This window comes from Woeseia sp. D3-10 (assembly GCF_055809415.1).
The window spans coordinates 3,543,471-3,601,141 of record NZ_JBVVTW010000007.1; the positions used below are offsets into that span (position 1 = coordinate 3,543,471).

General features: G+C 56.9%; 53 protein-coding genes, 1 tRNA gene and 1 pseudogene (2 of these 55 cut by a window edge). 40 read left to right on the top strand and 15 right to left on the bottom strand.

Annotated features, from left to right (window positions below; translation table 11 throughout):
- The 3 genes from AC0L8N_RS16165 to queG form a co-directional block, all read right to left on the bottom strand.
- Positions 1-483 carry the 5' portion of a GGDEF domain-containing protein gene (locus AC0L8N_RS16165; protein ID WP_473669031.1) on the bottom strand. The gene continues 477 nt to the left of window position 1, outside the view, so only the first 483 of its 960 coding nucleotides appear in the window; its start codon is at positions 481-483; its stop codon lies beyond the left edge, outside the window.
- 214 nt (positions 484-697) lie between these two features.
- Positions 698-1,573: a PPK2 family polyphosphate kinase gene (locus tag AC0L8N_RS16170; RefSeq protein WP_473669033.1), complete on the bottom strand. Its 876-nt coding sequence runs from the start codon at positions 1,571-1,573 to the stop codon at positions 698-700.
- Between the two features lie 127 nt (positions 1,574-1,700).
- Positions 1,701-2,771, bottom strand: coding sequence for a tRNA epoxyqueuosine(34) reductase QueG (gene queG, locus AC0L8N_RS16175; protein ID WP_473669035.1), 1,071 nt, complete (start codon positions 2,769-2,771; stop codon positions 1,701-1,703).
- 54 nt (positions 2,772-2,825) lie between these two features.
- Here queG and AC0L8N_RS16180 point away from each other — a divergent pair, with 54 nt between their 5' ends.
- The 11 genes from AC0L8N_RS16180 to AC0L8N_RS16230 all read left to right on the top strand — a co-directional run bounded on the left by AC0L8N_RS16180 (position 2,826) and on the right by AC0L8N_RS16230 (position 14,477).
- Positions 2,826-4,304, top strand: coding sequence for an NAD(P)H-hydrate dehydratase (locus tag AC0L8N_RS16180; protein ID WP_473669037.1), 1,479 nt, complete (start codon positions 2,826-2,828; stop codon positions 4,302-4,304).
- Positions 4,289-4,762, top strand: a complete 474-nt coding sequence (gene tsaE, locus AC0L8N_RS16185) for a tRNA (adenosine(37)-N6)-threonylcarbamoyltransferase complex ATPase subunit type 1 TsaE (protein WP_473669039.1) — start codon at positions 4,289-4,291, stop codon at positions 4,760-4,762. The genes AC0L8N_RS16180 and tsaE overlap by 16 nt, the downstream gene beginning before the upstream one ends.
- A 141-nt stretch (positions 4,763-4,903) precedes the next feature.
- The gene (locus AC0L8N_RS16190) at positions 4,904-6,238 is read left to right on the top strand and encodes an N-acetylmuramoyl-L-alanine amidase (RefSeq protein WP_473669041.1); all 1,335 of its coding nucleotides are present in this window, start codon (positions 4,904-4,906) and stop codon (positions 6,236-6,238) included.
- A gap of 110 nt (positions 6,239-6,348) precedes the next feature.
- Positions 6,349-8,142 (top strand): DNA mismatch repair endonuclease MutL, encoded by a 1,794-nt coding sequence (gene mutL / locus AC0L8N_RS16195; RefSeq protein ID WP_473669043.1) that lies wholly within the window; start codon positions 6,349-6,351, stop codon positions 8,140-8,142.
- A 30-nt stretch (positions 8,143-8,172) separates the two neighbouring features.
- The gene (gene miaA / locus AC0L8N_RS16200) at positions 8,173-9,078 is read left to right on the top strand and encodes a tRNA (adenosine(37)-N6)-dimethylallyltransferase MiaA (protein WP_473670199.1); all 906 of its coding nucleotides are present in this window, start codon (positions 8,173-8,175) and stop codon (positions 9,076-9,078) included.
- A gap of 133 nt (positions 9,079-9,211) precedes the next feature.
- Entirely contained in the window at positions 9,212-9,460 is a 249-nt protein-coding gene (hfq, locus tag AC0L8N_RS16205) for an RNA chaperone Hfq (protein ID WP_473669045.1), read from the top strand.
- A gap of 35 nt (positions 9,461-9,495) precedes the next feature.
- The gene (gene hflX / locus AC0L8N_RS16210; protein ID WP_473669047.1) at positions 9,496-10,809 is read left to right on the top strand and encodes a ribosome rescue GTPase HflX; all 1,314 of its coding nucleotides are present in this window, start codon (positions 9,496-9,498) and stop codon (positions 10,807-10,809) included.
- 15 nt (positions 10,810-10,824) lie between these two features.
- Positions 10,825-11,967, top strand: coding sequence for an FtsH protease activity modulator HflK (hflK, locus tag AC0L8N_RS16215; RefSeq protein ID WP_473669049.1), 1,143 nt, complete (start codon positions 10,825-10,827; stop codon positions 11,965-11,967).
- Positions 11,964-12,839 carry a protease modulator HflC gene (gene hflC, locus AC0L8N_RS16220; RefSeq protein WP_473669051.1) on the top strand — a complete coding sequence of 292 codons (876 nt, stop codon included), beginning with the start codon at positions 11,964-11,966 and terminating at the stop codon, positions 12,837-12,839. The genes hflK and hflC overlap by 4 nt, the downstream gene beginning before the upstream one ends.
- A gap of 136 nt (positions 12,840-12,975) precedes the next feature.
- Positions 12,976-13,164, top strand: a complete 189-nt coding sequence (locus tag AC0L8N_RS16225) for a DUF2065 domain-containing protein (protein ID WP_473669053.1) — start codon at positions 12,976-12,978, stop codon at positions 13,162-13,164.
- A gap of 20 nt (positions 13,165-13,184) precedes the next feature.
- The gene (locus tag AC0L8N_RS16230; protein WP_473669055.1) at positions 13,185-14,477 is read left to right on the top strand and encodes an adenylosuccinate synthase; all 1,293 of its coding nucleotides are present in this window, start codon (positions 13,185-13,187) and stop codon (positions 14,475-14,477) included.
- Here the strand turns inward: AC0L8N_RS16230 and AC0L8N_RS16235 are convergent.
- Positions 14,455-17,220 (bottom strand): choice-of-anchor B family protein, encoded by a 2,766-nt coding sequence (locus AC0L8N_RS16235; protein ID WP_473669057.1) that lies wholly within the window; start codon positions 17,218-17,220, stop codon positions 14,455-14,457. The genes AC0L8N_RS16230 and AC0L8N_RS16235 overlap by 23 nt on opposite strands.
- 146 nt (positions 17,221-17,366) lie before the next feature.
- On the opposite strand from AC0L8N_RS16235, the gene AC0L8N_RS16240 reads away from it, so the two are divergent.
- The 5 genes from AC0L8N_RS16240 (at position 17,367) to AC0L8N_RS16260 (ending at position 23,306) form a co-directional block, all read left to right on the top strand.
- Positions 17,367-18,437 (top strand): patatin-like phospholipase family protein, encoded by a 1,071-nt coding sequence (locus AC0L8N_RS16240; RefSeq protein ID WP_473669059.1) that lies wholly within the window; start codon positions 17,367-17,369, stop codon positions 18,435-18,437.
- A gap of 105 nt (positions 18,438-18,542) precedes the next feature.
- Positions 18,543-20,264: an OPT family oligopeptide transporter gene (locus AC0L8N_RS16245; protein WP_473669061.1), complete on the top strand. Its 1,722-nt coding sequence runs from the start codon at positions 18,543-18,545 to the stop codon at positions 20,262-20,264.
- A 45-nt stretch (positions 20,265-20,309) separates the two neighbouring features.
- Positions 20,310-20,846 carry a hypothetical protein gene (locus AC0L8N_RS16250; RefSeq protein WP_473669063.1) on the top strand — a complete coding sequence of 179 codons (537 nt, stop codon included), beginning with the start codon at positions 20,310-20,312 and terminating at the stop codon, positions 20,844-20,846.
- Positions 20,847-20,949: 103 nt separating this feature from the next.
- A complete protein-coding gene (locus tag AC0L8N_RS16255) occupies positions 20,950-21,744 on the top strand; it encodes an alpha/beta fold hydrolase (protein ID WP_473669065.1) in 795 nt (264 codons plus the stop codon).
- A gap of 56 nt (positions 21,745-21,800) precedes the next feature.
- Positions 21,801-23,306, top strand: a complete 1,506-nt coding sequence (locus tag AC0L8N_RS16260; RefSeq protein ID WP_473669067.1) for a WS/DGAT/MGAT family O-acyltransferase — start codon at positions 21,801-21,803, stop codon at positions 23,304-23,306.
- 11 nt (positions 23,307-23,317) lie between these two features.
- Here the strand turns inward: AC0L8N_RS16260 and AC0L8N_RS16265 are convergent, their stop codons facing one another.
- Positions 23,318-24,196: a hypothetical protein gene (locus AC0L8N_RS16265; RefSeq protein WP_473669069.1), complete on the bottom strand. Its 879-nt coding sequence runs from the start codon at positions 24,194-24,196 to the stop codon at positions 23,318-23,320.
- A gap of 218 nt (positions 24,197-24,414) precedes the next feature.
- On the opposite strand from AC0L8N_RS16265, the gene AC0L8N_RS16270 reads away from it, so the two are divergent.
- Positions 24,415-25,047, top strand: a complete 633-nt coding sequence (locus AC0L8N_RS16270) for a DUF2799 domain-containing protein (protein ID WP_473669071.1) — start codon at positions 24,415-24,417, stop codon at positions 25,045-25,047.
- Between the two features lie 15 nt (positions 25,048-25,062).
- Here AC0L8N_RS16270 and AC0L8N_RS16275 read toward each other — a convergent pair whose 3' ends face one another.
- Together AC0L8N_RS16275 and AC0L8N_RS16280 are read right to left on the bottom strand one after the other, a co-directional pair.
- Positions 25,063-25,485 carry a hypothetical protein gene (locus AC0L8N_RS16275; protein ID WP_473669073.1) on the bottom strand — a complete coding sequence of 141 codons (423 nt, stop codon included), beginning with the start codon at positions 25,483-25,485 and terminating at the stop codon, positions 25,063-25,065.
- A gap of 235 nt (positions 25,486-25,720) precedes the next feature.
- Entirely contained in the window at positions 25,721-27,202 is a 1,482-nt protein-coding gene (locus AC0L8N_RS16280; RefSeq protein WP_473669075.1) for an alanine/glycine:cation symporter family protein, read from the bottom strand.
- Between the two features lie 510 nt (positions 27,203-27,712).
- On the opposite strand from AC0L8N_RS16280, the gene AC0L8N_RS16285 reads away from it, so the two are divergent.
- The 3 genes from AC0L8N_RS16285 to AC0L8N_RS16295 are packed head-to-tail and all read left to right on the top strand — an operon-like array spanning position 27,713 to position 30,394.
- Positions 27,713-28,759 (top strand): DUF2157 domain-containing protein, encoded by a 1,047-nt coding sequence (locus tag AC0L8N_RS16285; RefSeq protein ID WP_473669077.1) that lies wholly within the window; start codon positions 27,713-27,715, stop codon positions 28,757-28,759.
- On the top strand, positions 28,756-29,859 hold the full coding sequence (locus AC0L8N_RS16290) for a DUF4401 domain-containing protein (protein WP_473669079.1): 1,104 nt from the start codon (positions 28,756-28,758) through the stop codon (positions 29,857-29,859). The genes AC0L8N_RS16285 and AC0L8N_RS16290 overlap by 4 nt, the downstream gene beginning before the upstream one ends.
- A gap of 16 nt (positions 29,860-29,875) precedes the next feature.
- A complete protein-coding gene (locus tag AC0L8N_RS16295; protein ID WP_473669081.1) occupies positions 29,876-30,394 on the top strand; it encodes a GDYXXLXY domain-containing protein in 519 nt (172 codons plus the stop codon).
- Positions 30,395-30,421: 27 nt separating this feature from the next.
- On the opposite strand, the gene AC0L8N_RS16300 is transcribed toward AC0L8N_RS16295, so the two are convergent.
- Positions 30,422-30,508 (bottom strand) — tRNA-Leu (locus AC0L8N_RS16300).
- Positions 30,509-30,795: 287 nt separating this feature from the next.
- Here AC0L8N_RS16300 and rnr point away from each other — a divergent pair.
- The 8 genes and pseudogenes from rnr (at position 30,796) to alr (ending at position 38,853) form a co-directional block, all read left to right on the top strand.
- Positions 30,796-33,021, top strand: coding sequence for a ribonuclease R (rnr, locus tag AC0L8N_RS16305; RefSeq protein ID WP_473669083.1), 2,226 nt, complete (start codon positions 30,796-30,798; stop codon positions 33,019-33,021).
- Positions 33,018-33,791 carry a 23S rRNA (guanosine(2251)-2'-O)-methyltransferase RlmB gene (gene rlmB, locus AC0L8N_RS16310; RefSeq protein WP_473669085.1) on the top strand — a complete coding sequence of 258 codons (774 nt, stop codon included), beginning with the start codon at positions 33,018-33,020 and terminating at the stop codon, positions 33,789-33,791. The genes rnr and rlmB overlap by 4 nt, the downstream gene beginning before the upstream one ends.
- Positions 33,792-33,986: 195 nt before the next feature.
- Positions 33,987-34,367, top strand: a pseudogene (gene rpsF / locus AC0L8N_RS16315) (30S ribosomal protein S6); the annotation flags it as partial.
- Between the two features lie 182 nt (positions 34,368-34,549).
- Positions 34,550-34,774: a 30S ribosomal protein S18 gene (gene rpsR / locus AC0L8N_RS16320; protein WP_068616129.1), complete on the top strand. Its 225-nt coding sequence runs from the start codon at positions 34,550-34,552 to the stop codon at positions 34,772-34,774.
- Positions 34,775-34,795: 21 nt separating this feature from the next.
- Positions 34,796-35,698 carry a DUF2232 domain-containing protein gene (locus AC0L8N_RS16325; RefSeq protein WP_473669087.1) on the top strand — a complete coding sequence of 301 codons (903 nt, stop codon included), beginning with the start codon at positions 34,796-34,798 and terminating at the stop codon, positions 35,696-35,698.
- Between the two features lie 42 nt (positions 35,699-35,740).
- Positions 35,741-36,190 carry a 50S ribosomal protein L9 gene (gene rplI / locus AC0L8N_RS16330; protein ID WP_473669089.1) on the top strand — a complete coding sequence of 150 codons (450 nt, stop codon included), beginning with the start codon at positions 35,741-35,743 and terminating at the stop codon, positions 36,188-36,190.
- A 121-nt stretch (positions 36,191-36,311) separates the two neighbouring features.
- Positions 36,312-37,709: a replicative DNA helicase gene (gene dnaB, locus AC0L8N_RS16335; RefSeq protein ID WP_473669091.1), complete on the top strand. Its 1,398-nt coding sequence runs from the start codon at positions 36,312-36,314 to the stop codon at positions 37,707-37,709.
- A gap of 37 nt (positions 37,710-37,746) precedes the next feature.
- The gene (alr, locus tag AC0L8N_RS16340; protein ID WP_473669093.1) at positions 37,747-38,853 is read left to right on the top strand and encodes an alanine racemase; all 1,107 of its coding nucleotides are present in this window, start codon (positions 37,747-37,749) and stop codon (positions 38,851-38,853) included.
- Between the two features lie 26 nt (positions 38,854-38,879).
- Here the strand turns inward: alr and AC0L8N_RS16345 are convergent, their stop codons facing one another.
- From AC0L8N_RS16345 to AC0L8N_RS16355, 3 genes are all read right to left on the bottom strand, one after another.
- The gene (locus AC0L8N_RS16345) at positions 38,880-39,677 is read right to left on the bottom strand and encodes an FHA domain-containing protein (protein ID WP_473669095.1); all 798 of its coding nucleotides are present in this window, start codon (positions 39,675-39,677) and stop codon (positions 38,880-38,882) included.
- 62 nt (positions 39,678-39,739) lie between these two features.
- Positions 39,740-40,567, bottom strand: coding sequence for a Stp1/IreP family PP2C-type Ser/Thr phosphatase (locus AC0L8N_RS16350; RefSeq protein WP_473669097.1), 828 nt, complete (start codon positions 40,565-40,567; stop codon positions 39,740-39,742).
- Positions 40,568-40,592: 25 nt separating this feature from the next.
- Positions 40,593-42,689: a protein kinase domain-containing protein gene (locus AC0L8N_RS16355; RefSeq protein WP_473669099.1), complete on the bottom strand. Its 2,097-nt coding sequence runs from the start codon at positions 42,687-42,689 to the stop codon at positions 40,593-40,595.
- Between the two features lie 206 nt (positions 42,690-42,895).
- Here AC0L8N_RS16355 and radA point away from each other — a divergent pair, with 206 nt between their 5' ends.
- Positions 42,896-44,242 carry a DNA repair protein RadA gene (gene radA / locus AC0L8N_RS16360; protein WP_473669101.1) on the top strand — a complete coding sequence of 449 codons (1,347 nt, stop codon included), beginning with the start codon at positions 42,896-42,898 and terminating at the stop codon, positions 44,240-44,242.
- A gap of 4 nt (positions 44,243-44,246) precedes the next feature.
- Here the strand turns inward: radA and AC0L8N_RS16365 are convergent, their stop codons facing one another.
- Both AC0L8N_RS16365 and AC0L8N_RS16370 read right to left on the bottom strand, forming a co-directional pair.
- Positions 44,247-45,539: an HlyC/CorC family transporter gene (locus AC0L8N_RS16365; RefSeq protein WP_473669103.1), complete on the bottom strand. Its 1,293-nt coding sequence runs from the start codon at positions 45,537-45,539 to the stop codon at positions 44,247-44,249.
- Positions 45,540-45,630: 91 nt separating this feature from the next.
- A complete protein-coding gene (locus AC0L8N_RS16370) occupies positions 45,631-46,434 on the bottom strand; it encodes a cytochrome C assembly family protein (RefSeq protein WP_473669105.1) in 804 nt (267 codons plus the stop codon).
- A gap of 161 nt (positions 46,435-46,595) precedes the next feature.
- Here AC0L8N_RS16370 and AC0L8N_RS16375 point away from each other — a divergent pair, with 161 nt between their 5' ends.
- The 11 genes from AC0L8N_RS16375 to sppA all read left to right on the top strand — a co-directional run bounded on the left by AC0L8N_RS16375 (position 46,596) and on the right by sppA (position 56,861).
- Complete coding sequence (locus tag AC0L8N_RS16375; protein ID WP_473669107.1) at positions 46,596-47,363, top strand: MBL fold metallo-hydrolase; 768 nt, start codon at positions 46,596-46,598, stop codon at positions 47,361-47,363.
- 161 nt (positions 47,364-47,524) lie between these two features.
- Entirely contained in the window at positions 47,525-48,895 is a 1,371-nt protein-coding gene (gene ffh, locus AC0L8N_RS16380) for a signal recognition particle protein (RefSeq protein WP_473669109.1), read from the top strand.
- A gap of 195 nt (positions 48,896-49,090) precedes the next feature.
- Complete coding sequence (gene rpsP / locus AC0L8N_RS16385) at positions 49,091-49,348, top strand: 30S ribosomal protein S16 (protein WP_473669111.1); 258 nt, start codon at positions 49,091-49,093, stop codon at positions 49,346-49,348.
- Between the two features lie 27 nt (positions 49,349-49,375).
- On the top strand, positions 49,376-49,906 hold the full coding sequence (gene rimM / locus AC0L8N_RS16390) for a ribosome maturation factor RimM (RefSeq protein WP_473669113.1): 531 nt from the start codon (positions 49,376-49,378) through the stop codon (positions 49,904-49,906).
- Between the two features lie 3 nt (positions 49,907-49,909).
- Positions 49,910-50,659, top strand: coding sequence for a tRNA (guanosine(37)-N1)-methyltransferase TrmD (gene trmD / locus AC0L8N_RS16395; protein ID WP_473669115.1), 750 nt, complete (start codon positions 49,910-49,912; stop codon positions 50,657-50,659).
- 56 nt (positions 50,660-50,715) lie between these two features.
- Complete coding sequence (rplS, locus tag AC0L8N_RS16400) at positions 50,716-51,060, top strand: 50S ribosomal protein L19 (RefSeq protein ID WP_068616097.1); 345 nt, start codon at positions 50,716-50,718, stop codon at positions 51,058-51,060.
- 139 nt (positions 51,061-51,199) lie between these two features.
- Complete coding sequence (locus AC0L8N_RS16405; RefSeq protein ID WP_473669117.1) at positions 51,200-52,066, top strand: TRAP transporter TatT component family protein; 867 nt, start codon at positions 51,200-51,202, stop codon at positions 52,064-52,066.
- A gap of 42 nt (positions 52,067-52,108) precedes the next feature.
- The gene (locus AC0L8N_RS16410) at positions 52,109-53,182 is read left to right on the top strand and encodes a TRAP transporter substrate-binding protein (RefSeq protein WP_473669119.1); all 1,074 of its coding nucleotides are present in this window, start codon (positions 52,109-52,111) and stop codon (positions 53,180-53,182) included.
- Positions 53,182-53,706 carry a TRAP transporter small permease gene (locus AC0L8N_RS16415; protein WP_473669121.1) on the top strand — a complete coding sequence of 175 codons (525 nt, stop codon included), beginning with the start codon at positions 53,182-53,184 and terminating at the stop codon, positions 53,704-53,706. The genes AC0L8N_RS16410 and AC0L8N_RS16415 overlap by 1 nt, the downstream gene beginning before the upstream one ends.
- Positions 53,706-54,956 (top strand): TRAP transporter large permease, encoded by a 1,251-nt coding sequence (locus AC0L8N_RS16420; protein ID WP_473670201.1) that lies wholly within the window; start codon positions 53,706-53,708, stop codon positions 54,954-54,956. Before AC0L8N_RS16415 ends, AC0L8N_RS16420 begins: the two co-directional genes overlap by 1 nt.
- 51 nt (positions 54,957-55,007) lie before the next feature.
- The gene (sppA, locus tag AC0L8N_RS16425) at positions 55,008-56,861 is read left to right on the top strand and encodes a signal peptide peptidase SppA (protein ID WP_473669123.1); all 1,854 of its coding nucleotides are present in this window, start codon (positions 55,008-55,010) and stop codon (positions 56,859-56,861) included.
- A gap of 7 nt (positions 56,862-56,868) precedes the next feature.
- Here the strand turns inward: sppA and AC0L8N_RS16430 are convergent, their stop codons facing one another.
- Both AC0L8N_RS16430 and tdh read right to left on the bottom strand, forming a co-directional pair.
- The gene (locus AC0L8N_RS16430; protein ID WP_473669125.1) at positions 56,869-57,423 is read right to left on the bottom strand and encodes a GNAT family N-acetyltransferase; all 555 of its coding nucleotides are present in this window, start codon (positions 57,421-57,423) and stop codon (positions 56,869-56,871) included.
- A gap of 13 nt (positions 57,424-57,436) precedes the next feature.
- On the bottom strand, positions 57,437-57,671 hold the 3' end of the coding sequence (gene tdh, locus AC0L8N_RS16435) for an L-threonine 3-dehydrogenase (protein ID WP_473670203.1). Its footprint extends 794 nt past the window's final position; the window shows 235 of its 1,029 coding nt (coding positions 795-1,029); the start codon falls outside the window, past its right edge; the stop codon is at positions 57,437-57,439.

Sequence of the window (57,671 nt, forward strand, 5' to 3'; positions counted from 1 at the left end):
ATCGGTGTTGGCATTGCGTTCGTACTTAAGCAGGTCGCCAAAGCTTTCTGCGATGAAATGGTTATGGCTGCGAATACGCTCGGAGAGCATCAGCAACAGGTTCTTGGAAAAAGCGTGTGAGGCATTCACCATTTCCCACAGTACCGTCTTGTGGATCACCAGTACGTGCGTGGGTTCTGCAGCCATCACGTAAGCGGACGGGTCTTTGCCTTCAATAATGGACATTTCACCGGCGCAGGAGCCTACGTCCATTCGGGCAAGTACCGGTGCGTTGGGTGAGCCAACCCGTACGTCGAGCAATCCGGACAACACTACGAACACGTATTCATTGCGGCTTCCGGGCGAAAGCAACAATTCGCCGGTTCCCACATCGCGTCGTTCGCACTGCTGCAGAAGACCTTGAATTTTGTCCGGCGAGACGCCGTGAAATAAGTCGAGCCCGGCGAGTAACGAGCGTTGGTAATCCGAATTAATAGGCGGCACCTTTTCGACCCAGTCGCAGTTGCAACCTTGTCATAACGTTAATGCTGACTCTGTGGCTTGATGCCAGACCAGAGGCCTCGGAATGCAAGGCGAGGCACGGCTTTTTACTGGATTCACGGTTTGATGACAATGGTCATCACGCGCATTTCCGGTGAGCATCAAAAAGCGTCGGCAATTTACGCGTGAAAGGTAACAACGGATACGATTTTTTGTCTTATGACGAGTCCTGCGCCGCCAACTGTGCGCGCATGGCTGCGAAGGTGGCCTTGTCGGCGTCACTCGGTTCTGGGTATTCGAGACCAATACTGGTAAGTGACTTGACGATGGTTTCGGCGACGACCGCGCGCATATAGGGCTTGTCGTCCGCCGGAATGGAATACCACGGTGCCCACGGTCGGGACGTTGCATTGAGCGCGTCTTCGTAGGCCGTCATGTACTGCGGCCAGAACGCGCGCTCTTTTATGTCGCCTGCAGAAAACTTCCATTGCTTGTCCGGATTGTCGAGTCGTCGCAAAAACCGTTGGCGCTGTTCGTCCAACGACACGTTCAGCCAAAACTTCAGAATGACAGTGCCATTCCGTGCAAGGTGTTTCTCCTGCTCGCGTATGGATTCATAACGTTCTTCCCAGAAGGCTGGTTCGTCCGCAGCGCCGGGCAATTTCTGGTATTGCAGGTACTCCGGGTGAACGCGCACGACGAGCACTTCTTCGTACTGACTGCGATTAAAAATACCAATGCGGCCGCGCTCGGGCAGGCGCGTGCTCGTGCGCCAGAGAAAATCATGATCAAGTTCGAGGCTTGATGGTTTCTTGAAACTGAACACCTGGCAACCGGCTGGATTGATGCCCTGCATGACGGCGCGAATCGTGCTGTCTTTACCGGCGGCATCCATGGCCTGAAAAACCAGAAGCACCGAATGGTTATCGCCGGCCATGAGTACCTGCTGCAATTTGTCGAGCTGCTCAGTGGCAGCTTTCAGGCGTTTCTTTACACGCTTGCGTTGCTCTTTTTCCGGCGCTGTTCGAGTTTCAGCAACTTTGAAACTGCCATCGAAGGGCACCAGGTGCTGGTATTCCGTTGCCTTGAACATTTGTGTCTCCCTGTGATTACCGCGCTGTCCTGTTAAGCAAGATTACTCGAAAGACGTTGCTAATTGCGCTTCGTAGCGTGACGCCAAATCACAATGTCCGTGCCGATATGTAGCCGCGACCAGATGTCTAGAGTGCGTTGTGTTGGTGCAAGGCCCAGCCTACGTGGTCGCGTACCAAGGCGGACTCGTGATCGCGTCGACTTTGCAGTGCCTCAATCACCGTAGCGCTTGATTCAGCATTGCCAAGTCCTACCGCCAAATTACGTAACCATTGTTCGAAACCGATCCGGCGTATGGCGCTGCCTTCAGTATTGTTCAGCCATGTTGGCTCGTCCCAGCGGAACAGCGCGGCCATGTCGGCGTCATCCAGGTTGTGGCGCGGCGCAAAATCGCCCTCGGCCGTTGGCTTTGCGAATTTATTCCAGGGGCAAAACAACTGGCAGTCATCGCAGCCGTAAACACGGTTGCCGATTGGTTTGCGCAGGACCTCCGGAATGCTGCCTTTCATTTCTATCGTCAAATAGGAAATGCAACGGCGGGCATCCAGTTTGTACGGCGCTACGATGGCAGCTGTCGGGCATACGTCTATGCAGGCGCTGCAACTTCCGCAATGCGATGTCTCCGCAACGTCCTCAGCCAATGGCAGGTCCGTGTACAGTTCGCCGAGGAAAAACCATGAACCGGCATCGCGATTGATAACGTTCGTGTGCTTGCCGATCCAGCCCAGCCCGGCTTTTTCGGCGAGCGGTTTCTCAAGTACGGGCGCGCTGTCCACGAACACGCGATAGCCGAAGTCGCCAATGTCGTTTTCAATAAGAAGGGCAAGTTTCTGCAATCGCTTGCGCATAAGCTTGTGATAGTCCCTGCCGAGCGCGTAGCGGGACACATACGCTTTGTGGGAATGATCGAGCAAGTCTTTCGCGCGTTGCTGATCGTCGGGGAAATAGTCCATGCGCACCGAAATCACCCGCAGCGTGCCCGGCACCAGCATTTCAGGGCGGCTACGCTTGAGGCCGTGCCGCTCCATGTAGCCCATCTCACCGTGATACTGCTTTGCCAGCCACGCCTGCAGCTTTTCCTCCGCATCGCTCAGATCGACATTGCTGATGCCGGTTTGCTGGAATCCCAGACCAGCACTCCACTCCTGAATGCGGGTCTTTAGCGCGACAAGGTCTTTTTTCGTGATGATTGAGGTCAATGCCGGTGTTTATACAGTTACGGTTCAGAGCGAGTCAGTATAATCGCCGCCATCATGAATAACCTGATCAACACTCCCGAACAAGGCATCTTTAGCATCGCTGATGTTCGTGCTGTCGATTCCGCGGCAATTGCCGGCGGCATTTCCGGCATTGAATTGATGACGCGCGCCGCGCAATTCGCGGCGGGAATTGCACTGAGCGAATACCCTAAGGCGCGTTGCTGGCAAGTGCTGTGCGGCGCGGGCAACAACGCCGGCGATGGCTACCTGCTGGCAAAACTCGCCAGCGAACAGGGCATTGATGTCTCGGTTCGCTACGTCGTGAGCCCGGATACATTGCGGGGTGATGCGCGTACTGCCTGGCAAGCAGCGGTCGGGCAAGCGGTGCCGATTGCAGAATTCGATGGTTCGTTGTTCGCTGGCGCCGGATTGTTGATCGATGCGCTGCTTGGCAGCGGTCTGGAGCGCAAAGTCAGCGGCCGGTTTGCCGAGGTGGTCAGGGCGATCAACAAGCACGATGCACCGTGTTTGGCGCTCGATATCCCGACTGGCCTGAATGGCGACAGTGGTGATGTTATGGGCGTGGCGGTGGACGCGACAACAACCGTTTCATTTGTTGGGCGCAAAACAGGACTCTATTTGGGTGGCGGTCCGGATCTTTGCGGCGATGTGCGGTTTTCGCCGCTCGGTATCACGCACAAGTATTACCCGCAGCCGCGATTGAGGCTTGCCAACAGTCACGCAATTCGTGCGGCATTGCCGCCACGAAAGCGGCAGTCGAACAAAGGCGACTACGGTCACGTGTTGATCGTCGGTGGCGGCAAAGGCATGCCCGGTGCGGCAAGACTGGCTGGAGAGGCAGCATTGCGCTCGGGTGCGGGGCGGGTGAGTGTCGCGACGCATGCGGGTAACAGCGCCGCCATCGTTTCGCAGCGACCGGAGCTGATGTGTCACGAAGTATCGGCGCCCGATCTGGCGCCGCTGCTGGATGCGGCAACAGTAGTTGCTGTGGGGCCGGGGCTGGGCACCAATGCCTGGGCACAAGGTGTCATGGCGGCAGCCTGCGCTAGCACCAAACCACAAGTCCTGGACGCCGACGCGCTCAACCTGTTGGCGTTGTCCGCAGATCGCAACGAGCAACGCGTCCTGACGCCGCACCCTGGCGAAGCTGCGCGCTTACTCAATGGCACCGCCGCCGAAATACAGGCAGACCGGATTGCTGCTTTGCAGGCATTGCAAGAGCGTTACGCCGGAACCGTCATACTCAAAGGTTGTGGTTCGCTAATATCTTCAACCGACGGCGTGCCCTGGTTGTGTCCGGCCGGTAATCCCGGCATGGCGACGGCCGGTATGGGGGATGTTCTTACTGGTATTGTCGCGGGCATCATCGCGCAGGGCGCCACACCGGACGCGGCGGCGGTCGTTGCGACGGTTGTGCACGCACTGGCCGGCGACAGTGCCGCTGTCCGTGGGCAACGCGGCCTATTGGCCAGCGATCTTTTGCACGAGTTACGACCATGGCTCAATCCTTAGTACGCACGATCCAACTCGACGATGAAGCAGCCAGCATAGCGCTGGGGACATCATTGGCGGGTCACTTGCCTGCCGATCTGACTGGCTGGCTTATTCTGTTGCAGGGTGATTTGGGTGCAGGCAAGTCAACAGTTGCTCGTGCATTGCTGCGCGGTCTTGGTCAGACAGGACCTGTGCCGAGTCCTACGTACACATTGATCGAACCATACGAATTGCCGGCAGGCCGGGTGTACCACGTTGACCTGTATCGAATCGCAGGAGCCGAGGAGCTGGAGTTTCTTGGCTGGGAAGAACTTGACGACGGCTTGCGGCTGGTTGAGTGGCCTGAGCGCGTGCCCTCACTGTTCAAACTGGCGGACGTTTGCCTGCAGTTGGACTACACGGACGCGGGCCGCCGGGCCCATCTTCGTGCTGCCAGCGACCGCGGTGCCGAGTGGCTGGCAACCCTGCCGTTCTAGTTTTTGCCTCTGCCAGCGTCCCGCAGAGTATTAAGTATCAGCCCTATCTCTATAATATTGAAAGAAAAAATCTTGGCTTTTCTGCTCAGATTTGTATACTGGCCGAACGCTGTACATCCGCACGGGACGCGAATAACAACAATGCACGGGGTTCGATCAATATTTGCCGCTGGTTTCGCCGCACTACTGCTCGTAGTTGCAGGCACAGCCGCTGCCGCGACCACGGTCGAGGACATTCGCGTGTGGACGGAGAACGGCCGCACTCGCGTAGTGCTCGATTTGAGCGGCCCTGCACAGCACAACATCTTTACTTTGCGCGGCCCTGATCGTCTTGTTGTCGATCTGAAAAACAGTCGGCTGTCGAAAAAATTATCCGGCACGTTGCCAACCAGTGGTGCCATACGCTCGATACGCAGTGCCGTGCGTTCGAACGGTCAGCTGCGCGTTGTACTCGATCTGAACGAGACGGTGCGCTCGCGCAGTTTTGCTGCTGGACCGAACGGCAAGTACGGTGATCGTCTCGTAATAGATTTGCAGGGGCGCGGACCGTTACAGGCGGTGAAGCAAGCCGCGGACCGCTACCAGAGCGGTCGCGATATTGTCATTGCTATCGATCCGGGTCACGGCGGTCACGATCCGGGTGCTGTCGGACGTGGAAAAACGCGTGAAAAGAACGTCGTACTGTCAGTGAGCAAATTGCTGGCTGAACGCATCAACGCTCAGCCAGGTATGAAAGCAATTCTCACACGCAACTCAGATGTGTACGTCGAACATCGCGAGCGTATGGAAACTGCGCGACGTGCGAGAGCTGACCTGTTTATTTCGGTACACGCCGATGCGGTTGATGATCCGCGACCCCAGGGTTCATCGGTCTACGTTCTTTCGCTGAAAGGCGCGAGCGACGAGGCGGCGAAACGCCTTGCCGAGCGTGAGAATGCGTCGGCGCTGGTGGGCGGTGTTCACTTGTCAGACAAGGATCAGGTGCTCGCGTCGGTCCTGCTGGACCTTTCGCAAAACGCGGCCTTGAGTGCCAGTCTGGAGGTGGGGGACAAAGTCATCAGCGAGCTCGCGAACCTGGGACCGGTTCACAGGCGTACTGTTCAACAAGCCGGATTCCTGGTGTTGAAGTCCCCTGATGTGCCGTCGATTCTGGTAGAAACCGCCTATATTTCAAATCCCACTGAGGAAAAGAAACTGCGCAGTGAAAGTCACCAGCGCCGGCTTGCGGATGCCATTCTTGCCGGCATCAGCAACTACTTCCACGCGAATCCGCCACCGGATACGCGTTTGGCCATGAATCTGAAAGGAACGTCCGGCGCCGCCCGGCAGCACGTGATTGTTCGTGGGGATACCTTGTCCGAGATCGCGGAGCGTTACAACGTGAGTCTGGGAACCTTGCGATCCGTGAATAATTTGTCCAGCAACAGCTTGAAGGTTGGGCAGAAATTACGCATTCCCGCCACTGCGGGTAGCTGATACCACACAGATTGGGTCCGTGCAGTTCATGCAACGGACCGCCCAAGTCGCTACCCAAGAGCGGCTGCATTTGAAAGAATGCGCGTTCTCTTCGTCACGCGCCGATCCCAATGCCCATCCGACAGCTTCCAGGCCACCTTATAAATCAGATTGCAGCGGGCGAGGTCGTCGAACGTCCGGCATCGGTTGCGAAGGAGTTGGTTGAGAACAGTCTCGATGCCGGTGCGCAATCCATCGTCATCGATATCATGGCGGGCGGGTCAAAATTGTTGCGCGTGCGTGACGACGGTTGCGGTATTCCGCAAGATGAACTGGCACTGGCACTGTCGCGACACGCGACCAGCAAGATCACCAGTCTTGAAGACCTCGAAGCGGTTGCCTCACTCGGCTTTCGCGGCGAAGCATTGCCCAGTATCGGTTCGGTTGCACGGCTGACTCTGACCTCGCGAACGGCGGCGGCAGAGACAGCGTGGAGCGTTTGTGCGGATAACGGCAAATTATCCGAACCGAAACCCGCGGCACATCCGCAGGGCACCACGATTGAAGTGGAAGACCTGTTCTACAACACCCCGGCACGTCGCAAGTTTTTGCGAACTGAACGAACAGAGTTCGCCCACATTGATAAATGGATTCGCCGGCTTGCGCTGGCGCGGCCGGACGTCGCGTTTACAGTTTCGCACAATCGCAGAACTGTTCTGAGTTTGCCTGCAGCACGCAACGAAGATGACGAACTGCAGCGCATTGGCAAAATTGTCGGCGAGAGTTTCGCGTCGCAAGCGGTCTTTCTCAGTCGTGAAGCAGAAGGCATAGCGATTCGTGGCTGGCTGGGTTTACCGACATTCAACCGCAGCCAGCCGGACTTGCAGCACTGGTTTATCAACGGCCGCAGCATTGGCGACAAAACCTTGAGTCATGCCGCGCGGCACGCGTATCGCGACGTGCTGTTTCATGGACGTTACCCCGCTTACGTCCTGTACTTGAGTATGGACCCCGCCAGTATCGACGCGAACGCCCATCCGGCGAAACACGAGGTGCGATTTCGCGATGGTCGGCGCGTGCACGGTATCGTCTCGCAGTCGCTGGAACAGGTGCTGGCAGGTACGCGGCCGGGCGGTCATGAACAAAGTCCGGCGAGAGTGTCGGCGCCAGCAGTATCCGGTTTTCAGCAACAACAGATGCGACTGTCGTCAACGCACGGCAGTCAGGCCGTTGCTGAAGCGCTGAGTGCCTACCGGCAAATGTCGGTGCCGGGCCCGGTCGATTCGAACGAACAGTCCGTCGGTCCACACCATGCGTCACCGCAATCACGCGAAGACGACACTCCGCCCATGGGTTACGCGCTGGCGCAGCTGGCGGGCATTTACATTCTCGCTGAAAACAAGAACGGGTTGATCGTCGTCGATATGCACGCCGCGCATGAACGCATACTGTATGAAAAGCTGAAAAAGGATTTTGATCAGCGTTCGCTGGTGCGCCAGCCATTGCTGGTACCGACTACCGTGGCCGTGTCGGAACGAGAAGCCACCCTGGCAGAGGACCACGCGGACGTGTTTGCCCGCTTGGGGCTCGTCGTCGACCGCGCCGGTCCACAAAGCCTTGTCATTCGTGAAATGCCTGCATTGCTGCGGCAAGCCGATGCTGAAACGCTGGTTCGGGATGTGATTTCAGACATTGCGGATGCTGGCAGCAGCAACCGTGCGGCTGACATCGGCGACGAAATTCTTGCGACGATGGCCTGTCACCATTCGGTACGAGCGAATCGTGCATTGACGATCGCAGAGATGAACGCCTTGTTGCGGGAAATGGAGATCACGGATCGCGCGGATCAATGCAACCACGGCCGGCCAACCTGGACTGCCATGAGCCTGGCCGAACTCGACCGGCTCTTCCTGCGCGGCCAGTAGGGTTTGAACAATCCACCGGTAATTTGCCTGATGGGGCCGACCGCATCGGGAAAAACCAGCGTCGCTATGCGGCTCGCGGCGGAGTTACCCGTTGAGGTCGTCAGTGTGGATTCCGCGCTGGTTTATCGCGGCATGGACATCGGCACTGCCAAGCCAGATGCCGGCATGCTCGCTGAAGTGCCGCATCGGTTGATCGATATTTGCGAACCGGAGGAAACGTACTCAGCCGGTGCGTTCGTGCGGGATGCGGTCGCTGCCATCGACGGTATTCACGCGGCGGGTCGCATACCGCTGCTGGTCGGCGGCACCATGATGTACTTTCGCGCGCTGACCAAAGGTATCGCAGCGTTGCCGGCCGCCGACCCGGCGATACGCGCAGCGCTCGATGCAGAAGCCCGGCGAGACGGCTGGCCGGCCTTACACCAACAGCTGGCATCGATCGATTCGGCGGCAGCCGCACGTATTGCCGACACTGACAGTCAGCGGATCCAGCGCGCACTGGAGGTTTTTCGCATAAGTGGCAAGCCGCTCACTGAATTGCAACGCGAAACGTCGCCCCCTGCGCGATACAACTTCATTCGTGTCGTGCTGATGCCTCCACAGCGCGCGATACTGCACCAGCGCATTGCCGAGCGATTGGACCAGATGATGGACGGCGGATTCCTGGATGAGGTCCGGCGTTTGCGGCAGCGACCGGCATTAACGGCTGATAGCACGTCCATGCGATCTGTTGGCTATCGCCAGCTGTGGGCGCATCTGGACGGCGAAACGGACTTTCGGACCGCCGCCGAGCGCGCCTTGTTCGCAACGCGGCAACTCGCCAAGCGCCAAATAACGTGGCTGCGTACGGAACCCGTGATAAATTGTTTCGATCCGCTTGAAGCTGGCGCTATCGATACCATATTGTCGGTCTTGCGCGAGAAATTGGGCGAATAATCGCGATAACCCAATTCGGGGCTATGATAGAATTTTCCAACGCTATGGGCATGTTGTTGCTCTGCGCCGCCGGTGGATGCACCAAGCGACGAGTACAACAATAGACTGATAAAAAATAATAAGGAGACCCGACATGGCCAAAGGGCAGTCGCTGCAGGATCCGTTTCTGAACATATTGCGCAAGGAAAAGGTCCCGGTGTCCATTTACCTTGTCAACGGCATCAAACTTCAAGGCCAGGTAGATTCATTTGATCAGTTCGTCGTTTTGCTCAAGAACAGTGTCAACCAGATGGTTTATAAGCATGCGATTTCGACCATCGTTCCGTCACGCAATGTACGTCTGCCGTTACCGGACGACGAGAGCGGAGAATCTGACGACTAGTTCTTACTTGGGCGAGTTGTTCCAGAGGGCCGCACATGTTTGAACGGCCCAAGAGCGGCGAACGAGCCGTATTACTGCACGCGTCGACCGACGGTGCACCGGATGCAGCCGAAAGAGAAGAATTTGCCGAACTGGCACGCTCAGCAGGAGCGTTGCTGGTTGGTGACCTTATCAGTGCGCGCCGGGTCCCTGATTCCCGCACGTTCGTTGGCAAAGGCAAAGTGGCGGAGCTCGCAAAGCTGATCGAGGATCAGCAAGCCGAGCTGGTGATCTGCGGAGCGCCGTTGTCCCCCAGCCAGGAGCGAAACCTGGAGCGGGCACTGAAGTGCCGGGTACTCGATCGTGGCGGTTTGATTCTGGATATTTTTGCGCAGCGGGCACGGAGTTTCGAGGGTAAGTTGCAGGTTGAGCTGGCTCAGTTGCGGCATCTCTCAACCCGGCTGGTACGTGGCTGGACTCACCTTGAACGGCAAAAAGGCGGTATTGGACTGCGCGGTCCGGGTGAAACGCAGCTGGAAACGGATAGGCGCTTGCTGGCGCAACGAATTCGGGTATTGAATCTGCGCCTTGAGCAGGTGGATGGTCGGCGCGCCATGAACCGCCAGAATCGCGTTAACGCGGAAATTCCGACGGTGGCACTGGTGGGTTATACCAATGCAGGCAAGTCAACTCTGTTCAATGCGCTGACCGATGCCGGTGTCTATGTGCGCGATCAGCTTTTCGCAACACTCGATCCAACCATGCGGCGTATCGAGCTGGACAGCAGTAGTGCGGCTATCATCGCCGATACGGTCGGCTTTGTGCGCGATTTGCCGCACGAGCTGGTTGCAGCGTTCCGCTCGACATTGCAGGAGGCCAGGGAAGCCGACCTGATACTGCACCTGATCGACGCCAGTGATCCGCAGCGTTGGCAGCGTATTCGGCAAGTTAACGCCGTATTGAAACAGCTGGGTGCCGATGAGGTTCCGCAGATTCGGGTGTACAACAAGATCGACAAGCTGGATCGCCGCCCGCGGGTAAACGCGAACCGCAATGGGCTGGGCCGGGCCGTCTGGCTGTCAGCCCGCTCGGGAGAGGGCATCCCAATGCTGCGCGAAGCCATCGCAGAGCGACTGCGCCGTGAGAGGGTACGCGGTATGATGCGCCTTCGTCCCGGTCAGGGGCGGCAACGTGCCCGCCTGTTTGAGTTAGGTGCTGTCGTTGCGGAAACGGCGTTGGACGACGGTGGCTGGGCGCTGGAACTGAATTTGGGTGAGCGGGATTTGCAGCGCTTTCTGAAGCGTGAGAGTCTCCCCGCGTCACAATTTGAGGCCGGTGCGGCAACGCCCCTGCCAAACGCAATAACATAGAGATAAGCGAAGGATATGGCCTGGAACGATTCTGGAAACGGTAAGGATCCCTGGAAACGGGATAACGACGAGGCAGCCGATCTCGATAAAATTGTGCAGAACTGGCAGCGTCGACTGTCCAGCTTGCTGGGCGGTAAAGGTGGCAAGGGTGGTAGCGCCAGTGGCGCCGGTTCTTCCGGTGGTGGCTGGTTCCTGGCGGTCCTGTTACTCATCGCCTGGTCACTGACGGGCCTGTATCGGGTCGACGAAGCCGAGCGCGGTGTCGTGCAACGCTTTGGTGCCTACGAGGCGACCACCATGCCTGGCTTGCACTGGCATTGGCCGTACCCGATCGAAACGGTTGACGTCGTCAATACCAACGCGGTTGCCAACTATGCATTTCGTACCGAAATTCTCACGGCGGACGAACAGTACGTGTTTGTCCAGATGGTCGTGCAGTACCGGCGTGCTGACCCGTACAAATTCAGTTTCGAAGTGGTTGATCCCGAATCCACGTTGAAAGACGTCACAGAAAGCGCCCTTCGCGAAGTCGTTGGCACGAGCACTCTGGAGGTGCTGGTCACCGAGCGACGTGACGAGATTGCGCCACGAACTCAGGAGATACTGCAAGCCACTCTGGATTCCTACAACGCCGGTATCAGTGTCACCTCCATCAGCCTTGAGAAACTCGACTACCCGCAGGCCGTGCAGGAAGCCGTGGATGACACGCAGAAAGCGCGTAACGACTCCGACCGCACCATCCTGGAAGCCGAAACTTACGCGGGCGACATTATTCCGCGTGCCCGTGGTCGGGCATCTCGCATGTTGCAGGATGCTGAAGCGTATCGCGACCGTCTGATTGCCGATGCTGAGGGTGACGCGGCACGCTTCCTGGCGTTGCTTGAAGAGTATTCGAAGGCGCCCGAAGTGACTCGGGAGCGTCTGTACCTTGAAGCGATCGAAGACGTGTACAGCCGTTCGAGCAAAGTCATCATCGATACCGACGGCAATGGCAGTCTGCTTTACCTGCCTATCGATAAACTTATTCAAGCCAGCGGCGAACGCAGTACGTTAGGCCGCGCCGACTCAGGCCGCACCAGCATGAGTCAGTCTCCATCTGAATCCTCGATACCGGACTCAGATGGATTGACAGACCGTGACAGGAGGACCCGTCAATGAGTGATTCACGTTTCGCGGCAATCGTAATTGCCGGTTTATGCCTGGTGGTATTGGGCTTGTCAGCGTTCACGGTCAATGAACGTGAGTTGGCGATCAAGCTGCAGGTAGGCGAGGTCGTCCAGTCGGACTACGAACCTGGTTTGCACTGGAAGATCCCTATTTTCCAGTCGGTGCGCAAATTTCCGAAGCGCATCATGACCATTGAAGACGAACGACCGGAACGTATCTTCACGGCTGAACGTCTCGCATTGCAGGTCGACTTCTTCGTCAAGTGGCGCATTGTTGATTCGGTGCAGTACTACACGTCGACGGGTGGTGTACAGCAAGTGGCGGATGGCCGATTGTCCGAGATCATCAAGAACGCGATCGTTACTGAGTTCGGGCAACGCTCTGTCAGTGAAGCCATTTCAGTAGAACGTGCAGAGTTGATGCGCGACATGTTGGAAACAGCCAAGTCTGCTTCACAGGGACTGGGTGTTGAACTGATTGACGTACGTGTCAAGCAGGTGGAGTTCCCGGACGATGTACGCAATTCTGTTTACCGACAAATGCGTGAAGAGCGTGCTCGCGTTGCTGCCGAACGTCGTGCGCAAGGTGGCAAGATCGCTGAGCAATTGCGTTCGACCGCCGATCGTGAACGGACGATAATTCTGGCCGAGGCGTATCGGGACAGTCAGAAGCTACGGGGTGAGGGCGACGCGCGAGCGGCTGAGATTTATGCAGATGCCTACAATCGGGACCCTGAATTCTACGCGTTCTACCGCAGTATCGATGCCTATCGAAACTCAATCGGACAGTCGGGTGACTTGCTCGTGCTGGATCCGAAGAACGACTTCTTCCGATACTTGAATAACAAGAATGGCACTCGTTAACGAGTGACGTTCGTTGCCTGCACACGGCATCCGAAATGACTGCGGGCGATCAGGGTCTGGCCCTGATCGCCCGTTTGATCGGGTGGAGCGTGCGGCGCTAATCACGATACTGTGCTGAACGAACACGAATACGATCATGTGGAATGACATATTTACAGCGTTCGCTTTGTATCTGATTCTTGAAGGCATGATTCCATTTATTAGTCCCGGAAATTTTCGCAAAGCTGTTGCACGTATCGCCGTATTGGGCGACAACAATTTGCGAATGTCCGGTCTTGTAGCAATGGCAGCGGGTTTGTTGCTGTTGTATATCGTTCGATCCTGAATCAGGAGTTCGTTGCAGCCATGGGTAAGAATGTAGTCGTCATCGGAACGCAGTGGGGTGACGAAGGCAAAGGCAAGATTGTCGATTTGCTGACAGATCGGGCGGCGGCTGTCGCACGTTTTCAGGGCGGGCATAACGCAGGCCACACGCTGGTTATTGGTGGCAAGAAAACCGTTCTGCACCTGATCCCCTCGGGCATTTTGCGCGAAGGTGTGCAATGCCTGATCGGCAATGGCGTCGTGTTGTCTCTTGAAGCATTGATTCGGGAGTCGGAAGCGCTGATCGAGAATGGCGTGCCGGTCTACGAGCGGTTGAAAATCAGTTCCAGCTGCCCACTGATTCTGCCGTCGCACGTGTCACTCGATGTCGCCCGCGAGAAAGCGCGTGGTGCTGGCGCAATTGGTACGACGGGCAGGGGTATCGGTCCTGCATACGAAGACAAAGTATCGCGGCGTGCATTGAAAGTGGCTGATCTTTTCGTTCGTGAAAAATTCGCCGCCAAGCTGGGCGAGGTTCTCGACTATCACAACTTCTTGTTGAAGCATTATTTCCGCGCCGAGACGGTCGACTTCGAACGTACTCTGGACGAGGCCATGCAGGCCGCTGAAATCATTCGGCCACTAACCGCCGACGTCACGCAAATTTTGCAGGACCTGGCCGACAACAACGAAAGCATATTGTTTGAAGGCGCTCAGGGCAGCTTCCTGGACGTTGACCACGGTACCTATCCGTACGTGACATCGTCCAACACGGTTGCCGCAGCAGCGAGTACGGGTACTGGCGTCGGGCCACGCCACCTGGACTACATACTCGGAATCGTCAAAGCGTACACGACGCGGGTTGGCGCTGGTCCATTCCCGACCGAGCTGTTCGATGCGGACGGTGCGCACCTGGCTTCGGTGGGTGCTGAGTTCGGTGCAACCACCGGTCGGCCTCGTCGTTGCGGCTGGTTCGATGCCGTTGCATTGCGCCGGTCGATCATCAACAGCAGCGTGTCAGGTTTGTGCATGACCAAGCTGGATGTCTTGGATGGCCTGGAAACGATTCGAATTTGTGTCGGTTACGAGATTGACGGTAATCCGGTCTCCGGTGTGCCGCTGATGCTGGATCGTTTCGCGGAGTGCCAGCCGGTGTATGAAGACATGCCGGGTTGGGACGAGTCGACAGTCGGCGTTACCGAGTACGACGCGTTGCCGGCAAATGCGCGCGCGTACCTCGAACACATTGAAGAGTTGGTGTCGGTGCCGTTGGACATTATTTCGACCGGTCCGGATCGCGAGCAAACTATCGTCAAACGCCATCCGTTTGAGTGATACGTCGGCGGCGCGCCAGCGCGATTGCTGCGAGGAGTAGCAAGCCGCCTGCCGCGCCTCCGCCACCACCGCCACTTCCGCCGCCAGAGCTGTTGGTGACCGTTACGGATACGGTCGCGCTGGCCGACAAACCTCCGGGGTCGCTGACGGTCAAGCGGAATTGCAACAGCGTATCGGATGCAACAGTCGGTGCCGTGAACTGCGTGCTGGCCGTGTTGTTCGAGGTAAGGGTGACAGACGGTCCGCTGGTCTGTTGCCATGTGTAGGTCAAGGTATCGCCGTCGGCATCGTTGGACTGACTGCCGTCCAGCGTAACGCTGGAGTTCTCCGCAACCGTGATACTGCTGGCGACTATCGCTGCTGGCGCGTTGTTGACACCAGTTCCGTCGGAAATACCGACTCTAACGACGGGGCTCCCGGCGATCGAGCCACCGCTCACGTTGCTGAACTCCAGTTCGAAATATTCGTCACCCTCGACGCTGCCGTCATCGCTTATATCGAACTCCAGCCATTGCGGATTACCATCCCCTGCTGCCCAGCTGAGCGTGCCACTGGTCGGGCCCGTGTAGTCGACATCCGGCGTTGCGGTAGCCGCGCCAGGCGCGAAATTCACGCTGCTGGCACCGGTGGTGTCTCCCAGTCGCTGCACAACAACTACCGCTTTACCGAAGCCGCGTTCACCGACATTGATCTCATTCGCAAACAGGCGAACAGTGGCTGGCGCAGTCGGGTCACTAATGTGCACGTAGGCCGTATGTTGATTACCCAACGCGGCGCCACCGACAGGGCGAACCAGGCGTACCAGCAGGAACTCTTTGTCCTCATCGATACCGTCGGCAGCGGTGACCAGGTCAACGGTTTTCGGCGTGTTGTCGCCGTCGGCCCAGTTCAGAAGAGCAGTACTTAAGGTGTAGTCGTCCGTGTTTGCCGTCGCGTGTACGACTTCGACACCGACAGACACGGCGCCGGTGCTAGAGCCGTTTCGATCGACCTGCAGCGTTGCCGACAGCCCTTCGGTCGCACTGAACGACGCCGCATTGAATGTGAGCAAACCGCCGGGAGTATTGTCGCGACTTCTGTCAGCGGCGAGGTAAACACCGCTATTGATATCACTGATCGCGACCGTGCCACTAAGGAAAAACGGGTAGACGCCCCAGGCACCCACGAACCCTTGCTGATCGGAAAACGGATAGGTATCCAGCCGTCCTACCGTTTCGGGTGCGGCAGGATTACTGATATCCAGGATCGTCAGGCCGCGGCTGTAGTTCGACATGTAGTAGCGATTGCCGCGCACAAAACCGTTGTGATCAATCGCGGTGGTAGGGCCGATCCATTGGCCGACCAGGGTGGGCGCAGTCAGGTCGGCAATGGAAAACACCCGCAGCGTGGTGTTCAGACCGGACTGTTGCTCGTCCAGTTCGTCGTGCACAAACATGAATTGCCGGTCTTCGCTCCACCAGCCGGAATGCACGTAGCCGCGATTGGCGTATTGCGGCATGCCGGGGTTTAGCCAGCGAGGGTCGCTGCTGTCGGTGATGTCCCAGATTTCAATGTTCTGCTCATTGAAATCGAGCAACAGTTCGCAGTAGGTACTGGCGTTGATGCATTGCGTATCTTTACGCTGGTCTGTAATCACTAACGAGGCAGCGTCGTGCATGTAACTGGGGTCGTTGGTGTTAGGCAAGGTGTTTGGTACCGAACTGCCATTGACGAATGCAGGTGCAGCCGGGTTGTCCAGAGAGTAGGCGCGAAACTGGCCGCTGCCTATGTTGGACCCCGCAATGATGAGTTGTGGATTTTCCGTCAAAGGAATGCCGGTACTGAAATCGGCGCTGCTGCCATAGACGTTGTGCGCGCGGGAAAACTGGCTGCTATAGGCGACGCGACGAACCGAATGCGGCAGATCACTCATATCGATGACGAACAAGCCATCACTTGAGCCGTCGGTCGTGACGTAGGCATACGCCCGCCAGCGGTCGGCCGCGACGTCAAAGTGCTGGTAGACCTTGAGGTCACGCCACGAAGCATTCTGGCCGTCGATAAAGCCGACCTCAACCGGAGCCGTCGGGTCGGTGATGTCGAATACGCCGGTGCCAATGTTGTACCCGGCAATGACGTATTCCCGTCCGCTGTTCAGATCCGTGAAGCCCCACACGTCATTGCCACGCGAGGGACGGCTGCTGACCTGCTCCAACGGAATATGCGCCAGCAGGTCGACGTTGCTGCAAGCCAGCGTATCGGTCATACCGCCAATGCAGGGCCCGCTCACGGCACCTTTCTGCAATTTCTGATGTACGGCCATGAACCGGTTGGCATCAGCCGAACGCGGGCCGTCTATGCCTTTTCGGTCGACGACGATTTGCAAACCCCGCTCGAGCAGCAGCTGGCGGTATTCCGCGGGAACGCCGGTCAGGACGGTTTCGCCGCTGCCCGCCACTCTGAATTCGTTCGCTCGCTCATAGCCGCCAGAAACATTGACCATGCCACTAATCAGCAAGAACAGGTCTTCAGTGGTGTCGATGGCGTAACTGCCTTCGGCGACACGAATCAGGCTGCCTTTGCCGGCTTGCCGCAACGCGTAGCCGATGCTTTGGCACGGTTCGTTGGCGTCACTGCAACGACCAGTGTCCTGGCCATCGGCGGCAACGTACAGCGGAATGGAGGCATCCCCGTGCGCTAAGCTCGGCTCGGGCGACAAACAGGCAAACAGTGAGATGAACGGTAAAGCGCGGCAAAAATTCATAACGGACCCTGTATCAGGCTGTCCAGTAGTCGATTCTATACCCTGCTTCGATAGGCAGGTACAGGTGAAGGTTCCGTATTGAGGCTGAAGTTGCGGGCTTAGTGCGGCAGAATCCCCCGATCAGGCACTACAGCGGGAAAAGAATCTTGCACCACACGGAAGGAGCGTTGCTCTTCAAGGCCGGACCGGGGGCGTACGCAGATATTCGCAAACGCGGTTTCTCTGTCGAGCGCATTGGCACAATAGCCGGCGCCTCCGGTGGAGCGAAGTGGCTGGTTCTCAGTCAACTTGATCGGGTGATCGTTGAGCATGTCTTGCCCGCATTGTCGGGACCTGTGCATTTGCTGGGCTCGTCGATAGGCGCGTGGCGTTTTGCCTGCTACGCGCAGTCGGCGCCGATGGCCGCGATCGAGCGATTCGAACAGGCGTACCTCCAGCAGTCGTACTCGGAACGCCCGGACACGAATGAAATAACGGCCAAGAGTTCGGAGATACTTCATGAGATGCTGGGCGAGGGCGGTGCATCAGAAATCGTTAATCACAGGTCGTGCCGATTACACATTATGACGGTCTTGTGCGGGCGCCTGACCGCGAGTGACCGACGTGGTTTACTGGGCAGCGGCCTGTTGCTGGCTGCCGCCGGAAACCTGTTCAGCCGGCGCATGCTGGGACGGTTTTTCTCCCGCGCCCTGTTTTACGATCGTCGCGATTTGCCGCCGTTCTACAACGCAAGCGGCTTTCCGATGGAGCGGGTCCCGCTCAGCACGGAAAACTTGCCGAAAGCGGTTTTGGCATCCGGTTCCATTCCCTTGGTCTTGAACGGCGTTCGCGACATACCCGGTGCCCCGGCGGGCACGTACCGCGATGGCGGAGTGATCGATTACCACCTCGATATGCCATTGAGTGACCCCGACCGGTTAACGTTGTTTCCACACTTCTTCGACCGCTTGATCCCCGGCTGGTTTGACAAGCCTTTGCCGTACCGTCGCCACAGCGCTGAAGCGTTGGAACGCACCGTGCTCGTCTGCCCGTCGCCGGCGTTCATTGCGAAACTGCCGCACGGAAAGGTACCGGACCGTTACGATTTTCAAGACTTTTCAACGGCCGAACGCGAACGGAACTGGCGGCAGGTCGTCGTGGCCTGCAAGCAGCTTGCCGACGAATTGCACGAGACACTTGAGCGTGATCAGCTGGCGGCGAAGCTGCAACCGTTGTGATAGGCTTTTCCTGTGATGACGGATCACAACGCAGAAAAATTAATGCGGTCCGTCATAGCTGCGGGCAACCGCAATGGCTGCTCGAAATTGCATCGGGGATAGTGCATGGCAGTAGGAACGACGTTTTCCAATAGCAGGTCGTACCCGGAACTCACCTGGCCGGCGGTCATAGTAGGCTGGTTTCTCGGCGTTATCATCGCCATTTCCATTGGTTATGCCGCCCTCATTCTGGGCTTCTCCATTGAGGGCTCCGAACTCGCGGCGATACTCGGTTTCGGTATTCTGCGCGGCATACTTCGCCGCAAGAGCATCATCGAAAACAATATCGTTCAGACGATAGCGAGCGGAGTCAACGGCGCGTCTTCGGGCATGATGTTCTCCGTGCCGGCCATATTTATCCTGGGCTACGGTGATCGTTTCGACCCGGTGTTGCTGACTTTCGGATGTATTGCGGGGGCGTTTCTAGGCATAGCGTTCATCATCCCGCTACGCAAACACATGATCGATTTCGAACGTCTGACTTATCCGGGCGGCGTGGCTGTCGCAACGATTCTCAAGTCGCCTGGCGCCGGCGTACACAAAGCCGTGATTCTTCTGGCAGCGGCTGCGATCAGCGCGACGGCGCAAATCGTGTCACAACAAACGGGTGTCTCCAACTGGAACTTTGGCGAGCTGATTGGCTTGCCGTCGTACATGAACGGCATCTGGTATTTGTCGTTGCTGACGATCGGCACTGGCTTTATTGCTGGTCGCGGCGGAGTGGCGTTCATTATTGGCGGATTCGTGGCGTACTGGTTCTTGTCGCCGATGTTATCGCTGACCGGCAGTTTCCCGCTGCATGAGCTGGGTGCGGCCATCAGTGACCCGAACCAACTGCGATCGTTGTTGTACCGTCCGCTAGGTATCGGCATGTTGATCGGTGGTGCCATGATGGGCGTGGCGATCGCTTTGCCGTTGATCATTAGCGCGGTACGTTCGATGCAGCAATCGGCGTCGTCGGGCAGTAAAGTTGCTGCCGACGAGATGCCAATCAAATTGCTCTACGTGGGCATTGTCGGCGCGGCGGTATTGCTGACCTATATCTCAGTGACGTCTGTTGAGAGTGTGGGTCTCGTTCGCGGTATCGGCATGGCTTTGTTAGGCACGTTGTGGATATGGATGTCGGGCATCATTCTGTCGGAGGCCATAGGGCGTACCAACTGGTCGCCGCTGTCCGGTATGACGCTGGTCGGTATTACCTTGCTGATCATTCTTACCCACGGTATGGAGCGCGGTGATTCCATAGTTGCCGCAATTATGGTGGGTGCGGCGACCTGCGTTGCCATGTCACAGGCAACGGACCTGATGCTGGACCTGAAGACCGGTTATCTCGTTGGTGCCACGCCACGGATGCAGCAGTTCGGCCAGTTTATCGGCGCATGGCTGGGACCAATCGTTGTGATCGGTGTGATTTTCGTTCTGCACGAAGCATTTACGCTCGGCAGTGACCGCCTGCCGGCTCCGCAGGGGCAGGCTCTCGCGTCGATGATTGAAGGCATCATGGGTGGTGACGTACCCACCGAAAAATACATGGCGGGCGCCATTCTGGGCGGGATACTTTCCGCCGTCATCGGTGGCCTGGGCATCACAGTCGGACTCGGCTTTTACCTGCCATTCAATATTGTGCTTACGTATTCGCTGGGTACGTTGGCGCGCGAATTGTGCGATCGCATTCGCGGCAAGTCGTGGAGTGAGAACGTTGGAATTCCTGTCGCCGCTGGCTTGATCGTTGGCGAAGCGCTCGTTGGCGTCGGCTACGCTATCGTCTATGTCGTGTCGGCAAGCTAAAAAGGAACTACTCACTATGCTGGCTATCGCTACAGGGTATTACGCATGAAAACTTTGGGCAGAACGTTTCTGATCGCGGGTTTTCTGGTGTCCGCGTTTGCCACAGCGCTGCACGTGTACGAGACCAACTGGCTGGTCTTCGTGCCAGCCGCATTACTGGCGACCTGTGGCGTGATCATGATCAAGCGACAGTCCGGCAACGAGGCACGCTCTGAGGACGTATTAACGGCCAACAGGGCCGAGCTCACGAGTTCCTTGCAAAACATTGTGGCGACACTGGACGAACTGATCGGGAAGGGACAGTTTGCTTCAGTGGAACTTCGCGACGGAATTGACGATCGGGTGCGGCTGGACTTGCAGCGATTCGCCGATGCCCGGGAGAGCCTTATTCACCTTTTTGGTATGCAGACCTACGCCAATATCATGAGCGAGTTCGCAGCGGGGGAACGTTATGTGAACCGGGTCTGGTCGGCATCGGCTGACGGTTACGACAAAGAAGCCAGTGACTATCTGCAGCGGGCCATTGATCAGTTTCGCGATGCGAATGAGCAATTGCAGCAGGCCCAGCGCGGCGCCGCCTGATCGGGGTCAGAATGAGCTGCTCCTGCGGACCGGGGGAATTCCTCTGTTGCAGCCTGGAATCGCGCTGATTTCCCGGCATTTAAGGTAAGATCGGCCTGTGGTAATGAAGCGGCGGCAGCCTGATGCACAGGATATCGACAGCCTTGCGGTGACGCCTCCACCGTTGTTTCTGGCATTGCTGGAAGCGCCCCGGGCGCTGACGGAGGCCGGGGCTTTGTGGCCCAGCGGACGATTCCTGCGAAATCTCGAACCCGGTGACGGCCATGCAGTGATGACCTTGCCGGGCTTTATGGCATCGGACAGTTCGACCCGTACGCTACGGCGTTACTTACGCAGCTGGGGCTACGAAGCGCACCGCTGGGATCTCGGTCGCAATTTCGGCGTCCAGCATGGTGAGCGGCTTGATGACGCCCTTGATGAACGCCTGCATACGCTGTATCAGCAATCGGGCCGCAAAGTCAGCCTGGTTGGATGGAGTCTTGGCGGGTTGCTGGCACTGGAAACGGCGCGTCGCAATCCGTCGATCGTACGCAGTGTCATCTCGCTGGGTAGCCCGCTGGGTGACCCGAAAGCGACCAATCTATGGAAGCTGTACGAACTGTTGAGTGGTCAGCAAGTGACCAGCGATGAAGTCCTCGACCGTATCAAGCAACTACGGAAACCCATCGCCGGTGTTCCGGTGACGGCTGTTTACAGCCGCTCGGATGCCGTCGTTTCCTGGAAGATTGCGCAACTGCCAGCCTGCGAAATGGTTGAGAGTATCGGTGTTGATGCCAGCCACCTGGGAATGGGCTTTAACCCGGCCGTGTTGTACGCCATCGCGGATCGTTTGCGGCAGGTGGAAGGGGACTGGATGCCGTTCGACAACGGTGGAGTTCGACGCTTCTTTTTTCATTGAACCGAATTACATACCGTGCGCAATGACTGCGCGCTGGCTTCGCGAGGACAAATTCCATGCAGCAACTGACTGGACTGGATTCGTCGTTTCTCTACATGGAAACAGGCTCAACACCCATGCACATCGGCTCATTGTCGGTGTACGACCAAAGCACGGCACCGGATGGCCACGTCACCTTCAAACAGATTCTGAATTTTTTCGAACAACGTTTGCACAAGGCCCGCGCGTTCCGTCAACGATTGGTGCGGGTTCCCCTGAGTCTGGATCATCCGTACTGGATCGAGGACCCCGACTTTGATCTTGAGTTTCACGTACGGCATATAGCGCTGCCGAAGCCCGGCGACTGGCGGCAATTGTGCATCGAGACAGCACGTATTCATTCGCGCCCCCTGGATATGCGCAAGCCCCTGTGGGAAGCATGGGTCATCGAAGGCCTGGATAATGTAAAGCGACTGCCGAAAGGTAGTTTCGCGTTATTGCTTAAGGTGCACCACGCTGCAATTGACGGAGTTTCGGGCGCCGAAATTGCTGAAGCGATTCACGACCTCAGCCCGCTGGCAGAGGTGGACGAACCGACCTCCGAGTGGCGGCCGGAACGCATCCCGACGGGCATAGAATTGTTGACCCGCAGCGCCGCCCGCAGCGTCACTGCACCTGTGCGGCTAAGCAATATGATTCGGCGCTCAGCGCCAGCGTTGCTCAAGGTGGCGGCAGGTGTGTGGACGCGGCAACTTAAAGTTCCTGTGCGGGTACCGCGCACTCGCTTTAACCGCAATGTGACACCGCATCGGGTCTTCGACGGTCGGGTATTCGATCTGGAGCAGATCAAAGCGATCAAGAATCAACACCCGGGCACGACAGTCAACGACGTCATCGTCACGATTTGCGGCGGCGCACTGCGGCGTTACCTGGAATCGCGAAACGAGTTGCCATCAGACTCACTGGTTGCCATGGCACCCATGTCGGTTCGGGCAGAACAGCATCAGGGCGCAGCGGGTAACCGCGTAACGGCTATGAGCCTTCCTGTGCGCAGCGATATCGCTGATCCAGTTGCGCGTTTGTGTGCCGTCGCGAAGGAAAGCCAACAGGCGAAGAAGCTGACCCACACGATGGGCCCTGATCTCGCAGCGGACGCTGCCGAGTTTTTGCCATCGACTGTTTCCGGGTTGCTGGCCAGAATGTTCGCTGATACGCAACTCGCGTCACGATTGCCGCCGTTGTTCAATACAGTAATAACCAATGTGCCGGGAGTGAATATCCCCTTGTACTCCATGGGCTCCAAACTGGTTGCGAGCTGGGGTCTGGGACCGGTAGTGCATGGACTTGGGTTGTTTCAGCCGGTGCTAAGTTACAACGGCACGATAACAATCAGCGCAATTGCAGATCGCGACATGATGCCGGACCCGGCGTTTTACAGCGATTGTTTACAAGCTTCATTCGATGAGTTGTATGCCGCAACCGTGGCGGAGCAGGCGCCAGTCCGGAAAAAAACACCGCGGCAGAAACGGACCGCGAAAGGCGCTGCTAACAATGGCACTGTTGACCAGGCGAGCATTAACTGAGCCTGAAAGGCTTATTCGTCAGGTCTTGCAGAACGGGCGCAACGTTCATCCAGGTATTTTTGCAGCGCTTCCGCATCCTCATTGAGCAGGTAGTCTCTCTCATCCTTCCAGCCGGTTAGCATCGCTAGGTTGCGTTCATTCGTAATGAGGATATTGTCGTCCGATTGGGTGCCAATATCCCAGCCGGGTACGGCGACCACCAGGCGAACATGCACTTCGTGTTGGACAATTTTGCTGCACTCACGAGCAAAGCGATCTACGATCTTGCTGGTTTCCGCCAACGGCACGAGGTAACGACCAGCTGCGAAATCCAGAACCTGGTTACTCAGGGTCAGTGTGTTGTCTTTGCCCGGTCGTCGCGCGAGCACTTTGATCGCGTAGATGCCGTGTATTCCGACAACCACGTGATCGACAATGCCCAATGCGCAGGGCACGTCGTGAAAAGTACGATTGAGATTGGCGGTAATCTGGCGTAGCGCGTGGCCAATGGTCTGGCTGGCCTCAATCTTGAACTGCAATTGTTGCCGTCGGACCGAAAACTGTATGCCGCGATAGAGTGCGCCCGCTAGCGCGATGCCAACGATGACGATCACACATACTTGTTGCCAGCCGGCCAGCTTGATGCCGGAGTCCGTCGGTTCAGCTAACAGTAAGGTTAGTCCGCATACGATGAAGAACAGGATCGGCGTCAGGTACAGAGATCGGCGCTGGCCAAGTCGGTGCCACTCCGTTCGCAGGAATTCGGCTGGGTTATTCGTTGCAGAACTCTGGAAGCGAGTTCGTCGGCGGAGTATCAAGGGTAACTTTCGCCCAAGGATCAGAAGGGCTGTGAACACAAGTGTACCTGCCAAGGCGAAGGCGATAGTGGAACTGATGACGGCCAGGTTCATGCCGGTCGTTGCTCGCTGCAGGGAAACCGCTTTTAGAGTAGCGGTGGGAGGGATGGGCCAACTGTGATGCAGGTCACAGTGACCAGAATGTTCCCCTGCCGTTGTTGGCATGACGGTGGGCGCATCTGTGAGTCAGGTCACGGTGGCTTGCCGGGTCGACTTGTATGTTGGATCAATAAGCAGAGTGGCGCGAGATGCGCGTCGATGGAGACCGGATTATGAAGCGGGTACTTATAAGTACGACCCTTGTTCTTACAATGGTACTGATCAGCGCCTGTGCTTCCATGAGCGCCGACGAATGTGCAGTCAGTGACTGGCGAGCTATAGGTTATGAAGATGGCGCGCGCGGCTATACGGCGGATCGGGTAGGCCAGCACCGCAAAGCGTGCGCGAAACACGGCTATGCCCCCAATCTGGAAGACTATCTTAGTGGTCGCAACGAAGGTTTGCGCGAGTTCTGCCAGCCTTCCAGGGGCTTTACTCTTGGTTCCGGTGGCGGACAGTATTACGGCGTTTGTGCGAGCGATCAGGAACCTTATTTTCTTGATGCGTTCCGCAGCGGACAGCATTTGTACACGCTGCGCAGTAACGTGAACTCTGCGAACAGCGCCATTCATTCACGCGAAGCTGAACTGGAACGCGTCCGGAAGCGGATTCGGGATACTGAAGCGGCTTTGATCAGCCGGGAAACAACGACGGAAAATCGAATATTGTTGCTCGCCGATTTGAAAGAGTTGTCGGAAGACACTGGCAGACTGGAGGCAGAGATTGTGGATCTGATCGAAGAGCGAGCCGATCATCAAAACGACTTAGCCAACTACGAAGCCATACTCGCAGACTCCGGGTACTAGTCAAATCAAGCTGGCTTAGTCGTTCGAAGTCTTGGACGGTGGCTCAGTCCGCCGATCGGATAGGTGGCGACGGTCCTCGTCGCGACGCGGCGCTGAACCGCCGAAACCCTTTTGAAACGGGTGACGCCGATCGTCGCCCGCGCGACGGTCAGAAAAATGCACAAAACGGCATTGGCAGTTGTCACTGCTGCAATCACTAAGTGGCAGCGCCGGTGCGGTACCGGACAGGAAACGGCGGCCGTGCAAACCCCGTGATGCGGCGCAGGCGCCAGCGCCGAAACGAATTGAAACCGCGTGAAACCGGCCACTGCCATCAAGGTTGATATCCAGAAGTTCTGCGGTATTCGGTTTGGGTGCCACACCGCGTTGCCGAATTCGAAAGGCAAGAACGAGTACTGCACAAACCAGCGCCGCCACTATGCCAGCACCTACTATCACAGGCTTCTCCTTTGGCCCACTTTCGAAACGCGATGATGCGGATCGTCAGGCTGCCATGCCACACGATTCCGCACCTATTTTCTTCGGAAGGCCCGTTCGGCCAGCGTTTCAAATTCGCTCGCGGGTTCTCTCTTCAAATGTGAGATTGTTATTATTCAGCCTACTCTAAACGCCATCGCAGCAAACGTCACGCCCTGTGATCGGGTGGCGCGATGACGGTTTAATGCCTGCGGACTCATTGTTTATTTCGCTCTACCCAAAAGTCCGCATTTTTGATGCCCAGCGCCTCAGGATCAAACTGGTAGCGCGCAACATTTCGTTTTTTCTGGTCTTCGTAATCCCTTAAAGCTTTGAGCGCGGGTTTCGATACAAAGAAGATGATCAAAATGGCCAAAATATTGAGCCACGCCATCAGTCCTACACCTATGTCGCCCAGTCCCCATGCAAGACTTGCTGTCCGTACGGCACCGTAGAACACCGACGTCATCAGTCCGATTTTCAAGAGGAATATCATGCCGGGGAAACGGAAGGTACGGCGGATATAGGCGACGTTGGTCTCTGCAATATAGTAGTAGGCGAGCAATGTCGTGAAGGCGAAGAAGAACAGGGCAATTGCTACGAAAGGCTTGCCGATACCGGTTGCCACACTGTCAACGGCGAACTGTGTAAACGCCGGGCTGTTCGGGTCAAGAGTGGCAGGCACGTTCTGGATCAGGAAACCGCCGGCCGGGTCGTGGACGTTGTAGGCGCCGGTAATAAGGATCATGAACGCGGTGGCAGAACAGACAAACAATGTATCGATATAGACCGAGAAGGCCTGTACCAGCCCTTGTTGGGCCGGATGATCCACTTCTGCTGCAGCCGCGGCGTGAGGCCCGGTACCCTGGCCGGCTTCGTTCGAGTATATGCCGCGTTTTACTCCCCAGCCGATTGCTGCACCCAAGCCCGCCATAGGTGTAAATGCATCCGTAAAAATCATGCTGATCACCCGCGGTAATTCCGAAATGTTCAGCGCCACTACCGCACAGGCAGTGATGATATAGGCGAGGGCCATGAACGGAACGACAAACTGGGTGAAGTGTGCGATGCGTTTTACGCCACCGAAAATAATGAAACCAAGCACCATTACGACACCGATGGCCGTCACGATTTTAGTCACACTGATTGTGCCGAAGGTTGTCACGACCATTGTATCGGCGCCAAAAGCGACTTCAGCGGCCGACGAAATACTATTGGATTGAACGCCGGGGAGCAGGAAGCCTGTAGCCAATATAGTGGTCAGCGCGAACAGCCAGCCATACCACTTTTGCCCCAATGCTTTTTCGATGAAGTAGGCCGGACCACCGCGGTACTGGCCTTCGTCCACTTCTTTGTAGATCTGGCCCAGGGCTGACTCGACGTACGCGGTCGACGCACCAAGAAACGCGACGATCCACATCCAAAATACAGCGCCGGGTCCGCCAAAGCCGATTGCGGCGGCGACACCGGCGATATTGCCCGTGCCGACCCGACCCGAAAGTGACACCGCCAGAGCCTGAAACGTCGAAATACCCTGAGCGGAGCTTTTGCCGGATGACAGCAATGACAGCATCTCGCGAAACATGCGGACCTGTACGAAGCGCGTCTGGTATGAAAAGAAGAGGCCTGCACCGAGCGCAAGGTAGACGAGTACCGGGCTCCAGATGACGGCGTTTAGCTGATCGACGATTGCTTGCATGTTTGCCCTTTCCGGATCTTGGGTGTGGGTCGCAAGCGCCACAGTCTAACCGATTTGGCCGGTGTGGCTATTCCCTATGCTGGAATAGGCCGCTTGCTGCGGTTCCACGCTGTTCTTGGTACTCGGGCACGGACGATCAAACACTTCGGGCACAGTGCTTGACGCGTTATCGAAGTTTGCGAGGCTATGCATCCTGCGCTCTCTACGAAGAAATCCCAAGCCCATGCTCTTGGTGTGACGTAGTGGTATTGGGCCCGCGCCAGACCTGCCATTACAGGAATCTGACGCTGTGTAGTCTGCGGCGGGATTTGGTAATACGAATTAAAATCAATGAGTTATGCGCTGTTAGCAGCAAGCGGGTGAAAGCGGCAAGGTCGGCGGCGGCATTGCACATCGTATCGGTATAACGGCTAGATATGCATCTTGATCTTATTTGAGGCTTGTTCGTGCGGCGGTGTGGGTGGACGGTCTACAATTCACCGCATCCGTACTATCAGGCAGGAGGCTTGCATGAGTCAGGAGCAGACAGCTGGCTATACAGCGATAACTGAATTGGCTGTTGCAGGCCGATTCTCCGAGGCTGCCTGCAAGCGTTCTATTGAGATCGCACGCCTGCAGCCAGATCTGGCGGAATGGCGGCGCTACGTTGATCGATTCCTGATGATTGTCGGCGCTGCCCTGATAGCCGCGGGTATCGCCGCATTTATCGGCTGGAACTGGCCGGATCTGGATCGATTTGCAAAATTCGCCATCCTGCAGAGCGCGATTGTCGGATCGGCTGTCTTAGCCTGGCGGTACGAATTCGACACGATCGCGGGCCAGAGTAGCTTGTTCTGTGTGGCGTTCCTGACGGGCTTGTTGCTCGCACTCTTCGGGCAGGTGTATCAGACCGGTGCTGACCCGTACGGTCTGTTCATGACCTGGGCGATTCTCATCTTGCCGCTGTGCGTTATCGGACGTCAGGCAGCGCTGTGGTTGCTATTCCACGTGCTGCTGATCCTGACCGTGATCATGTACTACACGCAGGTCTTGCATCCGCCGGAAGGCTGGTGGCAGCTTGCTCAGCTACTTGGGCCGTTGGTGTGGCTTGGTGCTACGGTCATGGACTCGACCCTCGCAAGTACCCTCTATCTGCTGAATGCCGTTGGGCTTATCACCTGGGAACTGGGTGCTCGACGAGGCGTGCCCTGGATGCAAAACAGAATCTATCCGCGGTTAATTGCCTTCGGCGCTTTCAGCACGGTATTGCCGTCAACTTTGGTCATGATACTGGTCGCGGGTTTGGGCGAACACGCAAACCTTCATTTCGTGTCGCCGCTACTGTTGTTTATTACAACCGCGGTCGGGCTTTGGTACTACCAGTACAAGCGACAGGATTTGTTGATTCTGACTCTGTGCCTGCTTGCCGCGATATTCGTGGCGACCTCGTTCGCGATTCGGGGATTGATGACGGGCAGCGGTAGTCTGCTGTTTCTCGCGCTCCTGATTATTGTGGAGGTTGCTGGTGCGGCTTGGTGGTTGAAGACCGTGGCGCAACGCTGGGCAGCACAGGTATGACAGCAAACAGATCTGTAGCGGACGTGGTCAGTCAGCTGGCGGCGGAAGGCTTGCTGGACGACGCAGGTAAAGCGCGCGCGGAAGCGTTTGCAGCGAGCAGGGCGTTCTCCCAGCCCTGGTACATAAGGACGATGGTGGGGGTCGGCGCGTGGCTCGCGAGCTTGCTACTGATCGGTTTCGTCGCCGGCTTCACAATAGCATTCGAAGGGGGGTACGCACTCGTAGGGATCGTGTTCATACTTGCGGCCGTATTCGTTCGCCGAAATAACGACAGCGACTTTTTAGTGCAAGCTTCACTGGCAGTGAGCCTGGCCGGACAGGCGTTGTTGTCATGGGGAATCGTCGATGCTTTCGGCGGCGATAAAGACGAGTTTCTTCCAATATTTTTCGTTGTTCTCAGCACGGTGATGTTCATCGTGTTTCCGGATCGGATTCACCGCATTCTCATGGTGTTGTTTGCCGTCGCCGCAACAACTGCGCTTCTGTACTTGTGGAAACTCAATGCGGTAGTACCAGTGGTCGGCCCGGCGCTCACAATGGCCGTTGTTTACCTGCACGGCGAACAGTCCCGTCTGCTGAGCAAGAATTTTGCTGACTGTGTCCGGCCGTTGATGAATGGGCTTGTGCTCAGTGCGTTCGGTGTATTGCTCTTGTCGACGGTCTACATACTTCCGGAGCTGGACACCATCGAGCCACAGATCTACCCGCGGCCGTGGCTATCGACCGTATTGTTTGGCGCGATTTTTCTTGGCGTTGGAGCAAAAATTGCTGTGGGCCTTGAAGGCTCGATCAGCCGGGCAAGCCGTCTTGCCATCGCATTACTCATGGTTGCCGTAATCGGTGCCAGTTGGTTTGCACCCGGTTTGGTGTTGGCGCTGACCGTAATTATGCTCGGCACTGCTGCTGGCCAGAAGACACTTGTCGGTGCCGGGATTGCATTTTTCGTGCTGTTTCTCGCGACCTACTTCTACGGCATTGAAGTCACGTTCAAGACGAAGTCGATGACTCTGATCGCCACTGGAACAATTATTTTGTTCGTTCGGTGGGTGATTCTAAGGTTGATTGAGGTAAACGATCAGGGAGAGCAAGAGGTTGCGTGAAAAAGCGAACCAACGGTTGAACAAATTTGGCCCTGTCGTTCTCGCGGCGACAGTCATCGTTATTCTTGGCGCCATCAACCTGCAAATCATGCATAAAGAGGCAATCATCGCAGACGGCGCCACTGTTCTGCTGCGTATTGCTCCGCGCGATCCGCGCTCGCTGCTGCAAGGCGACTACATGTCCCTGCGTTATGTGATGGCTGAGACGGTGGCCGGGAAAGCTCAGGACGCGGGCATTGCGGATGGGCTGATTGTTGTTGAACTGGCCGACAGCGGTGAGGCAGGGTTTGTGGCAATTTACGACGGTCAGCCGTTGATGGAGACACAGCGGTTGCTGAGGTTCAGGCTGCGTGGCGAATCTGTGCGGCTGGCAAGCGATGCCTTTTTCTTCGAAGAAGGGCAGTGGGAGGACTATCAGCCGGCGCGGTTCGGGGAGCTACGAGTCAGCGCCAACGGCGAAGCCGTTTTAGTTGGGTTGCGTAACGAGAATTTCGAGCGGCTGGGATCCGCAGGGTTACTGTCGCCGTCTGATTGAATCGCGACAAGTTGTCAAAAATCTGAATGGTGCCCAGGAGAGGACTTGAACCTCCACTACCTTACGATAACCAGCACCTGAAGCTGGCGCGTCTACCAATTCCGCCACCTGGGCATTTCACTATCCAATCAGGATTTTCAATCTTACTTTCAAACTGCATTAACGACAAAACCACTGTCAGTCGTATAGTCTGTGGTCGACTTGGCTCTGTAACCGCGTGATTCTTCTGTGGATTTCCATCACAAGTTACTGGAGCCACCAGCGCCAATAGCCAGCGCGTCTACCAATTCCGCCACCTCTGCAGGCAGGGCGCGTACAATTGCGTCCTTCGCGGGGGGCGCACTGTACTCAAACCTCCCGTATCCTGTCAATTGCCAATCAACTACAAGGAGCAGCGACGGTTGTCCAAAAAAGCCAAGACCAGTGAAGACGCCAAAGGGGGCAAGAAATACCAGCATCCTTTGCCCGATCGCAACGCGGTGCTGGAGTACCTCCGGGAAGTCGGGAAGCCTCGATCAGCCGATACGATTCTCAAAGACTTCAACCTGAAAGGGCAGCGTATGCGCGCGCTGTTGGTCGAGAAGCTGGATAAAATGGTGCGGGCAGGACAGATCATCGAAAATCGTCGCGGCGAGTATTGCCTCACTGAGAAACTGCAATTGGTCGCGGGTACGGTCATCGGCCATGCGGACGGCTTTGGTTTTATGCGGCGGGACGACGGGGCGGAAGACGTGTACCTGTCCGCGCGTGAAATGCAACGATTGTTTGATGGCGATCGGGCTGTCGTCAAAATTACCGGCAAGGACAGGCGCGGCCGCGAAGAAGGCCGGGTTGTCGAAGTGCTTGAACGCGGATTTCGGGAAACCGCAGGACAATTTGTGCGCGAACGGGGAATAGGAATTGTCATTCCGGATAACCCAAAAATAGCGCACCGCATACTGATTCCTGCAGGCGAAGATGGTTCGGCCAAGCATGGCCAGATCGTGGTTGCGGAAATTCTGGATTACCCAAGTGGCAACGAGCAGGCAACGGGACGAGTAGTCCGTGTCCTAGGCGCACCGAATCAAAAAGGAATCGCCACCGACCTGGCCATTCATGCCCACAGCATTCCGAATGTATGGCCTAAGAATGTAAGCAATCAGGCCGCCAAATTTGGCAGCACTGTACCGGCAACTGCCAAGAAAGGCCGAGAAGATTTGCGCGATGTGCCACTGGTCACTATTGACGGTACGGACGCGCGAGATTTTGATGATGCCGTGTTTTGCGAACCTTCCGGCAAGGGATGGCGTCTGCTGGTAGCAATCGCCGACGTCGCGCACTACGTTGATGTTCATTCGCCGCTGGATAAGGAAGCGATTCGGCGCGGTACCTCTGTGTATTTTGCGGACCGCGTTGTGCCGATGTTGCCGGAGGCACTTTCGAACGGGCTGTGCTCGCTGAACCCGAAAGTAGACAGACTCTGCATGGTTTGTGAAATGCGGATAGGCGAGGACGGCAAAGTATCGAAGTCCCGATTCTTTGAGGGATTGATGCGTTCGCATGCACGACTTACCTACACAGAGGTCAGTGGTTTCCTCACGGGCGAGACACCGAAGTCAGTTCCGGCGGCAGTACGCGAGCCGATACAAAATCTGCATGCTTTATACAAAGCGTTTGCGAACAATCGCAACCGACGAGGTGCGATAGAGCTTGATATTCCGCAGACCCGCATTGAACTCGGCAGCGACGGCACAGTGGAAAAAATTGTTACCGTGCCGCGCAATGATGCACATCGACTGATTGAAGAGTGCATGATCGCTGCCAATGTTCAGGCCGCGAAGTTTTTGCGCAAGCACAAGATCGCTGGTTTGTATCGGGTGCATGCGAAACCGGATCCGGAGCGTTTTGAAGATCTGCGTCAGTACCTGCTGAGTCTAGGGTTGCAAGTGCCGCATCCTGATCACGTTGAACCACGCCAGTTCAACAAGCTGCTATTGCAGGTGAAAGACCGGCCGGACAGCCAGGCCATCTCGATGGCGATGCTGCGGTCTCTGAAACACGCGGAATACACGCCGGAGAATATCGGTCACTTCGGGCTTGCACTCGATGCGTACGCACATTTCACATCACCGATTCGTCGCTACCCGGATCTATTGGTACACCGTGCAATTCGCCACATAGTACGCGGCGGAAAAGCAGGCAATCACGACTATGACCGTGCGGCGATGGACCATCTGGGACAGGTGTGTTCGGCGCACGAACGACGGGCAGAAGAGGCCACTCGTGAGGTGGATGCGTGGCTGAAGTGTGAATTCATGGAAGACAAAGTTGGTGAGACGTTTGCCGGCGTGATTACCGGAGTGACCAATTTCGGCGTCTTTGTGCAGCTTTCGGAATTTCAGATTGACGGTCTGGTGCACGTAACAAGTCTGAAGAATGACTACTACCAATTTGATGCAAGTCGACTTGAGCTGGTGGGCGACAGGGGCGGCAAACGATACCGCCTGGGCGATTCCATGACGGTACAAGTACAGCGAGTGGACATGGAGTCGAAGCGTATTGACTTCAGGCCTATGGACGATGACGCGGATCCGGAGGCCGGGCGGAAACGTGCCGGGCCGGGCAGCAAGAGACGAAGCAAACGATGAGTAAAGCGCGATACGTGACTGGCCTGCGTGCGGTCGAACAATTATTGGCCAGCAATTCGGCCACAGTACGAAGACTTTTTGCTGAGTACCGGACGGCGAACCCCCGAGTGGAGGCGCTCGTTGCGGCGGCCAATCGGCATGGTGTAGAGGTTCAGTCAGCGAACCGTTCGCGCTTGGAGCAAATGAGCGGTGAATCCCGGCATCAGGGCGTTGTTGCTGAGATCCAGCGCAGTACGACAATGGATGAGGGCACCTTGCGCGATTTTGTCGAGCAGCGGCTGACCTCTGACCAGGCGGAACCCATACTGCTGCTGGTTCTTGAAGGCTTGCAGGATCCGCATAATCTGGGTGCCTGTTTACGTACCGCGGATGCAGCTGGCGTGGATGCGGTCATCGTGTCGAAGCACGGCGCGGCAGGTCTCGGCCCCACGGTCAGTAAAGTGGCCGCTGGCGCCGCCGAATCGCTGCCGTTTGCTTCCGTGGCAAATATCGGCCGGACGCTGGGCTGGTTGTCGGACTACGGCATCAGTATCGTCGGCACCAGTGATGGCGGCAGCGAAAGCCTGTTCGTGACACCGATGGACGGCCCGTTAGCACTGGTGATGGGCCGCGAACACAGTGGCCTGAAGCAGAACGTGATGCAGCGCTGTGACCGCCTTGTGCATTTGCCGATGCTGGGCTCGGTATCCAGTCTGAACGTATCCGTCGCTACCGGCATCTGCCTCTACGAAGCCCTGCGCCAGCGCAAATCCGGCGCCCCGTCCGAATAGGCCGGCCCGGACGGCTCGAAAACGCCAGAAAATCGTGATTTTGCAGGGCTTTGCTTGCAGACCTGCAAAGCCTTAGGTAGGATGCGCGTCCCGCTTGACTGGCGGGCGGTGGATGGCTGCGCGTACGCGTTGAGCTACCGCCGAACCTCTTGCCTCACCGGATGACCGGGAGGCTACTATCCGTAAGGGGATACAATGAGACATTACGAAATCGTGTTTCTGGTCCATCCGGACCAGAGCGAACAGGTACCTGCCATGGTGGAACGTTACCAGGGCATGGTTACCGCCTCTGGCGGTACCGTACACCGCAATGAAGACTGGGGTCGGCGTCAGCTGGCACACCCGATCAACAAAGCACACAAAGCCCACTACGTACTGCTGAATGTCGAATGCGATCACGCGATCGTCGACGAAATCACTAGCGCGTTCCGCTTTAATGACGCCGTTCTGCGCCACTTGGTTATCAACCGTAAAGAAGCTATCACTGAAGCATCACCGATGGCCGTTGCTGTTGAAGAAGAGAAGGTCAAAGAGAAAGAGGCGCAACGACGCCGGGATGCCAAAGCTGCTGCTGAAGCCGCGATGGCCGCCGAAGAAACGGGCTCCGAAGACTCTGCAGCAGCCGACGAAAGTGGCTCAGCAGAAACTGCGACCGCTGAGAAAGCGGATGCGGCGCCGGAAAATAATGACAACGACGACGTTGTTGCTGCCGAGAAACCGGCTGCAGCAGCTGACAGCGCGTGACGGAGTAGCTAGAGATGAGTCGATATTCACGCAGACGCAAATATTGCCGTTTTACAGCCGAGGGTATTACCGAGATTGATTACAAGGATCTCACCCTGCTGAAAGCGTACGTCACCGAGACCGGCAAGATTGTACCGAGTCGGATTACCGGCACGAAGGCACATTACCAGCGGCAGTTGGCAAGCGCGGTGAAGCGGGCACGCTTCCTGGCGTTGTTGCCGTATACGGATCGACACTGACCAGTAGCAAGGCATAACGGCGTGCGTCCGATAGCGTTGTGGCTTCAAGCGAAGCCATGGAACGGAATTATCGGTCTGGCATTCGCGTTGGTTGTGCCGTTGTTGGCCTCGATTACCAGCGGCGCGGTTATCGTCATGCTGGTCCTCGCGCACGGTGCTCGCGTAGCACTGTTGCAAGGGGTAGCGGCCGTGGCAATTGCCACTGGTCTGGCGACGTTGCTGGGTGGTTCCGGTTGGCCGTTGTTGTCAAACGCGGTCATCGTGTGTGTACCCGGGTTGTTGCTGGCGATGTTGATCAAACGTACCCGATCAATATCGTTCACGATGCAGGTCTCGGTTATTGTTGCTGTCATAGCGATAATCGGAATTCATCTGCTAAGCGGGGACCCGGTTGCTCTGTGGGGCGGCGTCATCGACCATTCGATCGCCGTCTTGCGCGAAGTCGGTTGGAACGAGCAGGACGTTGCAACGCTCGCCAACAACCGAGAACTGATCGCGCAGCAGATGACAATGGTGTCCGTTTTCGTGCCATGGTCGATGCTGGCACTGGCGGTGGCACTGGGTTACGCGCTGTTTCAGCACTTGCCGGAGCAGCAAGGTCGGTTCGGCCGGTTTAGTGATTTGCAGCTGGGGAAGGTACTGGCTGCAAGTATGGCGCTTACCTCATTGGCTGCTGCCGCGGTCAGCGTGGCAAGCTTGCAGGATTTGGCATTCGTACTGTTTGCCGTTTTCTGGCTGCAGGGCCTTGCCGTGATGCACTGGTTGCACGCGGAAGGAGTTTTGCCGAATCTGGCAATCGTCGCACTCTATGCGCTGTTGCCTTTTTTGCATGTACTGCTGATCCTAGGGTTGGCAGTGTTGGGATACAGCGATGCTTGGTTCAACTATCGTCAACGTATTGCCGCAAGGCGTGCACGTCGATAGGACCGGGCGGACTTTTGAACACGTAAATACAGGGTTTGAACGATGAACGTAATCATGCTGGACAATGTTGAGAATCTGGGCAACATCGGCGACTTGGTCACCGTGAAACCGGGCTATGGTCGCAATTTCCTGCTGCCTAAGGGCAAGGCGGCGTTAGCCACCAAGCAAAATATGGCAGAGTTCGAATCGCGTCGGGCTGAGCTGGAAGCAGCTGCGGCGAAAGAACTTGCCGCGGCGCAGAAGCGAGCGGACCTGGTCAAAGGGATGGAGCTGGTAATTCACGCGAACGTCGGCTCGGAAGGCAAGCTGTTCGGTTCAGTCGGCCCGATCGATATCGAGCAGGCATTCGAGAAGCTCAATATTGAAGTTACTCGCGCTGAAATTCGCATGGCAGACGGCCCGATCCACGATGTTGGCGAACACACTGTCGGCCTGCATTTCCACACCAAGGTTAACGTCGATATCACAGTTCGGGTTGTTGGCGACGAGTAAGCTGTACCCGGGGGCGCCCCAGCTTAGCGGCGCTCTGTGATACCTTTGGTAGACGACTTACGCGGGTAATTCCGGCGCGATAGCTATCCGCTATCGCGCGGCGGCAGGAGGGTACAGGTCGATGGTGCGAGCGCTGGATGACGGCATGCCGGTTGATGAAATCGAGCAGCGGTTGCGGATGCCGCCACATTCCATTGAGGCTGAACAGTCCCTGATCGGCGGCCTGATGCTCGACAACCTTGCCTGGGACAAGATAGCTGATCTTGTCGTTGCCGAAGAGTTTTACCGTAAAGATCACCGCCTGATTTTTACGGCGATCGCCAGTCTGGTTGAGCACAGTCAACCCTGCGATGTCGTTACCGTTTCCGAATTTCTTGATAACCGTGGCGAGCTTGAATCGGCGGGTGGTCTGGAATATTTGGCGACTCTGACCAATGAAACGCCGGGCGCCGCCAACGTTCGTGCCTATGCCGGAATTCTGCGCGAACGTGCGACCTTGCGGGCACTGATCAATGCCGGCAATGAAATCAGCGGCAATGCTTACACGACAGATGGCCGAAGCGCTTCGACACTGGTCGATGAAGCGGAGCGCATGGTCTACCAGATCGCGGAGAAAGGCGCGCGAGGCAAGGCTGGATTCCAGGCACTGAAAGATATCCTGCCGGCGACCGTCGATCGAATTGATCTGTTACATCAGTCTGATGGCGATGTCACCGGAATTTCGACGGGCTACCACGAGTTCGACAAGATGACCGCCGGTTTGCAGAAAGGCGACCTTGTCATCATTGCCGGCCGACCTTCGATGGGTAAAACAACCTTCGCCGTTAATATTGCTGAGAACGCGGCAATCGGCGGCAAAGTACCCACGGCTATATTCTCTATGGAGATGCCGTCAGAGCAGCTGGCATTTCGTATGATCTCTTCGCTCGGCAGGGTAGATCAGTCGCACCTCAGGACCGGCAATTTTCCCGATGAAGACTGGTCGCGAATCAATACTGCTGTGCAATTGATGTCCGATGCACCGATTTATATTGATGACACTCCGGCACTGACACCAACTGAGATCCGTGCTCGTGCACGACGCCTGAAACGTGAACACGGCCTCGGCCTGATCGTGATTGACTATCTGCAGTTGATGCAAGTCGCCGGCGTTGCAGAGAACAGGGCGACAGAGATTTCTGAAATATCGCGCTCGCTAAAAGCGCTCGCCAAAGAGCTGGAGCTGCCGGTAATCGCTTTGTCACAGTTGAATCGCAGCGTGGAGCAACGCACCGACAAACGGCCGGTGATGTCTGATCTGCGCGAGTCGGGTGCCATCGAGCAAGACGCGGATTTGATCATCTTTATCTACCGTGAAGAGGTCTACAACCAGGACACACCGCGGAAAGGTATTGCAGATATTTGCATAGCGAAACAACGTAACGGTCCTATCGGTGATTTCCCGCTGACGTTCGTGGGTCGTTTCACCAAGTTCGAGAACTGGGTGCCGGAACACTACATGGACGAGGGTTACTCCTGATGCGGTACGCGTCGAGAGCAGCGGGCAGGGTTTATTCGTGACCCGAGGTGCCCGGGCGCACATATCGCCCAGTGCTCTGAGCCACAATCTTGAGCTTATTCGTCAATTGGTTCCAGGCGCGAAGGTTCTCGCAGCTGTCAAAGGAAACGCTTACGGCCACGGCTTACTTACCGCGGCCAAGGCACTGGCTGCTGCGGACGGGCTCGCGATCGCCCGCCTGTGCGAAGCAGAAGCGCTGCGTTCAGCCGGCATAGATCAGCGGCTGGTGCTGCTTGCGGGGCCTTCTGACCCAAACGAACTAGAGAGCGCGGCAACTTGTCGGTGTGAAATCGTGGTGCACAGCCACGCGCAGCTCGCGCTACTGGACGGTCCCGGAGCAGGGTCAGCCTTTACCGTCTGGCTGAAAATCGATACCGGTATGCACCGCCTTGGCTTCCAACCGGAAGATGTGGCGACTGTTCTGACGCGTTTGCGCGCCTCGCCGCAGGTCGCAGATATCCGTTTGATGACGCATTTTGCTTGTGCCGATGATCCATTGGATTCCCTGACAGCGCTGCAGCAAGAACGTTTTCAGCGTGCCAGCAAGGGGTTTGATGGCGATGTCAGCGCGGCGAATTCTCCCGCCCTGTTCAGTACTAAAGCCGACGTCGCAGACAGTCTGTATTGGGGTAACCGGGGTGCGACGTGGGTTCGGCCGGGACTCTCGTTATATGGCATCTCACCGTTCGCCAGTGGCTCAGGTGCAGATCTCGGCTTGCGACCAGCCATGACATTCGAGAGCCAGCTCATCGATGTAAGGCATTTGCCAGTCGGTCAAAGGGTGGGCTACGGGGGGCGCTGGTCCGCGTCTCGCGATACCGTTATCGGGGTTATCGCAGCCGGCTATGCCGATGGTTACACGCGTTTCCTGCCCTCGGGTACGCCAGTGTTCGTTAACGGACGCCGTGTGCCTTTGGCGGGCACGGTGTCGATGGATATGGCCGTGGTTGACCTGGGTCCAGAGGCTAACGACAAGGTCGGCGATCGCGTAACACTTTGGGGCGAGGAATTGCCGGTCGAGGAGGTGGCACGGGCCGCCGCAACAATACCTTACCAGCTGGTCACCGGTGTCATGCACCGTGAACCTCCGTTGGTCGGAAAGTAGTGTCTCGCTGAGGCGTGCCCTGGCGCTTAGGCGTTGAAGAAGCCCATTTTGACGCCGGCCAGCTGCAGTACGTCGTTATCCTGCAACTTACGGGCCTGCGGACCAATCGGTTGACCGTTAACCAGTGGGAAATCGCCTTCTTTGCCGCTTTCTACGTGGACGACGAAGTAACCTTCGGCGCGACGGGTAATGGCGGCAACCTGAATGCCCGGTCGACCCAAGGTCGTCAATGCCTTGGTCAGCTCAAGTTCGCGGCCTGCGAACGATCCGCTGAGAACCTGCAATTTGGCCATTGGCAACGCGCTGGGCGCCAAAGCCGGGTCGAGACCGGCCGATGTTTGGTCGTGTCGCGCCGGTTCGGGTCTGGGTTTGGGGATGTCGACTTTAACGTCGACCTTGTCACCCGATGCTTTTTCCTGCCGTTCGGCGGCCGCCGCTTCTGCGGCTTTCTCAGCTCGGGCGAGCTGTTCGGCGTTCTGCTGGCCGGCAGGAATCACCATGGTTTTCTCGAATTCGTCCTGTTCCGGCTCGTTCACCTGTTGATCGGCAAATCGCAGTTGATGATGACCAATCGTGATCACATCGCCGTGCTGCAACGCGTGTTTCTTGATCAGCTTGCCATTGACGTAAGTGCCATTGGTGCTGTTCAGATCTTCGAGAAACGAATCATTCAGGATGTTGATGATCAACGAGTGGTGCCCGCTAACAGCAGGGTTGTCGATACGCACATCATTGTCCGGGAGGCGGCCGATGGTGTACCGCTCCTTGGACATGTTGTATTCAGCGAGAACCTGACTGTCGAGACTGAGGATTAAACGTGCCATTTTTTATTGCCGTTCCTTAATTGACCGATACCTGATGGGAGCCACCGGAAACCCCTGCCTAACTACGAGCGAAACAGCTTGGAGATACGATCCATGAGTCCACGCTTTGCCGCAAACGAGTCGACGATTTCTGCGAGCATGACGGAAATATTGTCACGCCCACCGTGTTCGTTCGAAAGCTGTACCAACTGTTGACCTACCACATCAAGGCTAGCATTAAACGTGCTGATAGTTAAGTGAATATCTTCATCTTCGACCATGTCTGGCAGCCCGTCAGAGCACAGTAAATACACGTCGCCGGGCAGGACGTCGAATTCCTGGACCTCAACATCGACCGTTGGCTCGACACCGAGCGCCCGGGTCACGTAGTTGCGATTCGTGGATCGCTGGGCTTCTTCTTCTGAATAGAAGCCGCGATCCACCAGCTCTTGCAGCAAGGAATGGTCGAGAGTGAGTTGCTGAAATTTGTCGTTTCGAAGTCGATAAGCGCGCGAATCCCCGACGTGGGCGATCGATACCCGATTGTCGTAGAACATGGCGGCCACAAGGGTCGTTCCCATCCCCTCGCAATGCGTCTGGCTCTGGGCTGTCTGGTAAATAATCTTGTTGGCTCGCGCAACGGCGTCACGCAGGACGATGGTCTGGCGCATGAGTCCCGTGCTCGGGTCCAGAGCGTTGCGTTCTTCGCGTACGGCGCCCTCGGCCGTCAGCTCGGTAATGGTTTGAACCGCGATTCCACTGGCAACCTCGCCGGCATTGTAGCCGCCCATGCCATCGGCCAACACCATGAGGCCAATATCAGCGTTCGAGCCGATGGCATCTTCATTGTGCTCGCGCACCTTGCCGGTATCAGAAATCTCGGCCAATTTGATCTTGCCGCGAAGGGTCATAGTTGCCTTATTTTTCTACCGCGTCTCAGGTCGACGCGTACTTAGCACAGTTTCTCAAGGCCATGGCCAAATCGGCACCATTGGCGAAACGGTCCTCGGGACGTTTTGCCAAGGCCTTAAACAATACTGTATCAACACTGGGTGGTACCCCTGGCCGTCGGTTGGAGACCGGTGCGGGGTCCTCGCTCGTAATTTTTTTCATCAACAGTGCAATATTCGTAGCCTTGAAAGGCACTTCGCCAGTAAGCAGCTCGTATAGAGTAACACCAAGCGAAAATAAGTCCGAATGTCCCGTAAGCGTTTCTGCACCCAATTGTTCGGGGGACATATACATCGGTGTGCCCAGCACTATACCGGTCTTGGTCCGGTTGTTGTCGGTTAGTCTGGCGACCCCAAAATCGCTGATCTTGAGCATGTCTTCGCGGGCATTGTAGAGCAGATTGGCCGGTTTGATATCGCGGTGAATGACGCCGGCGTTGTGAGCGTAGTCCAGCGCATCGGCGGTCCGCGCGCACAATTCCAGCGCCTTGCGCGGAGCCAGCAGTTTCTTCGGGTCTTTGAAATAGGTCAGCGACGTGCCCTGCAGATACTCCATCGCGATATAGGCGAGGTGCTTGTCTTCGCCGCAGTCGAAGACCGTAATAATATTAGGGTGCGTCAGCCGGCCCGCAGATTCAGCTTCCCGGAAGAACCTGAGACGAGCCTCTTTAAGTTCATCGTCTTCGAATTCTTTCTCAATCGGGATGACCTTGAGAGCGACAGCTCGATTGATGCGGGGGTCTCGAGCGAGGTAGACCGCTCCCATGGCGCCGCGGCCGAGCTTCTTTTCGATGACGTAGCGACCGAGATGTCGCGGCGCGCCCGTGGTGACATTCAGCTTCTGCGTGGACGCCGGCGTGGCGCCCTGAGTCTCTTTCATCCATCCGAGTACGGCTTCAGCGCGTTCTGGTTGAGCCTGTTCTTCGAACGCAAGCGACAACTTGTACATGGCATTGGCGAGCGATTCCGTGGGTTGGCAGCGACGGAATTCGGCGAATGCCGGTTCCAGACGACCGGCCGACAGGAAATCACTGCCCCGCTGAAACGCGTCCCTTGCCGCATCGCGCACAGCGCCGGCAAGCCACGCACTGACCAGCGAAGCGCTCATTAGTACAACAATTGGTCGGCCCAGGTCGAAACGCGTATGAGCGACCGATAACAGCAATGCCTCCACTGCAATCAGTGCCAGAATCGCGATGCCGGTCGCCAGCACAATTTGCCGGCGGCTGTGTCCGGGTAGCAGGAGTATGGCGAGGACCGCGAGTACCGCCGGCGCCAATAACTCCATTACGCCGGACCAGCTGGGAGCGGTGATCGCGCGGCCACTTTCGATGCTGCCAAGCATTGTGGCGGTGATTTCCGAGAGCGTAACGTACTGGCGTGAAGGCAGTTGCGCTGCAGCGGATACGAGCGGTGGGTCGGCGTCGATAAAGACGGTTTTGCCGGCAAGGTGTTGCCCGGGTTCACGGGATGTCAGCAGTTCCTTTGCTGAGAGCCGGGCAGTTGGTTCGTAGTTTGCGACGTACATGACGGCGTCATTGCGAACCATGTTGGCAGCGGGCAGCTCGTCGAGGTTTGCCAGGGCGATTGCGAGCGGCAATGCCGGCGACATCAGGCCGTCATTGAGGTACCAGAGATTCGACCGGCGCAGGATGCCATCCGGATCTTGCTGATGGTCGAGGTAGCCGCTACGGCTGGCACTTGGCGCCAGTGCGTGGCGGCTGGGGAGGAACACCGGCGGTCCGCTCTTGAGCAGGGTTTGCCACGTTGCCAGTTCCGCTTCTGTCTTGATCTCTGGCGGATTGGCCATGACAATCCGGGACGCATCGTACTGACCAGCGAGTTTCAGCAAACTCTGATAGTCAGTCGCAATTTCGGCAGCGGATCGGCCTTGCGGGTCGATCGAGACGATGAGGCTGTTGGCCGGCGACGGCTGCTCGATATGTGTGGCGATCTGGTCGAAAACAAAGCGGTCTGCGGCGACGAACCAGGCAGACGCCGGCCCATAGATAACGATCAGCAATAGGCTGACGAATCCAAGGGCAATCAGGCGATCGCGGTGGTCTTTTTGTTCTTTGTCCAATTTAGGCTCTCGTTCTGTCTCCGCGAGTATAGAAAATAGCAAAGAAAATTAGTGAGATAGGGTTGGCATTTTTGAGGCTGTCTGTCGCTTTCTGCGGGTTTCTCGCCATTCCAAAAAGGCACTGTCACGGTGCATTTCGCAGGCCCAATCCGGGCTGAATTGCATTACCCTTGTCGTCCCCCGAAGCCGACCGGTTGAACAGGTAAATGGCAAAACCGAAAATCGCCTATGTATGCGCATCCTGTGGTGCGCAAAGTGTGAAATGGCAGGGCCAATGCCCAGACTGTGATGCGTGGAATACGCTGGAAACCATCAGTGTGCCGAGCGGCAGTCGCGAGCGCCCGCCGGGACAGGCCGCGCCGTCCTTCGTCGCTCAGGTGACGGATGACGAAGAACTGCGCTTTCCCACTGGTTTCGGAGAGTTCGATCGGGTGCTCGGTGGTGGGCTGGTGCCCGGTTCTGTTGTTCTTCTCGGCGGGGATCCAGGGGTCGGGAAATCCACACTGTTGCAGCAGGTAGCCGCGCGCCTTCCGGGTGACCTGGCGGTCTGTTACGCGAGCGGTGAAGAATCGTTGCGGCAGATTGCTGAACGCTCACGACGATTGGGGCTGGGCGAGTCTGGTTTGCGGCTGCTGGCCGATACCTCGCTGGACAACATACTCGAACAGATCGCGATTGCTGGCGCGCGCGTCGTTGTCATCGACTCCATTCAAACGATGGTCAATGAAGCCTTGAGCTCGGCACCCGGGTCGGTCGCACAACTGCGTGAATGCGTTGGACGTATCGTGCAGTTTGCCAAACAGCGTGATGTTGCCGTATTTCTGATCGGGCATGTCACCAAAGAAGGTGCAATTGCCGGGCCGCGAGTCGTCGAGCATATGGTGGATACCGTACTGTATTTTGAGAACGATCCCGCGAGTCGCTACACGATAGTTCGCGCAGTTAAGAACCGCTTTGGCGCAAGCAGTGAAATGGGTGTGTTTGCGATGACAGAGGGCGGTTTTCGGGAAGTGCGAAATCCATCGGCGATATTCTTGACGGGCGAGCTGCAGCAAAATCCCGGCAGTCTGGTGTCAGTCGCCTGGGAGGGCAGCAGGCCATTGCTGGTCGAGATTCAGGCATTGGTGGCCGACGGTGCGAGCAACTACCCCAAGCGTGTTGCCCAAGGGTTCGATCAGAGCCGGCTCGCGCTGCTGGTGGCGGTCATGCAGCGGCATGCCGGCATATCGCTGGCCAACGATGATATCTTCGTCAATGTCGTCGGTGGGCTCCGGATCAGCGAGACGGCGGCTGATTTGCCGGTTCTGTTGTCGATCGTTTCGAGCTTGCGTGACCGGGCCGTTAGTGAACGCATGGTTGCGTTCGGCGAAGTGGGGTTGGCGGGTGAGGTTCGCCCGGTAAGATTCGGCACTGAGCGACTGGCGGAAGCTGCGAAGCAGGGATATACAAAAGCTATCGTCTCCAAAGCCAACTTGCCAAAGCGCGCGCCTGCCGGCATGGATATTATCGCCATCAGTCGAATTACCGATGCGCTGGAACACGCCTTCGATTGAGGGGCTAGGGTGTGCTTGCGGGGGGATGATCACTGCTGCGACGGGCGTGAATGCGGGCCGTTTGTACCCGGTTGTCGTCGGTCTTCACGATCTCGATCGGGTAACCCTTAATCTTCAGTCCCGTGCCATTTTCTGGAATGGTTTCAAGGTATTCCAGAATCAAGCCATTCAGTGTCTTTGGGCCGTCCGTTGGCAGGTTCCAGTCCATTACCCGATTCATTTCCCGGATGTTGGCTGCGCCACTGACCAGGAAACTCGTGGCCGTCTCGCGCACGATGTGTTCATCCGTGCTTGACGCCGGGTCCGTCGTGAACTCTCCAACGATTTCTTCAAGAATGTCTTCCAGCGTCACGATGCCCTGAATATCGCCGTACTCGTCGACAACCAGAGCGAAACGCTGTTTGCTCTTCTGAAACTGCACGAGCTGCGTGCTCAATGGCGTTCCTTCGGGGACAAAATAGGGCTCAACAACGGCCGCTTCTATGTCTTCCTTTGAGAACGACGGTTTGTTCAGCAAACCGGCTAACCGGCGCAGGTGCAACAAGCCAATCACGTTGTCGATATCGTCGCGGTATACCGGCATACGCGTGTGTTCGCTGTTGCTCAAGGCGGCAGCGATCTCCTCGAGATCGTCGTCGAGATCGATCCCAACAATCTCATTGTGCGGCACCATGACGTCGTCAACCGAAACCTTCTCAAGGTCGAGAATATTGATCAACATGTTGCGGTACTTGCGCGATATCAACGAGCCCGCTTCAAACACGACGGTGCGCAATTCCTCGCTGGTCAATGAATTCATTTTGCTGTCGGAGTCGCGTACGCCGAGCAACCAAAGCAACGCGTTCGAGGCAACGTTTACCAGCCATACAAACGGGTAAGTAATAATCAGCAGCGGGTAGTAGATGAACGACGCAGGGTATGCGATGCGTTCAGGGTGCAGAGCCGCCAGCGTCTTGGGGGCTGCTTCTGAAAATATCAGCACGACGATCGTCAGCAATACTGTGCCGATCGCGACAGCAGGTTCGCCGCCGATTCGCAGGGCAATGAGCGTCACCAGCGCAACCGCGGTGAAGTTGACCAGGTTGTTGCCGAGCAAAATCAGCCCGATCAGGCGATCGGGACGGGCTAGCAATCGCTCGGCCAGTATGGCGCCACGGTGCCCGCCGCGCGCTTTGTGGCGCATGCGGTAGCGATTGAGGCTCATCAGGGCAGTTTCCGAGCCGGAGAAAAACGCGGAAAGTAGCAACAGCACTATCAGCAGCCCGATCAGGCCACCTAGCGGAACGTCATTGCTCAACGAATGAGCACCTCAGTAGTCAGGGCAAGCAGGAAGTTCATCAGGCTGGTTCCCAGCTGTCAAGAAACGCGGCCCGACAGTTGGCGGTCGTTTAGCCCCAGTGTCGGCCGAGCACGAACTCAAGTACGTAGCGGCTGCCAAAGTAGGCGAGGCACAAGACGGTAAAGCCCCACAGGTACAACGTCACAGCCCGGCGACCTCGCCATCCGGCCAGCGAACGACCCGCCAGCAGGACGCCGAACAAAACGAGTGCCACGATGGACAGTACTGTCTTGTGTACGAGGTGTTGTGCAAACAGGTTGTCGACAAACAGGAAGCCGGAGAGTACGCCGAGCAACAGGCTTGCAAAACCCGCGGCGCAAATGCCGAACAGCAGTCGCTCAGTTGTTTCGAGCGGCGCGAACAACTGGTTTATGCCTGCGAGCCGCCCGGAATGCAGGCGCCGTTCCTGTATCAGCCCGAACACTGCGACGATCGCACCGACGGCGAGCAGGCCATAAGCGAACAACGAGATCAGAATGTGCGCCTGCAATTGCCAACCGCTGGCGATTTCAGTGCTTGCGCCGCTCGCCCCGGTAAGCGCCGACAACAGGCCCGCCAACAGCAGCAGCCCCCCGCAAAGTCCGCGCAAACGTACTTCCAGCGAACCGAGCAAACTGATCATTGCCAATTGCACTCCGACTATGGATGCGCTGTTGGCCAGAGTCAGCTGCAGACCTCCGTCGACGACGGTCATGCTGTAGAGCAAGCGGGCGTGCGAAATCAGAGCTAGGAAAGCCAGCAGGAAAGCGCTCACTGCCATTAACTGGGCGCGGGAAGCAAAGCGTGGCAGGCGCGACAGTGCAAGGCCGATTCCGGCTATGATGTACAACAATGGAATTGTGATTTGAAACACAGAATCCCGACAGGCGATACCCTAGTTTGCGTCGAAGAATCATCCCACATGGTGCAGTTCATTAGAACCCTGGATTCAAAATGCGCCGAGCAGCAAGTAATCAAGGGCTGAAGTAAAACACCAGCCGCGTTGCAGCGCGGCTTGTGTAATGATGAACGAACATGCAAATACGAATTCTAGGATGCAATGGCGGAATAGGTGGCGGCGCGCGGACCTCGGCGATGCTTGTCGATTCCGACGTGCTCATCGACGCGGGAACCGGGCTCGGTGACCTGGCTCTGGATGAGGTTCGTCTTATCCGGCATGTATTCCTGACGCACGCACACCTCGATCACATTGCCGGCCTGCCAATGCTGGTGGACGCCATTTTCTCGGATAGTCTGGAACAACCGTTGACTGTCTATGGCCGACGCGAAACCATCGCCGCATTGCAAACCCATATCTTCAACTGGGTCATCTGGCCAGACTTCGCCGAGCTACCCACTGCTGAAAAGCCCGTCTTGCGATACCACGAATGCAATCCGGGCGACACTATCACTGTTGGACACCGCGACTTTCGCGCGATCAGTGTCGAGCATACGGTGCCGTCCATAGGTTTTACGGTAGAAAATGCGGGCGGTGTTTTCGCGGTGAGTGGCGATACCAAGACGAACCAGACCTTGTGGCCGGTTCTCAATGCCAGCGCCAATCTAAAGGCGTTGGTGATCGAAGTGTCGTTCCCTGATGAACGCGCTGAACTGGCCGACATGGCGGGACACTATTGCCCACGTACTCTAACCCGCGACCTCGAGAAGCTAAACCACGACCCGGACATTTGGCTGACCGGGATGAAGCCCGGTGATGAAGAGGTCATTTTCCGCGAGGTCCGTGAACAGATGCCAGACAGGCGCATTCGCATGCTGTCGAGCGGTGTCTCGATAACTGTCTAGGCCGCCGGCATATCGAGTATCGAACCTCGTCTGGCGGTCGGCCTGTCGGCATAGTTCAGTGACCGTGTTTCGCGTTACACTTGCCACTGCCCCGCTAAGCGGGATATTTCGTGTCGCACTGATACGCGGCTGAACCCACAGCAGGATCGGGCCTCTTACCCATGTTTGACAATCTTTCCGGTCGCCTCGCCGAGGCGGCGCGCAGCCTTACCGGCAAAGGCCGGCTAACCGACGCCAATATCAAAGATACTTTGCGGCAGGTGCGACTGGCCTTGCTGGAAGCCGATGTTGCGTTACCGGTCGTCAAGACGTTCATTGAACGGATACGCGAACAAGCGGTCGGCGAGGTCGTCGGTCGCAGCCTGACGCCGGGCCAGGAACTGGTCAAAATCATCCACGCGGAACTGGTTACGCTCCTCGGCAGTGAAACCGCTCCGCTGGATTTGCGCGCACAGCCTCCGGTTGTACTGTTTCTGGCCGGCTTGCAGGGCGCGGGTAAGACGACGACAGCCGCGAAGTTGGCGCGCCGCCTGATCGAAAAAGACAAGAAGCGCGTCGCTATGGTCAGTGTCGACGTGCACCGTCCAGCAGCTATATTGCAACTGCAAACGCTCGCTTCCGAAGTTGGCGCAAGTTTTATTGAAAGTCAGAGTTCCGAAGAACCACGCGCCATCGTCGATCGTGCTCTGGACGAGAGCCGCCGTACCCACGTCGACGTATTGCTGGTCGATACCGCAGGTCGTCTGCACGTTGACGACGACATGATGAACGAAGTTGTTGCGGTGCATGAACGGGCCAAGCCACACGAAACATTCTTCGTGATTGATAGCATGGCTGGCCAGGATGCGGTCAATTCGGCCCGCGTTTTCAATGAGCGCCTGCCGCTGACCGGCGTGATTCTGACCAAGACAGACGGTGATGCTAAAGGCGGTGTCGCACTGTCGGTCAGCGAGGTAACGGGCAAGCCGATCCGGTTCATCGGTGTTGGTGAAAAAACCGACGCCCTGGAGGTTTTTCATCCAGATCGCATGGCTTCGAGAATTCTGGGCATGGGCGACGTGTTGTCGCTGGTCGAAGAAATCGAGGGCAAGGTCGATCGCGAGCAGGCGAGCAAGCTGGCGGGCAAGCTCAAGAAGGGCAAAGGCTTCGATCTGGCGGATTTGCGGGACCAACTGCAACAAATGATGAAAATGGGCGGCATGGCGGCGTTGCTGGACAAGCTGCCGATACCGGGTTCCGTCAATACGGCCGCGCTGAAAGGTGGCGCGGACGAAAAACAGCTGAAACGGCAGGTCGCCATTATTAATTCCATGACGCCCGGCGAGCGGCGCTTTCCGAAGACCATCAATGGGTCTCGCAAGCGGCGCATTGCCAACGGCTGTGGTTTGCAGGTGCAGGACGTCAATCGACTCCTCAAGCAGCATCAGCAGATGGAGAAAATGATGAAAAAGATGTCGCGCGGCGGCATGCAGAAGATGATGCGCGGCATGGGCGGCGGCGGGCTGCCTCCCGGCATGGGACCGCCTCGGTAGTAAGTGTTTGATGTTAAACGTATAAATTCTGAAAGTGGCGTGTTTCATCCAAGCCGAACGGGTGCCCGGCGCTGCTGCCGCGTAAGCGTCAGAATTGCTTCACATTCCCGCTGAAATGCGTACAATGCGCGCTTTACTCGGGCCGGGCCCGAGCGTAGGCATGTCTGCCTGTCTTGAACTTTTAACGGAATTGCAATGGTAAGTATTCGACTTTCACGCGCTGGTGCGAAGAAACGGCCGTTTTATCACCTCGTAGTCACCGACAGCCGTAACCGTCGGGATGGCCGCTACATCGAGCGGGTCGGATTTTTCAATCCGGTCGGTACCGAAAAAGAAGAGAACCTGCGTATCGATCTCGAACGCGTGGACTTCTGGCTGGGTCAGGGCGCAAAACCGTCCGACCGCGTTTCGACGTTGCTCAAGGCCAGCCGCAAGGCATTGGCTGCCAGCTAAGGCATTGCCCGGCACGCTGGTCAGGTTATGGCCGGTGCACAGAGCAATAGCCGCGTGCAGGATCGGCAACTGATCGTTCTTGGCCAGGTCGGTGCTCCTTGGGGAGTGCGTGGCTGGGTCAGGCTGAATTCCTACACGGAACCTCGCGAAGCGCTGCTGGACTACCGCGATTTTTACTTGCGACAGGACGGCGAATGGCGAGCTGCGCGGTTTGCTGAAGGGCGGCCTCAAGGGAAATCGCTGGTTGGCCGCCTTGACGGTGTGACGGACCGCGACGAGGCTTTGCTGTTTCGTGGCGCCGAAATTGGTGTGCAGCGCGAGCAAATGCCGGACCCCGGTGATGGGCATTTTTACTGGTCGGACCTTGAAGGTCTGACGGTACGGCGGCAGGACGGACAGGTGCTGGGCCAGGTTGCGTATATGTTGGCAACCGGCGAACACGACGTAATGGTCGTGCGCGGTGAACGGGAAACGTTAATCCCGTTCGTGATGCGAAAGTTTGTACTCGATGTTGATCTGGACAAGCGCCTGATCAGCGTCGACTGGGAATGGGACTGAACGATGCAGATACAAGTCGTCAGTTTGTTTCCCGAGATGGTTAGCACAGTGTCGGAGTACGGCGTGGTGGGCCGCGCAGCGACCAGGGGGCAATTGTCACTTGGACTGCAGAACCCGCGCGACTTTGCTGACGATACCCACCGTACGGTCGATGATCGCCCCTACGGCGGCGGTCCCGGCATGGTGATGAAGTTTGAGCCGCTGGCGGCGGCCATAGGTGTTGCCAAAGCGGCTTTGCCGGCCGACAGCCCGGTGATCGGATTGTCGCCTCAGGGCAGGGTTTTTGACCAGGCGGCGGCAAGACGGTTGGCGGCGTTGCCAGGCATGGTATTGCTGGCAGGGCGCTACGAGGGCATCGACGAGCGAGTGGTTGATGCTTGCGTCGATGAAGAATTGTCGCTGGGTGACTTTGTACTGAGCGGCGGTGAAATTGCTGCGATGGCAGTGATTGATGCGGTTGTCAGGTTGTTGCCCGGCGTGTTGGGGGATGATGAGTCAGCCGCACAGGACTCGTTTATGGAGGGCTTGCTGGATTGCCCGCATTACACGAGGCCCGAACAGGTCGATGGAAGGCAGGTACCGGAGGTACTGCTGTCTGGCGACCATGCTCGAATCGCCCGCTGGCGACACCAGCAGGCACTCGGGCGCAGCTACACCAGACGGCCCGACTTGATTGACAGGCTAGTGCTAACGGACGAGCAGCGAACATTGCTCGATGAGTATTTACGGCAGCAGGATAACGTGGACGGCTAGCGTCCGGTTTCTGTTGAAAATAAACACGCGGCGTTGAAGCCGGCAGGTAGAGAACGATGAGCAAAGTAATCGAAGCGATCGAAAACGAACAGATCACCCGGGAAATTCCTGATTTTGCACCGGGTGATACCGTGGTCGTTCAAGTACGGGTTAAAGAAGGCGAGCGCGAACGTCTGCAGGCGTTCGAGGGCATCGTTATTGCCAAACGCAATCGCGGCCTTAATTCGTCATTCACGGTTCGTAAGATCTCTCACGGTGAAGGCGTCGAACGCGTATTCCAGACCTACAGCCCGGTGGTTAACGCGATTGAAGTGAAGCGTCGCGGCGACGTACGCCGCGCGAAGCTCTATTACTTGCGCGGACGCACCGGCAAGGCTGCGCGTATCAAGGAAAAGATCTAGTTCGCCTTGCGACCGGAGTTATCGCCGTGCTGTGGTGTCAGCCATAGCACGGTGTATCCCGGCCTCGCTGGCAACCGGCATCATGGTGGCCCGGGGTTGATGACCCGAACTCATTCCTGCCAATGAGGTCAATCGAGCCATGATCAAACTATCGACATTATTTTATCGCGGCCTGCTGCCCGCGCTGGCGCTGTCGTTTGCAGGTTGTGCATCGCTGGTTTCCTCAGCCGCCAGTGGTTTTGCGGACAATCTCAGCGCCGCCGTCCTCAATCAAAACGACCCGCAAACTGTGCGGGATGGCGCGCCATCCTATCTTTTGCTGCTCGACAGCTTTATCGAGGGCAACCCTGACAATCCCGATGTGCTGGCCGCTGCGGCGCAGTTGTATGCGTCGTACGGCGCCGTTTTCGCGACCGAGCCGGGGCGATCTGCTCGCTTGACTGAGCGGGCCCGCAACTATGGCGCTAAAGCCCTTTGCCTGAATTTCTCGCCTTCCTGTAGCTGGAAGGAGATGGACTTCACAGCATTCGAGCAAACATTGGATAAGCTAAAGCCGCGCAACGCGGAATATCTGCTGGCCTACTCGGTGGCGTCGCTGGCCTGGATCCGCGCGCACAGCGACGACTGGAACGCCTTGGCAGAGTTGCCGCACATGGAAGCCATGTTGACCCGCTACCTCGATATCGGCGAACCGACGGCGGCTGCGTCTGTCTATAGCTATTTGGGCATACTGGCAACTTTGCGGCCACCTGCACTCGGTGGCAAACCCGAAGAAGGGCGGGCGCATTTCGAGCGCGCTGTGGAGCTCACGGGCGGCAAGGATCTTGCGGTCAAACTCGAATTCGCGCGCGGTTATGCACGACTGATGTACGATCGCGAACTACATGATCGGCTGCTTCAGGAAGTCATGGCGGCAGATCCGGTGGTTGATGGTTTTACATTGACGAATGTGTTGGCACAGCAGGATGCTGCGGCGTTGCTTGAAAGCGCTGACGACTATTTTTAATCGGCAACGAACGATCGACAGTTGCCGCAACGGAGGAAGCTGATGCGAAACCCGATGGCCAATTTGTTTGCCATACTGGCCTTGATGGTCGGCACTGCTGCTACTGCGCAAACCACTCAGATAAAAATTGCGACGCTCGCACCGGAAAACTCTCAATGGATGAGCGAGTTTCGCGCAGGCGCGAAAGAAATCCGTGAGCGCACGGCTGGCCGGGTCCAGCTCAAATTCTATTCCGGCGGTGTGCAAGGCAACGAAAACAAAGTTCTCCGCAAAATTCAGATTGGTCAGCTGCACGGCGGCACATTCGCACCTACCGATTTTCAAAAACGATTTCCGGACTTGAACATTTATGGTTTGCCATTCGTGTTCAGAACAGAAGATGAAGTGGACTATGTGCGCAGTTTCATGGATGAGAAGCTGGCCTCGGGTTTTGATGAATTGGGTTTCGACACGTTCGGATTTGCCAGTGGTGGCTTCGCCATCGTCATGTCGAACACTCCGGTTAGTAGCTACGACGACCTGAAGGGCAAAAAAGTCTGGTTACCGGAAGGTGACCTGATCAGCTACGAGGCGATGAAAGCGCTGGAGTTGTCGCCGGTAGCGTTGCCAATGACAGATGTCCTGACCGGTCTGCAAACCGGGCTGATCGATATTGTTGCGATCCCGCCGGTGGTCGCGCTCGCCTTGCAGTGGCACACCAAAGTGAAGTTCGTGACCCAGCTGCCAGTGCTCTATGCCATGGGCTTTATGGCCATCAGTGAGCGTGCGCTGGCGAAGCTATCGACGGATGACCGGCACGTCGTTGACGATGTATTGAAGCGCATTTACGCAACGGTGAATGAGGCCAGCGCGGCCGATTCGGAAAATGCAGTCGATGCCTTGCTTAACGTTGGCTTGCAGAACGTCGAACCGCGTGATGGCGAGTTCGAGAAAATCCGTGCGATCATGCGTGAAAACAATCGCGACATGGCTGAACGCGGGATGTTCTCTACAGAATTGCTGGACGAAATGCAGCAACACTTGCGCGACTACCGAGAGAAAAATGGCGAAGCGGCTGGCATGACGTCCGGTGGCAGTGCTGACGACACGGGTACGGCGAGTATCGGGTCGCGCTGATGCCTGATCGACCGCGGGGCCTGCTCGGGCAGCTGGAGGGCTTCGGCACTGCTGCTGAAAACGCTGCTTTGGTGTTGTTGCTGGGTGGCTTGATGCTGTTGGCCGTCGGCCAGATCGTCATGCGAATCTTCTTCAGCGCTGGTTTCGTCTGGGTCGACGAACTACTGAAGCTGATGGTGTTGTGGATTGCACTGATAGCGTCGATAGCGGCCAGTCGTAGCGGACGTCACCTGCGTATCGATGTACTCTCCCATTTCATGCCGAAACGCCTTGCGCGTCTGCCAATGTTTATCGCCGAAGGATTTGCCGCCGGTATTTGCGGGCTGTTGGCATGGCAGTCATTTCGCTTCGTCCAGCTGTCCCATGAATTTGGCGATACCGTGCTGGTTGATACACCCGCGTGGGTCGCTCATAGCATCGTGCCGATCGCGTTTGGCTTGATGAGCTACCGCTTTTTATTGTCGATGCTGCATGAAGCAGTGCAACTCATGCGCTCCATGTTGTTGTCGAGCCCTGAGCAATGATGGCGCTGAGCATACTGCTGGTGATTCTCGCGGTCATTGGCGCGCCGTTGTTTGCGGTGATCGCGGGCAGTGCGATGCTTGGCTATTATCGTGAGGGCATAGACTTGATGGCGATTGCCATCGAAGTGCTCGGCATCGCCAGCATGCCGTTCCTGTCGGCTATTCCCTTGTTCACGTTTGCCGGCTACCTGTTGAGCGAAAGCAATGCCCCTCGGCGACTCGTTCGCCTTACCGGTGCATTACTGGGTTGGATGCCAGGTGGTCTGGCACTGGTGTCACTCGCGGCATGTGCATTTTTTACTGCGTTCACCGGTGCATCCGGCGTGACGATTATCGCGTTGGGCGCGATTCTCTACCCGGCGTTGCGTCAGGACGGTTATCCCGACAATTTCAATCTAGGCTTGGTAACCACCTCAGGAAGTCTGGGGCTCTTGTTCGCACCGTCGTTGCCGCTGATTCTTTACGGCATCGTCGCAGAAGTATCTATTGATGATTTGTTTCGTGCCGGAGTTTTGCCTGGGCTGTTAATGCTCGCCATGTTGTCTGGCTGGAGCCTGTGGGTGAACCGTGCCAACCGCAAACCATTGGCATCCTTCTCGATGAAGGAAGTTGGCGGTGCGTTGTGGGAGTCCAAATGGGAACTGCCGTTGCCGGTGGTTGTGCTCGGTGGGATTTACTCCGGGTACTTTGCGGTGTCAGAAGCCGCCGCGATTACGGCGCTGTACGTCCTGATAGTAGAAGTGTTTATTCTGCGCGAGATATCGCTGCGTAAATTGCCCGAAGTAATGCGCGAGTCGATGTTGCTGGTGGGCGGAATACTGATCATTCTTGGCGTATCGCTGGCCTCTACCAATTACATGATCGATGCGGGTGTGCCGCAGAAATTGCTGTCGATAGTCACCGAGCTGGTTTCGAGCCCGGCCAGCTTTCTGGCATTACTACTGATTTTCCTGCTGGTACTCGGTGCCATACTCGATATTTTTTCCGCTATCGTTCTGGTGGTGCCGCTGATTTTGCCTATCGCATCGATGTATGGCATTGATGAAGTGCATCTCGGCATCGTATTCCTGGCAGCGATGCAACTGGGATATTTGACCCCGCCGGTGGGCTTGAACTTGTTCATTGCCAGCTATCGCTTTGAAAAGCCGATCATGACGGTATACGCAGCGACTTTCCCGTTCCTGCTTATCCTGATGCTGTCGGTACTGATTATTACTTACTGGTCCGATCTCTCGTTGTTGCTCCTTTGATGCGGGCGATGCTCGCAGGGGCGGTTGTACTGAGTGTCAGGAGTGTTGTCCGTGTCTGATAGGAACGTACTGGTACGGGGCCTTGCCGCGATCTGGCACGCCATTGATGGCGTGCGCAAAGTCCTGCACCTGATCGTGCTGCTGTTTGTCTTTTCCATTATCGTCGCTGCATTGTCGTCAAGTGCACCGTCATTGCCGGCAAAGGCGGCGTTGCAGATTCCGCTGTACGGCAATCTTGTCGAACAGCTTGAGGGTGATCCCTTTGATCGCGCCATCGCCGAGTTGATGGATGATGTCGCGCCGCAGATTCTGGTCCGCGATGTTATTGCCGCTCTCGACTATGCGGCGGATGACCCACGTATCAAAGTGGTCGTTTTGGATCTCAGCGGGCTTGGTGGTGGCGGGCTCAGCAAAGCGCGGCGAATCGCTGATGCACTGACGTCGTTTCGTGAATCTGGCAAGCTCGTGATTGCCCACGCCGATTTCTACAGTCAGACGGCGTATTACCTGGCGGCGCACGCAGACGAGGTCTACATACACCCGCAGGGCTATCTTGGCCTGCAAGGGTATGGCATTTATACAAATTACTTTAAAGACGCCATCGACAAGCTGAAAATCGACTGGAATGTATTCCGAGTCGGTACTCACAAGTCTTTCGTTGAGCCGTACACGCGCAACGACATGTCCGATGCCGATCGCAGTTCGATGAGTCGAATACTGGGGCAGCTCTGGAGCCTTTACAAAGACGGGATAAGTAGCGCTCGCGAAGTTCCGGCCGATAGCCTTGATGAGTGGATGGCGAGTCTTGCGGCGAAACTGGAACAGCCGGGTAACACTGTCGCGACACTCGCGGTCAGTGCGGGTCTGGTGGATGACCAAATGACCCGTCAGCAGTTGCGGGAACGGATTGCCGCGTTGGCTGGACGCGACGACGAGAGCGCGCTGGGCTATAGCGCGGCGGGACTGAGCGAGTACGTTGCGCAAATGCGCTTGTTGGACGCTGTGGATAACTCGCCGAACAAGATTGCGATCGTCGTAGCCTCGGGCGAGATCCTTAATGGCTATCAGTCGCCGGGCACGATCGGTGGCGAGTCCACCGCTGAACTGTTGATGCGTGCTCGTCTGGACGATGAGGTCAAAGCGGTCCTTTTGCGGGTAGACAGTCCTGGTGGCAGCAGTTTTGCGTCAGAGATTATTCGCCACGAAGTGCTTGCGCTAAAAGCAGCGGGCAAACCTGTGGTTGCATCTTTTAGCAGTTCCGCCGCCTCGGGTGGTTACTGGATATCAATGGCGGCGGACCGGATTATCGCGTCTGAAGCTACGATTACCGGCTCCATAGGCATCTTCGGCATGTACCCGACGTTTCAGCGTTCGCTGGCGGCATTGGGCGTTTATACCGATGGAGTTGGCACCAGTGCATTGGCCGGTACTGCCAGGGCTGATCGGGAAATGACCGCGGAATCGAAGCGTATTGCACAAGCGACCATCAATGATGGCTATGACCAGTTTATTAGCTACGTTGCAGACCATCGTGGAATGAGCAAGGAGGCCGTCGACCGCATTGCGCAAGGTCAGATATGGACCGGGCGGGATGCACTGGACAATGGACTGATTGACGAGATCGGCGACTTCGAATACGCCGTGTCGGTAGCTGCCGAGCTCGCATCATTGCCTGAAGGTGAATATGGCTTGCATTATTTTGAGCCCGAACTGAGTCCTGCCGAGTTGTTGGCGCTGCAGTTTTTGGGCGGCGCGCAGGCAGTCGGCATGGACATAGGCAATTTTCGACGGGAACCTACGGCGGTGCAGCGCGTTGCTGCGTTAGTCGAGAACACGTTACGACCGTTGACGCGTTTCGATGATCCGCGCGGGGTCTACGCGCACTGCCTTTGCGAGTTTGATTAAGCGTGGGTTAGCGGTCGTCTTCGGTGTGCTGCCATTGCCATCGCAGCAGACCGTAGATAACCAGGTCTTCGTAACGTTCGTTCTTGAACGTGTGCTCGCGCTGTACGCCTTCATGTTGCATGCCGAGCTTCTGCATGACCCGGCCCGATGCCGGATTGCGTGCCAGATGCGACGCGTGCACCCGGTGCAGCTTGCACTCAGCGAACCCGAAGTTAACGACAGCGCGCGCGGCTTCAGTGCCGTAGCCCTGATTCCACCAGGGAACACCTATCCAGTATCCCAGATTGGCGCGCCGGAAGGCTTGCTCGATACCGAGGCTAATGGCGCCGATCAATGAGTGATTACTCTTGAGAGTCACCGCGAAGACCACTTGTTCACCGTTGGCCAGGTGTTTCGTGTGCGTGCCGATCCACTCTTCGGCCATCGACAGGTCGTACGGGTGCGGAATATTCAGGGTCATGTCGGCGACCCGGTTGTCGGCGGCCAGCTCGGTAACGGCGACCGCATCGTCCAATGAAAAACTGCGCAGGATGAGTCGCGGTGTTTCGAGTACCGGTAACACGAGGAGGTAGTGGTCAGCTGGTCCAGTCGAGAATGATCTTTCCTGACTGACCTGATTCCATCAGCTCGAACGCTTCCTGAAAGTCATCGGCCGCGTAGCGATGGGTGATGATCGGGTCAATGGTCAGGCCGCTTTGCAACATGCTGGACATCTTGTACCAGGTCTCGAACATTTCGCGGCCGTAGATGCCTTTCAGGACCAGGCCTTTGAAGATGACCTGATTCCAGTCTATCGCTGTTTTATCCGGG

Excerpts from the sequence above, each read along its gene's own strand:
- hflC (WP_473669051.1), top strand. The coding sequence starts at position 11,964 with ATGAGTGATTCACGTTTCGCGGCAATCGTAATTGCCGGTTTATGCCTG.
- trmD (WP_473669115.1), top strand. The coding sequence starts at position 49,910 with ATGCAGATACAAGTCGTCAGTTTGTTTCCCGAGATGGTTAGCACAGTG.
- hflK (WP_473669049.1), top strand. The coding sequence starts at position 10,825 with ATGGCCTGGAACGATTCTGGAAACGGTAAGGATCCCTGGAAACGGGAT.
- AC0L8N_RS16245 (WP_473669061.1), top strand. The coding sequence starts at position 18,543 with ATGGCAGTAGGAACGACGTTTTCCAATAGCAGGTCGTACCCGGAACTC.
- AC0L8N_RS16225 (WP_473669053.1), top strand. The coding sequence starts at position 12,976 with ATGTGGAATGACATATTTACAGCGTTCGCTTTGTATCTGATTCTTGAA.
- radA (WP_473669101.1), top strand. The coding sequence starts at position 42,896 with ATGGCAAAACCGAAAATCGCCTATGTATGCGCATCCTGTGGTGCGCAA.
- AC0L8N_RS16405 (WP_473669117.1), top strand. The coding sequence starts at position 51,200 with ATGATCAAACTATCGACATTATTTTATCGCGGCCTGCTGCCCGCGCTG.
- AC0L8N_RS16345 (WP_473669095.1), bottom strand. The coding sequence starts at position 39,677 with ATGGCACGTTTAATCCTCAGTCTCGACAGTCAGGTTCTCGCTGAATAC.
- tsaE (WP_473669039.1), top strand. The coding sequence starts at position 4,289 with ATGGCTCAATCCTTAGTACGCACGATCCAACTCGACGATGAAGCAGCC.
- AC0L8N_RS16260 (WP_473669067.1), top strand. The coding sequence starts at position 21,801 with ATGCAGCAACTGACTGGACTGGATTCGTCGTTTCTCTACATGGAAACA.
- AC0L8N_RS16230 (WP_473669055.1), top strand. The coding sequence starts at position 13,185 with ATGGGTAAGAATGTAGTCGTCATCGGAACGCAGTGGGGTGACGAAGGC.
- AC0L8N_RS16180 (WP_473669037.1), top strand. The coding sequence starts at position 2,826 with ATGAATAACCTGATCAACACTCCCGAACAAGGCATCTTTAGCATCGCT.
- AC0L8N_RS16170 (WP_473669033.1), bottom strand. The coding sequence starts at position 1,573 with ATGTTCAAGGCAACGGAATACCAGCACCTGGTGCCCTTCGATGGCAGT.
- AC0L8N_RS16285 (WP_473669077.1), top strand. The coding sequence starts at position 27,713 with ATGAGTCAGGAGCAGACAGCTGGCTATACAGCGATAACTGAATTGGCT.
- AC0L8N_RS16265 (WP_473669069.1), bottom strand. The coding sequence starts at position 24,196 with ATGAACCTGGCCGTCATCAGTTCCACTATCGCCTTCGCCTTGGCAGGT.
- AC0L8N_RS16270 (WP_473669071.1), top strand. The coding sequence starts at position 24,415 with ATGAAGCGGGTACTTATAAGTACGACCCTTGTTCTTACAATGGTACTG.
- rplI (WP_473669089.1), top strand. The coding sequence starts at position 35,741 with ATGAACGTAATCATGCTGGACAATGTTGAGAATCTGGGCAACATCGGC.
- miaA (WP_473670199.1), top strand. The coding sequence starts at position 8,173 with ATGGGGCCGACCGCATCGGGAAAAACCAGCGTCGCTATGCGGCTCGCG.
- rpsR (WP_068616129.1), top strand. The coding sequence starts at position 34,550 with ATGAGTCGATATTCACGCAGACGCAAATATTGCCGTTTTACAGCCGAG.
- AC0L8N_RS16420 (WP_473670201.1), top strand. The coding sequence starts at position 53,706 with ATGGCGCTGAGCATACTGCTGGTGATTCTCGCGGTCATTGGCGCGCCG.
- dnaB (WP_473669091.1), top strand. The coding sequence starts at position 36,312 with ATGGTGCGAGCGCTGGATGACGGCATGCCGGTTGATGAAATCGAGCAG.
- AC0L8N_RS16235 (WP_473669057.1), bottom strand. The coding sequence starts at position 17,220 with ATGAATTTTTGCCGCGCTTTACCGTTCATCTCACTGTTTGCCTGTTTG.
- rpsP (WP_473669111.1), top strand. The coding sequence starts at position 49,091 with ATGGTAAGTATTCGACTTTCACGCGCTGGTGCGAAGAAACGGCCGTTT.
- AC0L8N_RS16190 (WP_473669041.1), top strand. The coding sequence starts at position 4,904 with ATGCACGGGGTTCGATCAATATTTGCCGCTGGTTTCGCCGCACTACTG.
- rplS (WP_068616097.1), top strand. The coding sequence starts at position 50,716 with ATGAGCAAAGTAATCGAAGCGATCGAAAACGAACAGATCACCCGGGAA.
- ffh (WP_473669109.1), top strand. The coding sequence starts at position 47,525 with ATGTTTGACAATCTTTCCGGTCGCCTCGCCGAGGCGGCGCGCAGCCTT.
- AC0L8N_RS16255 (WP_473669065.1), top strand. The coding sequence starts at position 20,950 with ATGAAGCGGCGGCAGCCTGATGCACAGGATATCGACAGCCTTGCGGTG.
- AC0L8N_RS16250 (WP_473669063.1), top strand. The coding sequence starts at position 20,310 with ATGAAAACTTTGGGCAGAACGTTTCTGATCGCGGGTTTTCTGGTGTCC.
- mutL (WP_473669043.1), top strand. The coding sequence starts at position 6,349 with ATGCCCATCCGACAGCTTCCAGGCCACCTTATAAATCAGATTGCAGCG.
- AC0L8N_RS16375 (WP_473669107.1), top strand. The coding sequence starts at position 46,596 with ATGCAAATACGAATTCTAGGATGCAATGGCGGAATAGGTGGCGGCGCG.
- hflX (WP_473669047.1), top strand. The coding sequence starts at position 9,496 with ATGTTTGAACGGCCCAAGAGCGGCGAACGAGCCGTATTACTGCACGCG.
- AC0L8N_RS16410 (WP_473669119.1), top strand. The coding sequence starts at position 52,109 with ATGCGAAACCCGATGGCCAATTTGTTTGCCATACTGGCCTTGATGGTC.
- AC0L8N_RS16280 (WP_473669075.1), bottom strand. The coding sequence starts at position 27,202 with ATGCAAGCAATCGTCGATCAGCTAAACGCCGTCATCTGGAGCCCGGTA.
- AC0L8N_RS16290 (WP_473669079.1), top strand. The coding sequence starts at position 28,756 with ATGACAGCAAACAGATCTGTAGCGGACGTGGTCAGTCAGCTGGCGGCG.
- rimM (WP_473669113.1), top strand. The coding sequence starts at position 49,376 with ATGGCCGGTGCACAGAGCAATAGCCGCGTGCAGGATCGGCAACTGATC.
- rlmB (WP_473669085.1), top strand. The coding sequence starts at position 33,018 with ATGAGTAAAGCGCGATACGTGACTGGCCTGCGTGCGGTCGAACAATTA.
- hfq (WP_473669045.1), top strand. The coding sequence starts at position 9,212 with ATGGCCAAAGGGCAGTCGCTGCAGGATCCGTTTCTGAACATATTGCGC.
- AC0L8N_RS16350 (WP_473669097.1), bottom strand. The coding sequence starts at position 40,567 with ATGACCCTTCGCGGCAAGATCAAATTGGCCGAGATTTCTGATACCGGC.
- AC0L8N_RS16415 (WP_473669121.1), top strand. The coding sequence starts at position 53,182 with ATGCCTGATCGACCGCGGGGCCTGCTCGGGCAGCTGGAGGGCTTCGGC.